At 71.2% G+C, this 56185-nt stretch carries 54 protein-coding genes (2 of these 54 only partly in view); 37 read left to right on the top strand and 17 right to left on the bottom strand.

Features of this window, described 5'->3' with window-relative positions; genetic code table 11:
• On the top strand, window positions 1–514 hold the final stretch of the coding sequence (locus AB0H84_RS05410; RefSeq protein ID WP_357598476.1) for an amidase. Its footprint begins 857 nt before the window's first position; 514 of the gene's 1371 nt are visible here — the last part of the coding sequence; the start codon falls outside the window, past its left edge; its stop codon occupies window positions 512–514.
• A 5-nt stretch (window positions 515–519) separates the two neighbouring features.
• Here AB0H84_RS05410 and AB0H84_RS05405 read toward each other — a convergent pair whose 3' ends face one another.
• The gene (locus tag AB0H84_RS05405; protein ID WP_357598473.1) at window positions 520–1041 is read right to left on the bottom strand and encodes a hypothetical protein; all 522 of its coding nucleotides are present in this window, start codon (window positions 1039–1041) and stop codon (window positions 520–522) included.
• Between the two features lie 66 nt (window positions 1042–1107).
• On the opposite strand from AB0H84_RS05405, the gene murA reads away from it, so the two are divergent.
• Both murA and AB0H84_RS05395 read left to right on the top strand, forming a co-directional pair.
• Complete coding sequence (gene murA / locus AB0H84_RS05400) at window positions 1108–2415, top strand: UDP-N-acetylglucosamine 1-carboxyvinyltransferase (RefSeq protein ID WP_357599648.1); 1308 nt, start codon at window positions 1108–1110, stop codon at window positions 2413–2415.
• 74 nt (window positions 2416–2489) lie between these two features.
• Entirely contained in the window at window positions 2490–4724 is a 2235-nt protein-coding gene (locus AB0H84_RS05395) for a transglycosylase domain-containing protein (protein ID WP_357598470.1), read from the top strand.
• Window positions 4725–4737: 13 nt separating this feature from the next.
• Here the strand turns inward: AB0H84_RS05395 and ybaK are convergent, their stop codons facing one another.
• Together ybaK and AB0H84_RS05385 are read right to left on the bottom strand one after the other, a co-directional pair.
• On the bottom strand, window positions 4738–5193 hold the full coding sequence (gene ybaK / locus AB0H84_RS05390) for a Cys-tRNA(Pro) deacylase (protein WP_357599644.1): 456 nt from the start codon (window positions 5191–5193) through the stop codon (window positions 4738–4740).
• A gap of 62 nt (window positions 5194–5255) precedes the next feature.
• Window positions 5256–6302: a helix-turn-helix transcriptional regulator gene (locus AB0H84_RS05385; protein WP_357598467.1), complete on the bottom strand. Its 1047-nt coding sequence runs from the start codon at window positions 6300–6302 to the stop codon at window positions 5256–5258.
• A gap of 53 nt (window positions 6303–6355) precedes the next feature.
• Here AB0H84_RS05385 and AB0H84_RS05380 point away from each other — a divergent pair, with 53 nt between their 5' ends.
• Window positions 6356–7480, top strand: coding sequence for an MFS transporter (locus tag AB0H84_RS05380; RefSeq protein WP_357598464.1), 1125 nt, complete (start codon window positions 6356–6358; stop codon window positions 7478–7480).
• Window positions 7481–7532: 52 nt separating this feature from the next.
• Here the strand turns inward: AB0H84_RS05380 and AB0H84_RS05375 are convergent, their stop codons facing one another.
• The 3 genes from AB0H84_RS05375 to AB0H84_RS05365 form a co-directional block, all read right to left on the bottom strand.
• The gene (locus AB0H84_RS05375) at window positions 7533–8996 is read right to left on the bottom strand and encodes a hypothetical protein (RefSeq protein ID WP_357598461.1); all 1464 of its coding nucleotides are present in this window, start codon (window positions 8994–8996) and stop codon (window positions 7533–7535) included.
• Between the two features lie 92 nt (window positions 8997–9088).
• Complete coding sequence (gene ligD, locus AB0H84_RS05370) at window positions 9089–10090, bottom strand: non-homologous end-joining DNA ligase (protein WP_357598458.1); 1002 nt, start codon at window positions 10088–10090, stop codon at window positions 9089–9091.
• 48 nt (window positions 10091–10138) lie between these two features.
• Window positions 10139–10333, bottom strand: a complete 195-nt coding sequence (locus AB0H84_RS05365) for a hypothetical protein (RefSeq protein WP_357598455.1) — start codon at window positions 10331–10333, stop codon at window positions 10139–10141.
• Between the two features lie 400 nt (window positions 10334–10733).
• Here AB0H84_RS05365 and hisD point away from each other — a divergent pair, with 400 nt between their 5' ends.
• From hisD to hisF, 9 genes are read left to right on the top strand one after another with little or no spacing between them, the layout of a single operon-like run.
• Window positions 10734–12050, top strand: coding sequence for a histidinol dehydrogenase (gene hisD, locus AB0H84_RS05360; protein WP_357598452.1), 1317 nt, complete (start codon window positions 10734–10736; stop codon window positions 12048–12050).
• Window positions 12047–13117, top strand: a complete 1071-nt coding sequence (locus AB0H84_RS05355; RefSeq protein WP_357598449.1) for a histidinol-phosphate transaminase — start codon at window positions 12047–12049, stop codon at window positions 13115–13117. The genes hisD and AB0H84_RS05355 overlap by 4 nt, the downstream gene beginning before the upstream one ends.
• Window positions 13114–13707, top strand: a complete 594-nt coding sequence (hisB, locus tag AB0H84_RS05350; protein ID WP_344985129.1) for an imidazoleglycerol-phosphate dehydratase HisB — start codon at window positions 13114–13116, stop codon at window positions 13705–13707. Before AB0H84_RS05355 ends, hisB begins: the two co-directional genes overlap by 4 nt.
• Window positions 13704–13859: a hypothetical protein gene (locus AB0H84_RS05345; RefSeq protein WP_357598446.1), complete on the top strand. Its 156-nt coding sequence runs from the start codon at window positions 13704–13706 to the stop codon at window positions 13857–13859. Before hisB ends, AB0H84_RS05345 begins: the two co-directional genes overlap by 4 nt.
• Complete coding sequence (hisH, locus tag AB0H84_RS05340) at window positions 13856–14488, top strand: imidazole glycerol phosphate synthase subunit HisH (protein WP_357598443.1); 633 nt, start codon at window positions 13856–13858, stop codon at window positions 14486–14488. Before AB0H84_RS05345 ends, hisH begins: the two co-directional genes overlap by 4 nt.
• A 13-nt stretch (window positions 14489–14501) precedes the next feature.
• The gene (locus tag AB0H84_RS05335) at window positions 14502–14831 is read left to right on the top strand and encodes a hypothetical protein (protein ID WP_357598442.1); all 330 of its coding nucleotides are present in this window, start codon (window positions 14502–14504) and stop codon (window positions 14829–14831) included.
• Complete coding sequence (gene priA / locus AB0H84_RS05330; protein WP_357598439.1) at window positions 14832–15554, top strand: bifunctional 1-(5-phosphoribosyl)-5-((5-phosphoribosylamino)methylideneamino)imidazole-4-carboxamide isomerase/phosphoribosylanthranilate isomerase PriA; 723 nt, start codon at window positions 14832–14834, stop codon at window positions 15552–15554. It begins immediately after the preceding gene.
• Window positions 15555–15575: 21 nt separating this feature from the next.
• On the top strand, window positions 15576–15986 hold the full coding sequence (locus AB0H84_RS05325) for a Rid family hydrolase (protein WP_357598437.1): 411 nt from the start codon (window positions 15576–15578) through the stop codon (window positions 15984–15986).
• Window positions 15983–16744 carry an imidazole glycerol phosphate synthase subunit HisF gene (gene hisF / locus AB0H84_RS05320; RefSeq protein ID WP_357598434.1) on the top strand — a complete coding sequence of 254 codons (762 nt, stop codon included), beginning with the start codon at window positions 15983–15985 and terminating at the stop codon, window positions 16742–16744. The genes AB0H84_RS05325 and hisF overlap by 4 nt, the downstream gene beginning before the upstream one ends.
• A 62-nt stretch (window positions 16745–16806) precedes the next feature.
• Here hisF and AB0H84_RS05315 read toward each other — a convergent pair whose 3' ends face one another.
• The 4 genes from AB0H84_RS05315 to AB0H84_RS05300 form a co-directional block, all read right to left on the bottom strand.
• Complete coding sequence (locus AB0H84_RS05315; protein ID WP_357598431.1) at window positions 16807–18168, bottom strand: glutamine synthetase family protein; 1362 nt, start codon at window positions 18166–18168, stop codon at window positions 16807–16809.
• Window positions 18169–18229: 61 nt separating this feature from the next.
• Window positions 18230–18391 carry a hypothetical protein gene (locus tag AB0H84_RS05310; protein ID WP_357598428.1) on the bottom strand — a complete coding sequence of 54 codons (162 nt, stop codon included), beginning with the start codon at window positions 18389–18391 and terminating at the stop codon, window positions 18230–18232.
• A 127-nt stretch (window positions 18392–18518) separates the two neighbouring features.
• Window positions 18519–18962 (bottom strand): ABA4-like family protein, encoded by a 444-nt coding sequence (locus tag AB0H84_RS05305; RefSeq protein WP_357598426.1) that lies wholly within the window; start codon window positions 18960–18962, stop codon window positions 18519–18521.
• On the bottom strand, window positions 18959–19867 hold the full coding sequence (locus tag AB0H84_RS05300) for a hypothetical protein (RefSeq protein ID WP_357598423.1): 909 nt from the start codon (window positions 19865–19867) through the stop codon (window positions 18959–18961). The genes AB0H84_RS05305 and AB0H84_RS05300 overlap by 4 nt, the downstream gene beginning before the upstream one ends.
• A gap of 95 nt (window positions 19868–19962) precedes the next feature.
• Between AB0H84_RS05300 and AB0H84_RS05295 the strand changes: the two genes are divergently transcribed.
• Window positions 19963–20580 carry a MerR family transcriptional regulator gene (locus AB0H84_RS05295; protein WP_357598420.1) on the top strand — a complete coding sequence of 206 codons (618 nt, stop codon included), beginning with the start codon at window positions 19963–19965 and terminating at the stop codon, window positions 20578–20580.
• Window positions 20581–20594: 14 nt separating this feature from the next.
• Here the strand turns inward: AB0H84_RS05295 and AB0H84_RS05290 are convergent, their stop codons facing one another.
• Window positions 20595–21224, bottom strand: a complete 630-nt coding sequence (locus tag AB0H84_RS05290) for a TIGR03085 family metal-binding protein (protein ID WP_357598418.1) — start codon at window positions 21222–21224, stop codon at window positions 20595–20597.
• 115 nt (window positions 21225–21339) lie between these two features.
• On the opposite strand from AB0H84_RS05290, the gene AB0H84_RS05285 reads away from it, so the two are divergent.
• Both AB0H84_RS05285 and AB0H84_RS05280 read left to right on the top strand, forming a co-directional pair.
• A complete protein-coding gene (locus AB0H84_RS05285; RefSeq protein WP_357599642.1) occupies window positions 21340–23124 on the top strand; it encodes an ABC transporter ATP-binding protein in 1785 nt (594 codons plus the stop codon).
• Window positions 23121–24902, top strand: a complete 1782-nt coding sequence (locus AB0H84_RS05280) for an ABC transporter ATP-binding protein (RefSeq protein ID WP_357598415.1) — start codon at window positions 23121–23123, stop codon at window positions 24900–24902. The genes AB0H84_RS05285 and AB0H84_RS05280 overlap by 4 nt, the downstream gene beginning before the upstream one ends.
• On the opposite strand, the gene AB0H84_RS05275 is transcribed toward AB0H84_RS05280, so the two are convergent.
• Window positions 24903–25304: an ATP-binding protein gene (locus tag AB0H84_RS05275; RefSeq protein ID WP_357598412.1), complete on the bottom strand. Its 402-nt coding sequence runs from the start codon at window positions 25302–25304 to the stop codon at window positions 24903–24905.
• Window positions 25297–26121 carry an MEDS domain-containing protein gene (locus AB0H84_RS05270; RefSeq protein ID WP_357598409.1) on the bottom strand — a complete coding sequence of 275 codons (825 nt, stop codon included), beginning with the start codon at window positions 26119–26121 and terminating at the stop codon, window positions 25297–25299. The genes AB0H84_RS05275 and AB0H84_RS05270 overlap by 8 nt, the downstream gene beginning before the upstream one ends.
• A 159-nt stretch (window positions 26122–26280) precedes the next feature.
• Between AB0H84_RS05270 and AB0H84_RS05265 the strand changes: the two genes are divergently transcribed.
• From AB0H84_RS05265 to AB0H84_RS05220, 10 genes are all read left to right on the top strand, one after another.
• The gene (locus tag AB0H84_RS05265; protein WP_357598407.1) at window positions 26281–26601 is read left to right on the top strand and encodes an STAS domain-containing protein; all 321 of its coding nucleotides are present in this window, start codon (window positions 26281–26283) and stop codon (window positions 26599–26601) included.
• A 397-nt stretch (window positions 26602–26998) separates the two neighbouring features.
• A complete protein-coding gene (gene hisI / locus AB0H84_RS05260) occupies window positions 26999–27346 on the top strand; it encodes a phosphoribosyl-AMP cyclohydrolase (protein WP_357598404.1) in 348 nt (115 codons plus the stop codon).
• Window positions 27347–27355: 9 nt separating this feature from the next.
• The gene (locus AB0H84_RS05255) at window positions 27356–27916 is read left to right on the top strand and encodes a Trp biosynthesis-associated membrane protein (RefSeq protein WP_357598401.1); all 561 of its coding nucleotides are present in this window, start codon (window positions 27356–27358) and stop codon (window positions 27914–27916) included.
• A gap of 173 nt (window positions 27917–28089) precedes the next feature.
• Complete coding sequence (locus AB0H84_RS05250) at window positions 28090–28773, top strand: DUF4190 domain-containing protein (protein ID WP_357598398.1); 684 nt, start codon at window positions 28090–28092, stop codon at window positions 28771–28773.
• Window positions 28774–28939: 166 nt separating this feature from the next.
• Window positions 28940–29527 (top strand): CD225/dispanin family protein, encoded by a 588-nt coding sequence (locus AB0H84_RS05245; RefSeq protein ID WP_357598395.1) that lies wholly within the window; start codon window positions 28940–28942, stop codon window positions 29525–29527.
• Window positions 29528–29569: 42 nt separating this feature from the next.
• The gene (locus AB0H84_RS05240) at window positions 29570–30001 is read left to right on the top strand and encodes a DUF2752 domain-containing protein (RefSeq protein WP_357598392.1); all 432 of its coding nucleotides are present in this window, start codon (window positions 29570–29572) and stop codon (window positions 29999–30001) included.
• Between the two features lie 131 nt (window positions 30002–30132).
• Window positions 30133–30972 carry an indole-3-glycerol phosphate synthase TrpC gene (trpC, locus tag AB0H84_RS05235; RefSeq protein WP_357598390.1) on the top strand — a complete coding sequence of 280 codons (840 nt, stop codon included), beginning with the start codon at window positions 30133–30135 and terminating at the stop codon, window positions 30970–30972.
• A gap of 38 nt (window positions 30973–31010) precedes the next feature.
• Complete coding sequence (gene trpB, locus AB0H84_RS05230; RefSeq protein WP_357599639.1) at window positions 31011–32216, top strand: tryptophan synthase subunit beta; 1206 nt, start codon at window positions 31011–31013, stop codon at window positions 32214–32216.
• A 105-nt stretch (window positions 32217–32321) separates the two neighbouring features.
• Window positions 32322–33116, top strand: coding sequence for a tryptophan synthase subunit alpha (trpA, locus tag AB0H84_RS05225; RefSeq protein ID WP_357598387.1), 795 nt, complete (start codon window positions 32322–32324; stop codon window positions 33114–33116).
• Between the two features lie 142 nt (window positions 33117–33258).
• On the top strand, window positions 33259–37128 hold the full coding sequence (locus tag AB0H84_RS05220; RefSeq protein WP_357598385.1) for an endo-alpha-N-acetylgalactosaminidase family protein: 3870 nt from the start codon (window positions 33259–33261) through the stop codon (window positions 37126–37128).
• On the opposite strand, the gene AB0H84_RS05215 is transcribed toward AB0H84_RS05220, so the two are convergent.
• Window positions 37115–37774: a VC0807 family protein gene (locus tag AB0H84_RS05215; RefSeq protein ID WP_357598384.1), complete on the bottom strand. Its 660-nt coding sequence runs from the start codon at window positions 37772–37774 to the stop codon at window positions 37115–37117. The genes AB0H84_RS05220 and AB0H84_RS05215 overlap by 14 nt on opposite strands.
• Entirely contained in the window at window positions 37771–38364 is a 594-nt protein-coding gene (locus tag AB0H84_RS05210) for a TetR/AcrR family transcriptional regulator (RefSeq protein ID WP_357598381.1), read from the bottom strand. Before AB0H84_RS05210 ends, AB0H84_RS05215 begins: the two co-directional genes overlap by 4 nt.
• Before the next feature lie 196 nt (window positions 38365–38560).
• Between AB0H84_RS05210 and AB0H84_RS05205 the strand changes: the two genes are divergently transcribed.
• From AB0H84_RS05205 to AB0H84_RS05180, 6 genes are all read left to right on the top strand, one after another.
• Window positions 38561–39046: a MauE/DoxX family redox-associated membrane protein gene (locus tag AB0H84_RS05205; RefSeq protein ID WP_357598378.1), complete on the top strand. Its 486-nt coding sequence runs from the start codon at window positions 38561–38563 to the stop codon at window positions 39044–39046.
• A complete protein-coding gene (locus tag AB0H84_RS05200; protein ID WP_357598375.1) occupies window positions 39033–39791 on the top strand; it encodes a thioredoxin domain-containing protein in 759 nt (252 codons plus the stop codon). The genes AB0H84_RS05205 and AB0H84_RS05200 overlap by 14 nt, the downstream gene beginning before the upstream one ends.
• Window positions 39792–39817: 26 nt before the next feature.
• Entirely contained in the window at window positions 39818–41044 is a 1227-nt protein-coding gene (lgt, locus tag AB0H84_RS05195; protein WP_357598372.1) for a prolipoprotein diacylglyceryl transferase, read from the top strand.
• Window positions 41041–41745: a VIT1/CCC1 transporter family protein gene (locus AB0H84_RS05190; protein WP_357598370.1), complete on the top strand. Its 705-nt coding sequence runs from the start codon at window positions 41041–41043 to the stop codon at window positions 41743–41745. Before lgt ends, AB0H84_RS05190 begins: the two co-directional genes overlap by 4 nt.
• A 1373-nt stretch (window positions 41746–43118) precedes the next feature.
• Window positions 43119–43811, top strand: coding sequence for a hypothetical protein (locus AB0H84_RS05185; protein ID WP_357598368.1), 693 nt, complete (start codon window positions 43119–43121; stop codon window positions 43809–43811).
• Between the two features lie 67 nt (window positions 43812–43878).
• On the top strand, window positions 43879–44466 hold the full coding sequence (locus tag AB0H84_RS05180; RefSeq protein ID WP_357598365.1) for a hypothetical protein: 588 nt from the start codon (window positions 43879–43881) through the stop codon (window positions 44464–44466).
• 202 nt (window positions 44467–44668) lie between these two features.
• Here AB0H84_RS05180 and AB0H84_RS05175 read toward each other — a convergent pair whose 3' ends face one another.
• A complete protein-coding gene (locus AB0H84_RS05175; protein WP_357598362.1) occupies window positions 44669–46213 on the bottom strand; it encodes a bis-aminopropyl spermidine synthase family protein in 1545 nt (514 codons plus the stop codon).
• 509 nt (window positions 46214–46722) lie between these two features.
• On the opposite strand from AB0H84_RS05175, the gene gltB reads away from it, so the two are divergent.
• Both gltB and AB0H84_RS05165 read left to right on the top strand, forming a co-directional pair.
• Window positions 46723–51228 carry a glutamate synthase large subunit gene (gene gltB, locus AB0H84_RS05170; RefSeq protein ID WP_357598359.1) on the top strand — a complete coding sequence of 1502 codons (4506 nt, stop codon included), beginning with the start codon at window positions 46723–46725 and terminating at the stop codon, window positions 51226–51228.
• 13 nt (window positions 51229–51241) lie between these two features.
• Window positions 51242–52720, top strand: a complete 1479-nt coding sequence (locus AB0H84_RS05165; protein ID WP_357598356.1) for a glutamate synthase subunit beta — start codon at window positions 51242–51244, stop codon at window positions 52718–52720.
• 33 nt (window positions 52721–52753) lie between these two features.
• Here the strand turns inward: AB0H84_RS05165 and AB0H84_RS05160 are convergent, their stop codons facing one another.
• On the bottom strand, window positions 52754–53587 hold the full coding sequence (locus AB0H84_RS05160; RefSeq protein WP_357598353.1) for a helix-turn-helix transcriptional regulator: 834 nt from the start codon (window positions 53585–53587) through the stop codon (window positions 52754–52756).
• Window positions 53588–53680: 93 nt separating this feature from the next.
• On the opposite strand from AB0H84_RS05160, the gene AB0H84_RS05155 reads away from it, so the two are divergent.
• The 3 genes from AB0H84_RS05155 to AB0H84_RS05145 all read left to right on the top strand — a co-directional run.
• Complete coding sequence (locus AB0H84_RS05155; protein WP_357598351.1) at window positions 53681–54742, top strand: aldo/keto reductase; 1062 nt, start codon at window positions 53681–53683, stop codon at window positions 54740–54742.
• Between the two features lie 113 nt (window positions 54743–54855).
• Window positions 54856–55437, top strand: a complete 582-nt coding sequence (locus AB0H84_RS05150) for a TetR/AcrR family transcriptional regulator (RefSeq protein ID WP_357598349.1) — start codon at window positions 54856–54858, stop codon at window positions 55435–55437.
• Between the two features lie 142 nt (window positions 55438–55579).
• A protein-coding gene (locus tag AB0H84_RS05145; RefSeq protein WP_357598348.1) for an MDR family MFS transporter crosses the window boundary here: on the top strand, window positions 55580–56185 show its 5' portion. Its footprint extends 858 nt past the window's final position; only the first 606 of its 1464 coding nucleotides appear in the window; its start codon is at window positions 55580–55582; its stop codon lies beyond the right edge, outside the window.

The raw sequence follows: 56185 nt of genomic DNA, 5'->3' as shown, positions 1-56185 counted from the left end.
CCGCGTCGACCAGGTCGAGCTGGACCTGACGGAGGCCGAGGACGCGTTCCGGACGTACCGGGCATGGCACTACGCGCTCTCCTTCGGCGACCTGACCGGGCTCGGCCCCAACACCGCGTGGAACGTCGAGCAGGGCCGCAAGGTCACCGGCGCCGACCTGGCCCGGGCCGAGCAGGCGCGCAGCCGCCTCTACCAGCGGATGGCCGCGTTCTTCGACACGTACGACGTGCTGATCGCGCCCGTCAGCCAGGTGCCGCCATTCCCGATCGAGCACCCCTACGTCGACGAGATCAACGGGGAGCGGCTGCCCGACTACCTCGCCTGGATGCGCTCGGCCTACTGGATCAGCGTGCTGCACGCCCCGGCGGCGTCCGTGCCCGCCGGGTTCACGTCCGACGGGCTGCCGGTGGGGGTGCAGATCGTGGGCGCGCCGTTCGAGGACGCCAGAGTGCTGCGCGTGGCCCGCGCGTTCGAGCAGGCCACCGGGCACGGTCTCCGGCGCCCGCCGCTGTAAGGAGGTCAGAGGGGTTCCGGCGGGTCGGCGTACGGGTGGCGCAGGGGCGACTCGCGGTAGCCGTGCATGCCCTCCAGCAGTGCGAACAGCCCCACCGCGAGCAGCGGCCAGGAGACCAGCACCCCCGAGGCGGTCAGCTTCAGCGCCCCGGGGACGACCTTGGTGCCTGGCTGGGCGGCGGCCTCGATCACGACCGCGCCGAGGGTGAACGTGGACCCGACCCACAAGGTCAGCATCGCGCCCAGCACCCCGCCCGCGCAGAGCCCGAGGAGCACCGAGAGCATCCATCGCCGCCCGATGAACCACCCGACCCCGCCGCACAGCAGCCCGAGCCCGCCGGTGATCACCGCGAACCAGCCGTCGGCAGCGATCAGCGCCTGCGTGGAGGGGTCGGCCAGCACCGTCCCGTGCTCGGTGACCTCGTACGGAGCCCGTGGGGTGAGCCCCGACCAGAGGAGTCCGGCGGCTGCTCCAAGAGTGGCGAGTGTGAGGACAGTTACCGCAAAAGCGCGCACTTCCCTCGTCACGCCACTCCCCCTCACATGTACGTCCGAATCAGCTCGATGGTATCCCCCGGCTAGGCTCGCTTCGTGATGCAAGAAGAGGTCTGGTTGATAGAACCCTCCGGCCCGCTCCGGGGGGACGTAGAGGTACGCGGCTCCAAGAACGGAGTTTCCAAGCACATGGTCGCCGCCATGCTGGGCGGCGGGGAGAGCAGCATCCACAACGCCCCAGAGGTGGGCGAGGTGGAGATCACGGCCGCCATGCTGCGGGCACTCGGCATCAATGTCGAGATCTCCCGTACGGAGATCAGGATCGAACGGGGCCGGGAGATCGAGCCGAGGGTGCCGGACGCCTTCACGGGGCTGAACCGCATCCCCATCCTCATGCTCGGCCCCCTGCTGCACCTGGCGGGGGAGGCGTTCGTCCCGCTGGTCGGCGGCGACCCGATCGGGCGGCGGCCGGTGAACTTCCACGTGGAGGCCCTGCGCGCGATGGGCGCCGAGGTGGAGGTGGGCGACACCGGCATCTTCGCCAAGGCCAACCGCCTGGTGGGCACCAGGATCGAGCTGCCGTACCCGAGCGTGGGCGCCACGGAGACGATCCTGATGTCGGCCGTGCTGGCCGAGGGCAAGACGGTGCTGAAGAACGCCGCGATGGAGCCCGAGGTGGTGGAGCTGGCGCTGTTCCTGCAGCGGATGGGGGCCAGGATCGAGCTCTCGCCCGACCGCAGGATCGTCATCGAGGGCGTCGAACGGCTGCGCGGCGCCTCCACCTGGCTGACCGGCGACCGCATCGAGGCGTTCTCGTACCTGGCGGCGGGCCTGATCACCGGGGGAGAGGTGCGGGTGCACGGCTGCCCGCAGGACCGCCTCGTCACCGCGATCACCACGCTGGCCAGGATGGGCGCCCAGTTCGACATCAACGACGAGTACCTGTGCGCCACCGCGCCGCCGGAGGGCCTGCGCTCGGCGGCCGTGCAGACCGACACCCACCCCGGGTTCATGACGGACTGGCAGACGCCGCTCATGGTGCTGTTCACGCAGAGCCAGGGCATGTCGGTGCTGCATGAGACGGTCTTCGAGAACCGCCTGGTGTACGTCCCGGCGCTGCAGAAGATGGGCTGCGAGATCGAGGTGTTCGACCAGTGCCTGGGCGGCCCGGCCTGCCGCTACCACGACACCAACGCCAGGCACTCGGCCGTCGTGCGCGGCGTGTCCAAGCTCAAGGGCGCGGACGTGACGCTCCCCGACATCAGGGCCGGGTTCTCGGCCGTGCTGGCGGCCGCGGTGGCCGACGGCCCGTCCACGCTGCGCGGCGTCCACCACATCGAACGCGGTTACCACCGGCCGTTCGAACAGTTCGCCTCGCTCGGCCTGCACATCCGCCGCCAGCGGTAAGGGTCCCGCAGGCACCGGTAAACAGCTGACAAGCGGTCGTTTGGCGCGGATGCGGACGTCGCACACCAAGGTACGTGACCGTACTCAGATCCGTCGGCGCACTCGCACTGGCGGGGGCGCTCGGCGGAGTGCTGACCGCGGCACTGGCCGCGCCCGTGGTGAGCGGGGGCGGCATGGCCGCCAAGACCGTCGCGAACACCTTCGTCGACCTGCCGCCCGCGCCGCGCGAGGAGCCGCTCGCGCAGGTGACCAGGCTGCTGGACAAGGACGGCCGGCCGTTCGCCCAGTTCTACGAGGCCAACAGGACAGCCGTCCGGCTCGCCGCCGTCGCGCCGGTGATGCGCCAGGCGATCGTGGCCATCGAGGACGCCCGCTTCTACGAGCACGGCGGTCTCGACGTCAGGGGCACGCTGCGGGCGCTGCTCACCAACACGCAGGCCGGCGGCATCAGGCAGGGCGGCTCGTCCCTGACGCAGCAGCTCGTCAAGAACATCCTGGTCGAGAGCGCCCGTACCGAGGCCGAGCGTGACAGGGCCCGCGCCCCCAACCTGGCCCGCAAGATCACCGAGCTGCGGCTCGCGCTGGCCCTGGAGAAGAAGTACCGCAAGGACGAGATCCTGGAGCGCTACCTCAACATCGCCTACTTCGGCGCGGGAGCGCACGGCGTCGAGGCGGCGGCCAGGCGCTTCTTCTCCACGTCGGCCTCCCGGCTGACGCTCGCCCAGGCGGCCACGCTGGCGGGCGCGGTACGCATGCCGTTCTCGACCGATCCCTCGCTCGGCCCGGCGCACCGGGCACGCCTGAAGATGCGGCGGGACCTCGTGCTCGACCGCATGGCCGGGCTGAAGCTGATCAGCCAGCAGGACGCGGCGCGCGCCAAGGCCGGGCCGCTCGACATCATGCTCAAGCCCGAGCCCGGCGGCTGCGAGCAGAGCGACTACCCGTTCTACTGCCTGTACGTGCAGCGCGAGCTCCTGTCCAACCCGGTGTTCGGCAACACGGCGGCCGAGCGCCGTACCAGGATGGCCAGAGGCGGCCTGGTGATCAGGACCAGCCTCGACCCGATCGCCCAGCGCGCCGCCGAGCAGGCCATCCGCCGCTACGTCTCGCCCGAGGACACGGAGGTGGCCGCCGAGGCCATGGTGGAGCCGCGGACCGGGCGGATCACGGCGATCGCGGCCAGCAAGCAGTTCGGCCGCAACCCGGGCAACCGGAAGAACGGCCCCAAGACCACCTTCAACCTGGCCGCGGACGTGGCGCACGGAGGCGGCCAGGGCTTCCAGGCCGGGTCGACGTTCAAGGTGTTCACGCTGGCCACGGCGCTCAAGCAGGGGTGGCGCTTCAACGACGGCTTCGTGACGCCGGGCTCGCTCGTGCCCGCGCAGGGCTACCGCGACTGCTCGGGACGGCCCGTCAACGACCCGGACACCCGCATACTCAACGCCAGCGGCGAGGGCTCGGGCGGCCCGCACAGCATCGAGACCGGCACCTGGAAGTCGGTGAACATCTTCTACATGATGCTGGAGCGCAAGGTCGGGCTCTGCAACGTGGTGCGCACGGCGAAGGCGCTCGGCATCACCAGGGCGGACGGCCAGCCGCTGAAGGAGGTGCCGACGTTCACGCTGGGCGTCAACGAGATGGACCCGGTGACGGTGGCGGCGGCGTTCGCGACGTTCGCGGCCAGGGGGATCTACTGCCGGCCGCTGGCCATCGTCGAGATCATCGGCAGGGACGGACGGCGTACGCACGTGCCGCCCGCGTGCCGGCGGGCCCTGGAGGAGGACGTCGCGGACGCGGTCAACTACGTGCTGGAGGGCGTCTTCACCAAGGGCACCATGCACGGGCAGGGCATCGACCGGCCGGCCGCCGGGAAGACGGGGACCAACAACGGCTACACGTCGGCCTGGTTCGCCGGGTACACGCCCGCGCTGGCGGCGGCGGTCAGCGTCGGGGACATCCGGGGCTCGTACAAGTACCCGCTGCAGGACGTGCAGATCGGGAACCAGTACTACGGGGCGGTGCAGGGCGCGTCGCTGCCGGGGCCGATCTGGGTGGACTCGATGGGGCCCGCGCTGCGGCGCGTCGAGCCCAGGGGCTTCGCCGGGCCGGACATGGCCCGGTTCGGCGGCGGCTACACCCCGGGGCTGGACAAGGCGCTGGAGGAGGAGCGGCGGCGCGAGGCCATGGACGGACGGGGCGACAGACGCGGCGACCACCCGTTCTTCCGGCGGCACCGGCGGCTGTTCAGGTGGCTGGTCGGCCGCTCTCCCCTGGACTCGGATTTCGGGTGGCCCCGGCGGCGCGGATAGTCCACGTGCGGGACTAGCCGCGCTTGCCGATGGGGGCGGTGACGGCCCTGGTGAGCGTGATGAGGTTGTCGGGGGCGGTCTCGATCTGCAGGCCGCGCTTGCCGGCCGAGAAGTAGATCGTCTCGAAGTCGAGCGCCGAGGAGTCGACGACCGTGGGGAGCTGCTTGCGCTGGCCCAGGGGGCTGATGCCGCCCACGACGTAGCCGGTCACCCGCTCCACCTTGGCGGCGTCGGCCATGGCGGCCCGCTTGCTGTTGAGCGCGCCGGCCAGGGCCTTGAGGTCGAGCTTGCCCGCCACGGGCACGACGGCCACCGCCAGGCCGCTCTCCACCTCGGCCACCAGCGTCTTGAAGATCCGCTCGTACGGCACGCCGAGCGCGTCCGCCGCCTCCTCGCCGTAGGCCTGCGCGGCGGCGTCGTGCTCGTAGGGGTGGAGGGTGAACTCGGCCTTCGCCTTGGCCAGCGCCATGGTGGCCGGAGTGCCGCCGCCCTTGCCTTTGGATTTACTCACGGAAGCCCATTGTAGCGAATCTACAATGTAAAGGCCCGGCCCGGGGTGTACCCGAACGCCCGCCTGAACACGTCGATGAACGCGCTGGCCGACGCCCACCCGCACCGGTGGGCCACGGTCGTCACGGGGACGCCGTCGGCGAGGAGCAGCAGCGCGTGGTGCAGGCGGAGCTGGGTGCGCCATTGGGGGAAGCTCATGCCGAGCTCGCGCCGGCACAGCCTGGCGAGCGTCCGGTCACTGGTGCCCACCCCGGCCGCCAGCTGGGCGAGGGTCCTGCTGTCGGCGGGGTCGCGGTGCAGGGTCGCGCAGACGGCGGCCAGCCGGGGGTCCTGGGCGGTGGGCAGGTGGAGGGGCTGCTCGGGGGCCCGTCTGAGCTGGTCGAGCAGCACCGCCCACAGCCGCGCCCGCTCGCCGTCGCCGTCGCCGTCGTCGTCGCCGTCGCCGGCACCGTGACCGCGACGCGCGCCGCGCCGGGCGTCCTCGTCACTGCCGCGCTCGTCACTGCCGCGCTCGTCGCCGCCATGACAGGCGTCGGTCGCATGGGCGTGGGCGTGGGCGGCCGGATCCCTCAGAGCTGGGTCGGTGTCGAAGGCCGAAGGGGCCGGTGGTGCTTGCGGGAACTCGGCAAACCGGGAAGGCGAGGTGCCGGTGCCTTCTGGCACGGCTGGGGCGGCGGTGCCTCGTGGAGCCGGTGGGGCGGTGGCGGGATGGGGTGGGGGAGCGGGGGTCCGGTCGTCGTCGGCCGTGTAAGCGATGATCAGCTCGCGGAGCAGCGGACCGACCGCGAGGACGGCCGGGCGGTCGAGGCCGAGCGGGTTGTCCGTGAGGCCCACCAGGCGCAGGTCGGTGTCGCCGTGGGCGCGGTGCTCGTGGACCGTCCCGGCCGGGATCCAGATGGCCCGGTTGGCCGGGGCCACCCACGTGCCCGCGCCGGTGGTGACGGAGAGCACGCCGCGGCACGCGTACACGATCTGGTGGGTGTCGTGCCGGTGCGCGTCGATGCCCGCTCCTGGCGCGAGCGGCCGCCGGCCCGTGGGCGCCTCGGAGAGATGGCGGATTTCCGTCATGGATTGTCATTTTATCGGAAGCGCGACAGCGGTCACCGGGACATGATCGGAGCGTGAACAGGATCCCGATGCTCGCCGCCGGCCACGCGGCGGTGGACTTCTATCAGGGCGCCGTTCCCGCGCTGGTGCCGTTCCTGGTGGCCGGGCGCGGTTACGGGTACGTCGCGGTCTCCGGCATCGTGCTGGCCGCGACGCTGCTGTCGTCGATCGTGCAGCCGTTGTTCGGGGTGCTGACCGACCGGTGGCGGATGCCGTGGCTGATCCCGTTGAGCATGGTCGTGGCGGGCGCCGGGGTGGCGCTCGGTGGCGTGACGGACTCGTACGCGCTGACCTGGCTGGCCGTGGCGCTGTCCGGCCTGGGCGTGGCGGCGTACCACCCGGAGTCGGCGCGGCTGGCCAGGATCGCGAGCGAGGGCAGCCATGTGCGGATGAGCTGGTTCTCGATGGGCGGGACGCTGGGCTTCGCGTCGGCTCCCGTGCTGGTGACGCCGTTGCTGGCGGGCTGGGGGCTGGGCGCCTCGCCGTTCCTCGCGGCGCCGGCGGTGCTGGGGGCGGTGGCGACGCTGCCGGCGGTCCGGGCGCTGACCGGGGGAGGGCGGTCGGCGCAGGGCGCGGCGCCGGTGTCCGGCCGGGAGGACTGGCCGTCGTTCGTCAGGCTGACGCTGGTGATCGTCTTCCGTTCGGTCGTGTACGTCGGGCTGAGCGCCTTCGTGGCCCTGTTCATGGGTGGCGGCGCGGCGGGCGCGGTGGCGCTGTTCGTGCTGTTCGCGGGCGCGGCGGTGGGCACCGTGCTGGGCGGCAGGCTGGCGGCCCGCTGGGACAGGGTGCGCACGATGCGCCTGGCCTACGCGCTGGCCGTCCCGGCGGTCGCGGGTGTGGTGCTCGCTCCCGGTCCCCTCGCGTACGTCTTCGTCGCGGCCTCGTCGATCGCGCTGTATGTCCCGTTCTCCTTGCACGTCACGCTGGGCCAGGACTTCCTGCCCACCCGGGTGGGCACGGCGGGCGGCGTGACCCTGGGGCTGGCGGTGAGCGTGGGCGGCCTGACCAGCCCGCTGGTGGGCGCGCTCGCGGAGGCGACGACCTTGAGGACGGCCCTGGCGTGCCTGATCGCCTTCCCGGCCCTGGCCTGGCTGATGGCGCGGACGCTGAAGGAGCCGGCGCTGGAGCCGTCCGCCTGACCGGGCGCTGGAGCCGTCCGCCTGTCCTGGCGCCTCGCTCACCGCCGGACGATCAGAGGCTGTCGGACGCGGCCGCGGTGGGGAGGGAGAACGTGCTGGTGTTGTCGGTCTGGGACGGGTCGAGGGGCGTGGAGCCGACGGTGGCGGTGATGCGCGGTGCGGCCGCGGCGTCGCGGGCGACCTGGACCTGGGCCGAGACCCGGACCGGATGGCCGGGACGGACGACCGGGATCGTGCAGGTGGCCTTCCCGAGCGTCTGCCTGCAGGAGGCCCCGTCCACCGACGACAGGCTCGTGCCCTCCGGGAGGGTGAACGTGACGGGCACCCGCGCGGCGGACATGAGCCCGCGCACGGCGACGGTGGCCGTGACGGTGGCGGTGCCGCCGGGCTTGACCGCGCTCTTCGGGCCCGCGGCGCTGATGGACAGGGCGTCGTAGACGCCGCGCGGGTCGGCGTTCTTCACGATGGCGCCGTAGCTCTCCGCGTTGAGGGCGTTGGCCACGGAGAAGCCGCCGTCCTCGCCGTCCTCGGTGCCCGCCGACAGCACGCCGACCAGGTCACGGGTGCCTTTGAGCAGCCACGGCCCGCCGCTGTGGCCCCTGAACAGGTGACAGTTGTACGTCTCCATCCGCCCGTCCTCCGGCAGGGGGGCGGAGCCGGAGGGGAGGTAAAGAGTGCCGTCGATGATCCCGCCGGCCGGCTCGGACCTGCCCATGCACCAGAGCTGGTCCCTGCCGTCGTACGGCCTCCTGCCGGACACGCCGGGATAGCCCGTGGTGGCAATGGTGTGCCGGACGCCCTGGTTGAGCATCGGGGTGAAGGCGCCGACCGCGTCCTGGAGCGTGCGGTTGTCCCGCTTGCCGACCTCGATGAGGGCGATGTCGTAGATCGAGTTCCAGTCGCCGCCGCTCAGGCCGGTGTAGCCGTCGGGTTTCCACGCGCGGCGGGCGCCCCACCGCCCGTACGGCTCGCGCCTGCGCAGGGTGCTCGCCCGCCCGTCGTAGGCGGGTACGAACGCGAAGTGCGAGTGCCATCGGCCGGTCGAGGCGCCTCTCGGTACCCCGTACACGCAGTGGGCGGCGGTCACGACGAGCACCTTGGCCGCGGAGCGCACGACGGAGGCGCTGCAGGCGTCGTCCTCCCCGCTCGCGTTGACGTAGAAGAGCCGGCCGGTGATCCTGCTGGTCACCGAGTCGGTGTAGGGGCGGCGCACGCGGGCGTAGCCGTTGGCGTCCCCGCCGGGGGTGAGCCGCTTGGCGCTGGGCACGCTGCGCCGCGCGGCGGCCTGGGTGGGCTTGCGCAGGGTCCGGGGCAGGTTCGCGCCGTTGGCCTTGGCCTGCTTGCCGGCGGTCCAGTAACGCACGGCCTGGCTCGGGCGCATCAGCGGTGACGACGCGGCGCCCCAGGAGCCTTCTTTGACGGGCGCCGCGGGCGGCGGTGGCTCGGCGGCCTCGGCGGGCATCGCGAACGCGACGCCGGCCAGCGTGATCAGCGTGGTGACCAGAGTCTTCGACACAGCGTCCCCTCTGAAGGTGATCTACAGCCTGTCGATGACTCTAAGTCACATCCTGAAAGCGAAATGTAATTGAGTGCTGCGTGTCGTGGCGGTCAGCCGGCTGCCGCGTCGCGGCCCGGCAGGATCTCCGCCGTGGTGGCCTCGTGCGGCTCGCGGTCGGGCCGCAGCCCGCGCCAGGAGGGGTGGCGCAGCCGGCCGTCGCCGGTGACCTCGGTGTACTGCACCTCGCCGACCAGGAGTGGCGTCACCCAGTGGGCGTCCCTCGCGTACTCGCGCGGCACCGCCTCGTCGAACGGCGGCTCCGGCCGCTCCAGTGCCGTGAGGCGCTCGCCCAGGTCGCGCAGCGCGGCCTCGGTGAACCCGGTGCCGACGTGTCCCACGTACCGCAGCCGGCCCTGGGGGTCGTACGCGCCGAGCAGCAGCGAGCCGATCATCCCCGTCCGCCGTCCGCCGCCGGGCTTCCACCCGCCGACCACGACCTCGACGGAGCGCACGTTCTTGATCTTCGTCCAGTCGGCGCTGCGCCTGCCCGGACGGTACGGCGAGCCCATCCGCTTGCACACGACGCCCTCGAGCCCCAGCTGCCTGGAGGAGTCGAACGCGAGCCCGGCGTGGTCGGCGAACCAGACCGGCACCTCCCACCGGTAGCCGGGCCTGAACGTGCTCTCGAGCAGCTCCCTGCGCTGGGAGTAGGGGCGGGAGACGGTGCTGTCGTCCTCGAGGTGGAGGATGTCGAAGGCCATGTACGTCACCGGCACCGACCTGGCCAGCTCCCCGATCGCCACGGGGTTGCGCTGGTGCATCCGGGGCTGCAGCGCCTCGAAGCTGGGCCGGCCGGTCTCGTCGAACGCCACGATCTCCCCGTCGATCACGGCCGCGTGCCCGCCGGCGGCGCCGGCCATGAGCTGGAGCTCGGGGTAGGCGGGGGTGATGTCCTTGCCGTTGCGCGACATCAGGCGGACGGCGCCGCCCTGGATGTAGGCGAGGGCGCGGACGCCGTCCCATTTCATCTCCACCGCCCAGTCCGCGCCCTGGACGGAGTTCAGGGAGCCGAGCTGGGCCAGCATCGGCGTGTAGGGCGGCAGCCGGACCATGGTGCATGCCGTACCCGGTCCGGCTGATCGACAGTGGCGGGCCAGGGTCTACAGATGGTCAAGGGAGGAGTCTTCGACGAGCTCGGCGAGGTCCACGCCGTGGACGGCCAGCTCGGAGACGGTGGCGCAGTAGCCGCGCAAGTACGTCCTGCCGTTGACCTGGTGGGAGACACGCAGAAGGGGGCGATCGTCCAGAATGATCGCCTCGACCAGGAGCCCGTCCGGGCTTCGCCACTGTCCCACCCGGCAAGCGTATGGGCTCGGACATAATGGACATGCAATGTGAAAGTACTCACATGGCCTCGAAGGTCGCTGTGACCTCGTCCCAGCCGCGACACGAGCTCCGTGACCGCCGGCAAAAACTGCGTGGCGCTTTCTTGGCGTGGCGCGTTAGTGAGCGGCTCCAGGCGGGCAGTGGTGTGGTCCTGAGCTTTCCCGGCCGTGGCCGTACCCCCCGTTGCGGTCGCGGCGCTGCCCCGGCAGGCCCGGTCCGGGGTTGCGGCGGCCGTGGGCGCGACGTCGGCGAGCGTCGCCCACGGCCGCCACACGTCGCCTGTAGGGAGCCTGTAGGGGCCGCGGGCGTCGGGCGTCCCGCATGGTGGACAGAACCTGATTCAGGGGACGGACTCCGTAGACTGTACGGGTGATTTCCCGTATCGACATGCGCGGTTCTCTGCCGGAGGATCTGCGCGACGTGCTGCCCCGCGCCGAGCTCGACGTCGAGGCCGCCCTGGAGAAGGTGCGGCTCATCTGCGACGACGTACACCATCGCGGGGCGGCAGCCGTACGGGAGCTGACCGCCAGGTTCGACGGTGTCGAGATCACCGACACCCGCGTCCCCGCCGAGGCGATCGAGCGAGCGCTGAGCGAGCTCGACCCCAGGGTGCGGGCGGCGCTGGAGGAGTCGATCAGGCGGGCCAGGCTGGTCCACCGCGACCAGCGGCGCACCGACGTCACCACCGAGGTCGTGCCCGGCGGCACCGTGACCGAGCGGTGGGTGCCGGTCGAGCGCGTGGGCCTGTACGTCCCCGGCGGCCGCGCGGTCTATCCCTCCAGCGTGGTGATGAACGTCGTCCCGGCCCAGGAGGCCGGCGTCGCCTCGCTGGCCGTGACCAGCCCCGCGCAGAAGGAGTTCGGCGGGCTGCCGCACCCCACGATCCTGGCCGCGTGCGCGCTGCTCGGCGTGGACGAGGTCTACTCGGTGGGCGGGGCGCAGGCGGTGGCCATGTTCGCCTACGGCACGGAGGAGTGCCCGGCCGCCACCATGGTGACCGGTCCCGGCAACATCTGGGTGACGGCGGCCAAGCGGCTGCTCAAGGGCCGCATCGGCATCGACTCCGAGGCGGGCCCGACCGAGATCGCCATCCTGGCCGACGAGACGGCCGACCCGGTCCACGTGGCCGCCGACCTGATCAGCCAGGCCGAGCACGACGTGATCGCCGCGGCCGTGCTGGTCACCACCAGCACCGAGCTGGCCGACGCGGTCGAGAAGGAGCTGCCGGGCCAGGTGTCGGCGACCAAGCACTCCGAGCGCATCACCGAGGCCCTGAGCGGCGGGCAGTCGGGCATCGTGCTGGTCGACTCCATCGACGACGGCATCAAGGTCGTCAACGCGTACGCCGCCGAGCACCTCGAGATCCACACCGCGAACGCCGCCGAGGTGGCCGGGCGGATCCGGAACGCCGGAGCGATCTTCGTGGGCGCGTACGCGCCCGTCTCGCTCGGCGACTACCTCGCCGGCTCCAACCACGTGCTGCCCACCGGCGGCTGCGCCTGCCACTCCAGCGGCCTGTCGGTGCAGTCGTTCCTGCGCGGCATCCATGTCGTCGACTACACCCGCGAGGCGCTCGCGGGCGCGGCGGCCCACGTGTCGGTCCTGGCCGACGCCGAGGACCTGCCCGCACACGGCGCCGCCATCCGTGCCCGATTCGACTGGAAAGTTCCCACGGAGAACGCGTGAACCTCGACGACCTGCCCATCAGGGACGATCTGCGGGGTAAGTCGCCGTACGGCGCGCCCCAGATCGACGTCCCCGTCAGGCTCAACACCAACGAAAACCCCTACCCGCCCTCGCCCGAGCTGGTCGCCGACCTGGCCGAGGCGGTCAGGGCGAGCGCCGGAGAGCTCAACCGCTACCCCGACAGGGACGCCACGGCGCTCCGCGCCGACCTGGCCGGCTACCTGGGTCACGGGCTGACCACCGAGCAGGTGTGGGCCGCCAACGGCTCCAACGAGGTGCTCCAGCAGATCCTCCAGGCCTTCGGCGGCCACGGGCGCACGGCCATCGGGTTCGAGCCGTCCTACTCGATGCACCCGATCATCACCAGCGGCACCAGCACCGAGTGGGTCTCGGCCAGCCGCGAGGACGACTTCTCGATCGACCCCGCCAAGGCGACGGCGGCGATCGAGGAGCACCGGCCCGACATCGTCTTCCTGGCCTCGCCCAACAACCCGACGGGCACCGCGCAGCCGCTCGAGACCATCGAGGCCGTGCTGGCCGTGGCCCCGGGCATGGTCGTGGTCGACGAGGCCTACGCCGAGTTCGCCCGCGAGGGCACGCCGTCGGCGCTCACCCTGCTGCCGGCCCACCCGAGGCTGATCGTCACCAGGACGATGTCCAAGGCGTTCGCCATGGCGGGCACCCGGCTCGGCTACCTGGCCGCCCACCCGGCCGTGGTGGAGGCGCTGCTGCTGGTGCGGCTGCCGTACCACCTGTCCACGCTCACCCAGGCGGCCGCCCGCGTGGCGCTGCGGCACCGCGCCGAGCTGCTCGGCACGGTCGACGCGCTGCGGCGCGAGCGCGACGACACGGTCGCGTGGCTGCGCGCCAAGGGCTTGGCCGTGGCCGACTCCGACGCCAACTTCGTGCTGTTCGGGCGCTTCCCCGACCGGCGCAAGGTGTGGGAGGGGCTGCTGGAGCGCGGGGTCCTCATCCGCGAGGTGGGCCCGCCACAATGGCTGCGTGTGTCGATCGGCACCGGCGAGGAGATGGCGGCCTTCCGCGCCGCCATGGAAGGAGTGTTGTGAGTCGCGTAGGCCGCGTCGAGCGCGTTACGAAGGAGACCTCGGTCCTGGTGGAGGTCGGCCTCGACGGCACCGGCCGGGTCGAGGTCGCGACCGGGGTCGGGTTCTTCGACCACATGCTGGCCCAGCTCGGCAAGCACGGGCTGTTCGACCTGACGGTCAAGACCGAGGGCGACCTGCACATCGACTCCCACCACACGATCGAGGACACCGCGCTCGCGCTGGGCGCGGCGTTCCGCGAGGCGTTGGGCGACAAGTCGGGCATCAGGCGGTTCGGCAGCGCGTCGTGCCCGCTGGACGAGTCGCTCGCCCAGGTGACCGTCGACCTGTCCGGACGGCCATACCTGGTGCACACCGAGCCCGAGGGCATGGCGCCGATGATCGGCCCCGACTACGACACGACGATGACGCGCCACATCCTGGAGTCGCTCGTCGCGCAGGCCGCGATCTGCCTGCACGTCCACGTCCCGTACGGGCGCAACGCCCACCACATCGTGGAGGCCCAGTTCAAGGCCCTGGCCCGGGCGCTGCGCGAGGCGTCCGAGCTCGACCCGCGCGCCACGGGCGTGCCCAGCACCAAGGGCGTCCTATGACCGACAACCTGCTCGCCGGCGTGATGGTCTTCCTCGGCCTGTTCCTCATCGGCGGCGTGTTCTCCCTGTTCAGGCAGGGGCTCAAGATCGGTGCGGCGATCTGCGCGCTGGGCGCCGCGATGGCGATCACGGCGGGGGTGCTGTGGTGGTGAAGAAGAACATCGTCATCCTCGACTACGGGTCGGGCAATCTACGCTCGGCCGAGCGGGCGCTGGCCAGGGTGGGCGCGGACGTGACCGTGACGCCCGACTTCGACGCCGCCCTCGAGGCCGACGGCCTGGTCGTGCCGGGCGTCGGCGCGTTCGAGGCGTGCATGACCGGGCTCAAGGGCGTCCGCGGCGACCAGATCATCGGCCGCCGCCTGTCCGGCGGGCGCCCGGTGCTGGGCATCTGCGTGGGCATGCAGATCCTGTTCGCCAGGGGTGTCGAGCACGGCGTCGAGACCGAGGGCTGCGGCGAGTGGCCGGGCACCGTCGAACGCCTCGAGGCGCCCGTGCTGCCCCACATGGGGTGGAACACGGTCAAGGCGCCCGCCGGCAGCGTCCTGTTCGCGGGGCTCGACGCGGCGACCCGCTTCTACTTCGTCCACTCGTACGGTGTGCGCGAGTGGGAGCTCCACGCCGGCGACGGGTTCGACGAGCCGATCGTCACCTGGGCCGAGCACGGCGTGCCGTTCGTGGCCGCCGTCGAGAACGGCCCGCTCATGGCCACCCAGTTCCACCCCGAGAAGTCCGGCGACGCCGGAGCCGTGCTGCTGAAGAACTGGCTCGGCTCGCTATGAGCCGCGAGATCCCATGAGCAAGGAGCGTGCGCGCCGGCGGGCCGAGCGGGAGGCGGAGCGGGCGCGCGCGATCCGGGCCAACGAGGAGCGGCAGGCGCGCAGGGCGCGCCGCCGCGCGCTCCTGACCAGGCTGATCCCGCGCCCGGTGCGGTTCTACCGCCAGGGCGGCCTGATCGCCCGCCGCCACCGCGCCCAGAACGTCGCGCTCGGGCTGGGCTTCCTGTTCGTGCAGGCGATCGTCTGGCTGCTGTGGAGGTCCATCTTCCTCAGTTTCGGCGTGTTCGTCTTCTCGCTGCTGCTCGCGCCCGTTGTCCTGACCCTCGCTTTCGACCGGAGGACCTGAATGTCGCTCGTGTTGTTGCCCGCCGTGGACGTCGCCGACGGCCAGGCCGTACGCCTGGTGCAGGGCGAGGCCGGCACCGAGACCGGCTACGGCGAGCCGCTCGCCGCCGCGCTGGCCTGGCAGGAGGCGGGCGCCGAGTGGGTCCATCTGGTCGACCTCGACGCCGCGTTCGGCCGGGGCAGCAACCGGGACCTGCTCACCGACGTCATCGGCCGGCTCGACGTGAACGTGGAGCTGTCCGGCGGCATCCGTGACGACGACTCCCTGGCCGCCGCGCTGGCCACCGGCTGCCGCCGGGTCAACATCGGCACCGCCGCGCTGGAGAACCCCGAGTGGTGCCGGAAGGTCATCGCCGAGCACGGCGACAGGATCGCGGTCGGGCTGGACGTGCGCGGCACCACGCTGGCGGCCCGGGGCTGGACCGAGGACGGCGGTGACCTGTGGGAGGTGCTCGACCGGCTCGAGTCGGACGGCTGTCCCCGCTACGTCGTCACCGACGTGACCAAGGACGGCATGCTCCAGGGCCCCAACCTCGACCTCTACCGCCGGATCCTGGCCCGCACCGGCAGGCCGGTCGTGGCCAGCGGCGGCGTCTCCTCCCTGGATGACCTGCGCGCACTCGCCACACTCGTCCCCGACGGACTCGAAGGGGCCATCGTGGGCAAGGCTCTCTACGCTCACGCGTTCACACTGGAAGACGCGCTTGCCGCAGTACGCGTGTAGCGCTTGCCGGGAGGGGGCGAGATGAGCGTTGGCATCTTCGGCATGGAAAGCACCGGATCGCGGGTGTTCTCCGGCGGCATCTGGGAGGAGAGGTACGGCTACGCCCGCGCAGTCGTCGCGGGTGATCGGGTGATCGTGTCCGGCTGCACGGCCACGGTCGGCGGAGAGGTGCGCCATCTGGGCGACGCCTACAGGCAGAGCCTGACCGCGATCGACATCGCGCTGGAGGCCGTCACGACAGGCGGCCTGACCTGCGAGGACGTGGTCATGGTCCGTTACTATGTGGTGGAGCAGCGCCACTTCGACCTCGTGGGCCAGGCCATCGGCGAGGTCTTCGGAAAGGTGCGCCCCGCCTGCACTGGAGTGAGGGTGGCCGGACTGGTCGACCCTCGGATGCTGGTCGAGATCGAAATCGAGGCTGTTCGAGCATGACCGTAGCCGTAAGAGTCATCCCCTGTCTCGACGTGGACGCCGGGCGCGTGGTAAAGGGCGTCAACTTCGAGAACCTGCGCGACGCCGGCGACCCCGTCGAGCTCGCCAGGCGCTACGACGAGGAGGGCGCCGACGAGCTCACCTTCCTCGACATCACCGCGTCGTCCGGCGAGCGGGAGACCATGCTCGACGTCGTGCGCCGGACGGCCGAGCAGGTGTTCATCCCGCTGACCGTCGGCGGCGGCGTCCGCGCGGTCGAGGACGTCGACCGGCTGCTGCGCGCCGGGGCCGACAAGGTGGCGCTCAACACGGCCGCCATCGCCCGGCCCGAGCTGCTTACCGAGGCGTCCCGGCGGTTCGGCGCCCAGTGCATCGTGCTGTCCGTGGACGCCCGGCGCGCCCCGGGCACCGCCAGCGGGTTCGAGGTGACCACGCACGGCGGGCGGCGCGGCACCGGCATCGACGCGGTGGAGTGGGCGGCGCGCGGCGAGGAGCTGGGCGTGGGCGAGATCCTGCTCAACTCGATGGACGGTGACGGCACGCTCGACGGCTACGACCTGGAGATGCTGCGCGCGGTGCGTGCCGCGGTGCGGGTCCCGGTGATCGCCAGCGGCGGCGCCGGCCGCCTGGAGGACTTCCCTCCGGCGGTGGCGGCGGGCGCCGACGCGGTGCTGGCGGCCTCGGTGTTCCACTTCGGCACGCTCAAGATCTCCGAGGTCAAGGAGACGCTCCGCCTGGCGGGCCACTCGGTCCGCTGACCGCCCCCCCGATGGGTGGGCGCCGTCCACCCATCGGCCAGGCGGCGCGCCGGGCGTGCCCCTCAGAACACCCGCATGTGGTGGAACAGCTCGTAGGCGACGTCCTTGGCCGCGAACGCCGCCGCCTCGGAGCGCTTGACCGCCAGGTACGCGCTGCGCCGAAGCGGCCCCAGCGCCTCCATGAGCACCTCGTCCGCCTCCAGCGCGTCCAGCGCCTCCTCCAGCGACGAGGGCAGGCGCGTGTACTGGCCGGGCCGCGTGTCCGGGTCCACGTCCACGGCAGGTCCGGGGTCCAGCTTGCGGCGGATGCCGTCCAGGCCCGCGTGGATGACGGCCCCGAGCGCCAGGTACGGGTTGGCGGCGGAGTCCGACGGCTTGAGCTCCAGGTTCGGCTCGCCGCTCTCGCCGAGCGGGGAGCACACGCGGACCGCCGCCTCCCGGTTGTCGGGCCCGTAGACCGCGTACGCGCTCGACCACATGCGGGGCGCCAGCCGCCGGAAGCTGTTGACGCTCCCGCACGTCAGCGCCGTCAGGGCGGGCAGGTGGGCGATCAGGCCGCCGATGAACCCGTCACGCACCTCGCTCTCCTCGGCGAAGACGTTCCGCGTCTCCTTCCACAGCGACAGATGCAGATGAGCCCCGTTGCCCGCCTGGTCGGCCAGCGGCTTGGGGGCGAGCGTCGCCCACATCTGCATGCGCAGGGCGACCCCGCGCACGGTCTCGCGGTAGAGGACGTGGTTGTCGGCGGCGCGCAGCGCGGGCGCGTGGCGGATGGACAGCTCCTGCTGTCCCGGCCCCAGCTCGGGATGGTAGTGCTCGACCCGGAGCCCCTGCTGCTCCAGGGCGTGGATGAGTTTGATCGTGTAGTCGTGGGCAGTGTCGAATCCGGCGTTCGCGTAGCAGAGCGAGTCGTCGAGCGGGACCAGCCGGTCGGGGCCGCCGGCCGGGTCCGGCAGGCGGCGGCCGAGGGTGAACTCCGGCTCGAACGCGGCCACCAGCGAGTAACCTGCGGCGGCCAGCTCGGCCACGGCCTCCTTGAGGAAGGTGCGCGGGCAGGCCCCCCAGGGCGTGCCGTCGGGCAGGCACAGGTCCGACAGCATCGCCGCCGCGCCGGGGGCGTGCGGCAACGGGACATAGGTGGTGGGGTCGGGAAGAATGCGCACCTCGCCCACCGGACCCAGGTGCTCGACCTCCTGGAGCTGGTCGAGCATGTTCATCGCCATCATGGCCACCGTGTGCCCGATGCCCGTGCTGAGCCGTTCGGCCAGCCGTGACCGGGATGCCGCCTTCCCCCGGATCACGCCAGCGTGGTCGGCGTAGAGAAAACGGATCAGCTCGATGCCCTCGAGCTCAGCTCGCTCGAGGATCCGCCGCGCATTCGGATCGAGCTGATTGATCTTGGTGCCGCTCGGGCGATCTCTCATCCTGCCTGCGTAACACGATCCGGCGGCGCGGGGAAGCACCTGACGCAGACAGGACCTCGCGTCAGGTCAGAACATTGGTAAAGAAGACAGCCAGTTGGTTGGCGCCCTGGAGAATTCCATCAAACACTCCGTTGACCGCCGCCGCAGCCTGGGCCGGCTTGGTGAAAAGGTAGAACACCACGAACGCGACAGCCACGTAGGTGAGCACCTTCTTGACCTGCATGGGGGCCTCCTGCAGTCCATTCCCAGCCGTATATACCCGGATCTGGGCGATCACTGGCATCTTCTGTGAAGATGTTCATGATCATAACCGGGGGGCTTCTTTCCTCTGCCATGGTACGGGTTAGAACTCAGGCGTGAGCCCCTACCGCGCCGGTATTTCTGCGATAGGGGAGACGGATCACCAGATAGATCGGCAGCGCGATCGGCGACAGCAAGATCGTGAAGATCAGCGTCGGGGCCATGACCAGCGGATGGATGCTCCTCTCGCGGCTGTCGAGGTACATCCACCGCCCGAGGAAGAGGTCCCAGGCGATGATCTGCGCCCACAGTGCGGTCAGGGCCTCCGGCCTGGTCACCAGCTCCTGCAGCCCCTCCAGCGAGGGCCGGGTCACCACCGGCCAGAACTCGCCGAACAGGGGTACGAGCAGGACCAGTTCGACGGCCACCGCGGGCAGCACGATAAGGGGTGAGCCGGCGATCAGGCGGGTGAGCCGCCAGGTGGGCGCCAGGATCATCAGCGCCCAGAACGGCGCGGCCACGTAGAAGCTCAGGTCGAACAGGAACGAGGTCATGGGGCGGCCTCTCTCTTGGGGCGGAGCGCGAGCGCGGCCGCGCCGAGTGCGGTGACGACCAGGACGCCCAGCACGGCCAGGGTCGCGGCGTCGGGACGGATCAGCGGCTGGCCGCGCAGGGCCTGCCACAGGATGAGGAGGAACAGGCCGCCGTAGGCGAGGCCGGCGACGACCACCAGGCGCAGCCGCACCTCTTCGCGGCGCAGGACGGCGAAACGCGCGGACAGGGCCGCGAGCAGCAGCGCGAACAGGGGGAGCAGCTGCAGGGCGTGCATGCCCACGAAGTGCGGAACGCGCAGGTCGCCGCCGATGGTGCTCCAGCCGACCACGGGCAGTCCCGGACCGCCGTCGGCCACGCCCACGCTGTGGGCGCCGGCGAAGTCCTCGGCCCACGTCTGCCCGGGCACGCCGGTCACCATCAGGCCGCCGGAGGCCAGGCCGAGCGTGGAGACGACCAGGCCGAGCCGGACCGTCCAGGTGCTCACGCGGTCTGTCTGGCGTCCGCTGATCAAGAAGGCCGCGGCGACCAGGTTGGCCAGCATGAGCAGGCCGATCGTGACGCCCATGGCGATCCAGATCGACCGGTCGAGCGGGGTCGCCTCGTTGAAGTGGCTGTGCCGGCCGCGGGCCGCCTGGAAGGCGATGAGCGCGACCTCACCCAGCCCGGCCACGACCAGGGTGGTGCCCGCCCACCAGCTCACCCGCCCGGCCCGGTGGCGCAGCGAGAGCAGCCAGGCCCACGTGAACGCGTACAGGGTGAACGAGATCGTGAACTTCAGGGGTTTGATCCAGATCGGGAGGCCGTCGAGCGTGCGGCCGTCCACGAAGACGAGGACGAGGAAGACCAGGCTCAGCGCGGCCATGGCGGCGGTGAAGAGCAGGAGTGGGCGGTGCCATCGCAGCATGGGGGCCTCCTGAGCGGATAGTGGATAGCACTACTTCTCACTATCTATAGCTAAGCTATCCATATCCGGCAAGAGGGGGTTGTGAAAGCGTGCGCATGGCGGAGCTGAGCGAGTCGACCGGTATCCCGGTCCCGACGATCAAGTACTACATACGGGAGGGCCTCGTGGCGCCCGGCCAGCCGACCGGCCGCAACCAGGCCGACTACACCGAGGAGCACGTGCGCAGGCTCAAGCTCGTACGCGCCCTCGTCGAGTACGGCGGGCTGTCCATCGCGGTCCTCCGCGACTTGATCGCGCGAATCGACAATCCGGACCTCGAGGCGTTCGACCTGCTCGGCGCGGCGCAGAAGACCGTGACCCAGGCCAAGGAGCCGCGGCCCGGGCCGTACAAGGACAGGGCGGAGCGCCGCCTGCACGAGCTGCTCACCGAGCGGGGCTGGCGGATCAGGACCGGCGACCCCGCCTACCGTACGGCCGTCGGCGTGCTGGCGACCCTCGACGAGGTCGGCCGCCAGGACATGCTCGACGTGCTGGGCTCCTACGCCGAGGCCGCCGAGCAGATCGCCGAGATCGACGTCAGCCTCGTCGGCGACGTGACCGACCGCGAGCACGCGGTGGAGATCGTGATCATCGGAACCTCGGTGGGCGACACGCTGATCGCCTCGCTGCGCCGGCTGGCCCAGGCCTCCGTCGGGGAGCGGCTGTACACCTAGAGCCGGGGGAGCGGCTATACGCCTAGAGAGGCGTCGCGGAGCCGGTCGGCGGCCTCGGGGTCGCCGGTCAGCTCGACCCGGGCGTGGCGCTGGCGCCCGAAGCAGAACATCAGCAGCTCGCCGGCCCGCCCCGTCACCTCGACCTTGGCGCCGCCGCGGGGGCCGCCGAGCGCCACGCCGCCGCCGAGCCGGTGCAGCACCACGCCCACCGGCGCCTTGCGCAGCATCAGCCGGGCGCCCGAGGCGACCCGCTTCCAGATGAGCCGCTCGAGGTCGTCGGAGAGCTCGCGCGGCTCCCACTCCGGCTGGGCGCGCCGGACGTCCTCGTGGTGGACGAAGAACTCCAGCGTGTTGACGGCCTCGTCGAGGGAGGGCAGCAGCCCGTAGACGCCGCCCGGCTTGCGCACCATGCCGACCAGCTCGGGATAGGGGTGCCTGGCCTTGAGACCGTTCTGCACGGAGGCGGTGTAGCCGGCCAGGGGCTTGATCGCGATGCCGCCCATCGCGTCGGGCCGGCGCTCGCGCAGCACCAGGTGGGCGGCCAGGTCGTACGTGCTCCAGTCCGTGCAGAGCGTCGGCGCGTCGGGGCCGAGGCGGTCGAACAGGTCGCACAGCGCGGTGCGTTCGTCGCGAGCGTGTGTCACATGGGCAACCCTACCCGCGGGAATAACGTACGGATCTGGCGTGATAGGGACTTAGGCAGATATGGCAGATTGAAGGGATCATTTCCGCGTGGCGACGAAGGTCACCTCGGCCGTGATGCGTCAAGGACTCCGTGTCCTTGGGGTGGCCATTCGTACGGAGAAGGCGTTGTTCGCGCTGGCGGTCCTGGCCAGCGCGGTCTACGGGGGCATGACCGTGGGCTCCGCGTGGGCGCTCGGCTGGGCGACGCAGCACGTGGTGCTGCCCACGTTCGCCCAGGGCAACGTCGCCTCGGGAGCGCTGTGGACGGGAACGCTGCTGATCCTCGGCGCGGCGCTGCTCAAGTCGTTCGGCGTGGCCGGGCGGCGCATCCTCGCCGGGGTCATCCAGTACCGCATGCAGGCCAGGTCGCGCAGGGACGTGACCAAGCAGTACCTGCGGCTGCCGCTGTCCTGGCACCATCAGCACCCGACCGGCCAGCTGCTCTCGAACGCCAGCGCCGACGCCGAGGCCGCCTGGGCGCCGCTCGCGCCGCTGCCGATGGCCGTGGGCGTGATCGTCATGCTGTTCACCGCGGCGATCGCGATGGTGTTCACCGACCTCATGCTCGCGCTGGTGGGCTTCCTGATTTTTCCGGCTATCGCCGTACTTAACCTGATTTATCAGCGCAAGCTCAGCCCGCTCGCCACCCGCGCCCAGCAGCTGCGCGCCGAGGTGAGCGAGATCGCGCACGAGAGCTTCGACGGCGCGCTCGTCGTCAAGACGCTCGGCAGGGAGGAGCTGGAGACCGACCGGTTCCGGCGGCGCGCCCACGAGCTGCGCGACGCCAACATCGCCGTCGGGCGCGTGCGCGGGCTGTTCGACCCGATGCTGGAGGCGCTGCCCACGATCGGGGTGCTCGCGGTGCTCGCCGTCGGCGCGCTGCGGCTGTCGGGCGGCTCCATCGACTCCGGCGACCTGGTGCAGGTGGCGTACCTGTTCACGCTGCTGGCCTTCCCGATCAGGGCGCTCGGCTGGGTGCTGGCCGAGCTGCCGCGCAGCGTCGTCGGCTGGCAGCGGGTGCAGGCCGTGCTGGATGCGACCGGCTCCATGGAGTACGGGCAGGCGGTCACGACCTCGTCCGCCCCGGCGGCGCTGGAGGTCCGCGACGTCTCGTACGCCTACGGCGAGGCCGAGGTGCTGCACGACGTGAGCTTCGACGTGCCCGCAGGCCGTACCGTCGCGCTGGTGGGGCCCACCGGCTCGGGCAAGTCCACGCTCGTGCAGCTGCTGGTCAGGCTCGTGGACCCCGACGCGGGCCGCGTGCTGCTCGACGGCGTGGACCTGCGCGAGCTGGCCTACGGCGGCATCGCCGAGTCGGTGGCGCTGGTGCCGCAGCAGACGTTCCTGTTCGACGACAGCGTGCGCGGCAACATCGCGCTCGGGCTGGAGACCGGCGACGAGGACGTGTGGGCCGCCCTGCGGCTGGCCCAGGCCGACGGGTTCGTCGCCAGGCTCGCCGACGGGCTCGACACCCGGGTCGGCGAGCGCGGCGCATCGCTCTCCGGCGGCCAGCGCCAGCGCATCGCGCTGGCCCGCGCCGTCGTGCGCCGGCCGCGCCTGCTCATCCTCGACGACGCCACCTCCAGCGTGGACCCGCAGGTCGAGGCCAAGATCCTCTACGGGCTGCGGGACGCCGCCGAGGCGTCGACCGTCGTGGTCGTCGCCTACCGGATGGCCACGATCGCCCTGGCCGACGAGGTCGTCTACCTGGACCACGGCCGCGTCGTGGACCGAGGGACACACGAGGAGCTGCTCAAGCGCTGCGCCGGCTACCGCAACCTGGTGACCGCGTACGAGCGCGAGGAGGCGGAGCGCGCCGCCATGGACGTGACGGTCGAAGGAGAAGAGGTCAGCGCATGACGGCGCAGAGCATTCAGGGCAATTCCGAACGTTCCGCGCTGGAGACGATCCGTCAGGGGCTCTCGCTCACCCCCGAGTTCCGCAAAGGGCTGGCGGGGACGCTGGCGCTGGCCGTCGTCGCGACCACCGGCAAGATCATCGTGCCGATCGCGGTCCAGCAGACGATCGACACGGGCCTCAAGGGCGGCGCTCCGGACATTCCCTACATCACCGGGGCCGTCCTGGTGTGCGCGGTGGCCGTGCTGCTCACGGCGGTCGCCGCGTACATCATGAACGTCCGCCTCTACAAGGCGACGGAGTCGTCCCTCGCGACCCTGCGCGTGCGCGGCTTCCGCCACGTGCACGACCTGTCCGTGCTCACCCAGAACACCGAGCGGCGCGGCGCGCTGGTCTCGCGCGTCACCAACGACATCGACCAGATCAGCAACTTCATGCAGTGGGGCGGGCTGATGATCATCGTGGCGTTCGGCCAGCTGCTCGTGGCCACCGTCCTGATGTTCGTCTACTCCTGGCAGCTCACGCTGCTCGTCTGGGCCTGTTTCGTCCCGCTCATGATCGCCCTGCCGCGCTTCCAGAGGCTGCTGTCGCGGGCGTACACGGTCGTGCGGGAGCGCACCGGCGACATGCTCGCGGCCGTCAGCGAGTCCGTCGTCGGTGCCGCCGTCATCAGGGCGTACGCCTCCGAGCGCCGCACCGCCGAGCGCATCGACAACGCCGTGAACGCCAACAGGAGCGCCCAGGTCAGGGCGCAGACCATCGTCGGCTTCGTCTTCCCGCTGACGGAGATCGTGGCCGCCGTCGCCATCGCCGGGATCGTGCTGCTCGGCGTCCGGCTCGGCCTGTCGGGGGACATCACCCAGGGGCAGCTGGTGGCGTTCCTGTTCCTGGTCACCCTCTTCGTCTCGCCGCTGCAGACCGCCACCGAGGTGCTGAACGAGGCGCAGAACGCGGTCGCCGGCTGGCGCCGCATCCTCGGCGTCCTCGACACCCCGCCCGACGTGGCCGACCCCGGCGACAAGGGCGTGGAGCTGCCCCGCGGTCCCATCTCGGTCGCCTTCGAGGACGTGCACTTCTCCTATCCGGGCGGCGCCCCCGTGCTGCGCGAGGTCACGCTGGAGATCCCGCCGCGCTCCCGGATCGCCGTGGTGGGGGAGACGGGGTCGGGCAAGACCACGTTCGCCAAGCTCCTGACCCGCCTCATGGACCCGGCATCGGGACGGGTCACGGTGGACGGCAGCGACCTGCGCGACGTGCGCTTCTCCTCCCTGCGCGAGCGGATCGTCATGGTGCCGCAGGACGGCTTCCTGTTCGACGGGACGCTGGAGGAGAACATCCGCTACGGCAAGCCGTCGGCCACCACCGAGGAGATCGAGCTCGCGATGACCGAGCTGGGCCTGGCCGACTGGCTGGAGGGCCTGCCTGCGGGCCTGGACACACCCGTGGGCCAGCGCGGCGAGTCGCTCTCGGCCGGAGAGCGGCAGCTCGTCGCGCTGGCGCGCGCCTATCTCGCCGACCCCGACCTGCTCCTGCTGGACGAGGCCACCTCGGCGGTGGACCCGGCGACGGAGGTGCGGCTCGCGCGGGCGCTGGAGGGGGTCACGCGGGGCCGTACGGCCATCTCGATCGCGCACCGCCTGTCGACCGCCGAGAACGCCGACGAGGTCCTGGTCTTCGACGCCGGCCGTCTGGTGCAGCGCGGGCCGCACGCCGAGCTGGTCAAGGAGCCGGGAGTGTACGCCGACCTGCACGCCTCCTGGGTCTCGGCCGCCCACTCCTGATCAGCGCTCCACGGCGGTGCAGAGGGCGGCGAACGTCACGGTCGTGCCCCCTGGCCCGGACACGATCGTGATGTGCTCGCACAGCATGCGCGTCAACCACAACCCCCGCCCGCGGAACTCGAACCCCGCGGGCGGCCGCGTGTCGCCCATCCACCCCGCGGGCAGTCCCGGCCCCTCGTCGGTCACCTCGCACCACAACCGCCCGCCGTGCGACCACAGCCGCAGCCGCCCGTACCCTCCGCCGTGGACCACGGCGTTGGTGGTGATCTCGTTGACCGCGAGCACGAAGTCCTCCAGGCGCCGTCCGCTCAGCCCTTCGTAGGCGGCGTGCTCGGCGACCGCCTTGCGAAGGAGCGTGATGCGCCCGCGCGCGAAACTCGCGCACAGCACCTGTCTACGCATCGCCCACCCGGCGAACGGTGATGAACTCGTCCGCCCTGATCAGCCTGAGCACCCTGGCCATGGAGTCGCCGCAGACGACCACGGTGGACCCACGGGGCCGCGCCATGGCCGTGAGAGTCAGCAGCTGCGCCGAGCCGGCGTCGATGAACGAGAGATCGGAGGCGTCGATCACGACCTCCCCGGGCTCCTTCTCCAGCCGCCCCAGCAACGACGCGAACGCCTGCCTGTTGGTCAGGTCGACGTCACCCCAGACCCGCAGCCCGCGCGGCTCGTTGGCGAAGCGGAGCAGCGCCTGCTCGGGCGCGACCGGGTGCACGGACATGGCCCGCTCGATGGCCTCGCGGGCGAACAGGGTGCGGTCGTACTGGCAGACGGCCGCCAGCCACCGCTCGCCGAACAGCTCGTTGGCCGCCGCCTCGAACGCCGCCTGCCCGCCCGCGTCACATGCTCCCCAGGACGCGTCGACCAGGGCGTACACGCCGTGCTGGCCGTGCTTGCGCGCCCTGTCCTTGGCGTCGGTCAGCTTCCTGAGCACCCGGTCGGGGTCGAGGCGGCCGTCGGTGAAGTGGGTCTCGGCGCAGGCCAGGATCTCGACCTGCCCGGCCGACTCGGCGTCGGCCAGCCCCGGCACGAGCGGCCCCAGCCACCCGCGCGTCCGCTCGGGGCTCTCGGCATGGGTGATGATCATCACTTTGGTACGGCGGCGCAAGCCGTTCACCGTGAACGCCCTCGTCGCCGCCATCCGCTCGCGCCGGTCCTCGAACGGCAGGCACACGTGATCCCCCAGGTCGGGATCGAGGACGGAGCCCTGCACCACGATGCGGTCCTCCCTGCACGCGTCGCGCCCGGAAACCGCCCCTTCGGAGCCGTCACGTAGCGCATTGTCTGCAAAACCTACCGTGACGGGCCGCAGATAGGTGTACCTTTTCGGCGGGCGGGAGAAGTCATGAGGAGCACGGGCGTGGATTTCCTGCGGATGACGCGACGTCAACACGGCGACCTCGTGGTGGTCAGCCTGACGGGCGAGGTGGACGTGGACAACGTGTCGCAGGTCCGGCAGTGCCTCGACGAGGCGGCCTCGGCGCCCAGGCCGCGGCTCGTGGTCGATCTGACGGGGCTGACCTTCATCGACACGACGGGCCTCGGGGTGCTGGTGCGCCTGCTGGCCACGCTGCGCGAACGCAACGGCACGATGGCCCTGGTGGCGCCGGACGGGCAGGTGCTGCGACGGCTCCGCCGTACGAACCTGGCGGCGCTGTTCCCCATCTATGACACCCTCTCCCAGGCCCTGGCCTGACACCGCGCAGTGCGCACGGTCAGCGGGGCTGCTGCACCGTCCCGCGCGGCTCAGAGCGCCCCAGCAGGGTGCGGCGATGTCCGGCGTCACGTGCACGGCGTCACGTGCACGGCGCGCAAGCGGTGCTGCCGGGTGCCGGTGACGTGCCATCCGAGCGTGCTTTCGGGGCCGAGCATTGCCACAACGCCTTGGGGGACGGCCGCCGCTCCACTCCTGCCGGATGCGCGCCGCCGTCACCAGCCGCTGCCCGCCATCAGCTCAAACCCCGGTCGGCCGTGCAGCGGGACGCCCGCCCGCGCCAATCGGGTGAGATGTGGCCGCAGGGCGGAGGGCCTGGTGGGCGGGACGGGGTGCGGTGGTGGTCGGGGCGTAGGGGGTGGGCTGGTTGAATGGAGGCATGTCCCTCGATCCCAAGGTGGCCGCGCGGTTGAAGCGCAACCCCGACGGCCTCGTCGCCGCGATCGTCCAGCAGTACGACACCGGTGAGGTGCTCATGCTGGCCTGGATGGACGACGAGGCACTGCATCGGACGCTGACCACCGGCAGGGCCACCTACTGGTCCCGCAGCCGCGCCGAGTACTGGGTGAAGGGCGGCACCTCCGGCAACGTCCAGCACGTCAAGTCCGTGGCGCTCGACTGCGACGGCGACGCCGTCCTCCTCAAGGTCGACCAGGTCGGCGGCGCGTGCCACACCGGGGACCGCACGTGCTTCGACGCCGACCAGCTCGAGATCGCGCTCGGTTAGCAGGTCCGGATGGGGTACAGAGAGCTGTGGGGCTGGGTCGGGGCGACCGCCCTGGGGTGCGTGCTCGTGCTGTTCGCCGCGGGCCGCGACTGGGTGCGGCTCCTGGAGCACGCCGGAGGCGCGGGCACGCCCACAGGCGGGGACCTCAGCCCCGTGCTGACGCCCGTGGCGCTGGCCGGGCTGGCCGGGATCGTGGCCGTGCTGGCCACCAAGGGCGCGGGGCGGCGCGTCGTCGGCGCGCTGATCGCCCTGTGCGGGGCGGGCGCGGCGGCCGGGACGTGGAGCGCGCTGAGCGGCGACACCGTGGATGTCTGGCTGCGCGAACGCAACGTGCTGCATGGCGCCGCCGGGTTGCCCTGGGAGATCGCGCCGCTCTGGCCGGCCGTCACCGCCGTCGGCGCGGCCCTGATGATCGTCGGCGGGGTTGTCGCCGTCGTACGCGGCGGCACGTGGGCGGGGATGTCGGCACGCTACGACAGGACCGCGGGCAAGGCCCGAGCCCGGACCCAGGACGACCGGGCGCTCTGGGACGCGCTCGACCGCGGCGACGACCCCACTGACCCCCGCTGACTCCCCGCCCGGGTGGATCCCGCGGGGCACTGGCGAGCCCGGATGGCCCGGCGTGCGGGGCCTCACGCGCTATGACGATTTCTTTACTCTTTTGAACCTGTGTCTGCTTGGCAAACGTTTCCTCAATAAGCTGCCGTTGCAACTCGCCACGAACACTATGAGGAGCCAAACGCATGAGCTACGGGGATCAGGGCGGTAGCGGCGGCTACGGCGGCGCGCAGCCGCCCGGCGGCGGTTACGGTCAGCAGCCTCCCGCCGGGGGCGGGGGCTATGGCCAGCAGCCTCCGAGCGGAGGCGGCGGTTACGGCCAGCAGCCGCCCAGCTACGGTGGCGGCGGCTACAGTCAGCAGCCGCCCAGCGGTGGCGGCGGGTACGGCCAGCAGCCCCCGAGCGGTGGCGGCGGGTACGGCCAGCAGCCCCCGAGCGGCGGCGGTTACGGCCAGGGCGGCTACGGCGAGCAGCCGCCCAGCTACCCGCAGGACCTCGGCTACGGCCAGCAGCCCCCGAGCTACGGCGGCTACGCGCAGCAGGGCTACGGCCAGCAGGGCTACAGCCAGTACGGCCCGCCGCCCCAGCAGGCCAGGTCGACCAACGGCATGGCGGTGGCCTCGCTCGTCCTGGGCATCGTCGGCCTCATCTTCTGCGGCCTGACCAGCATCCCGGGCGTGATCCTCGGCCACATCGCGCTCAACCGGATCAAGAAGTCCGGCGAGGAGGGCTCCGGCATGGCCGTCGGCGGTCTGGTCACCTCGTACATCACCGTCGTGCTCTGGGTCCTGGGCTGGATCATCTTCGGCGGCATGCTGCTGTCCCTCATCGGACTCAGCGCCGCCGCCACGTCGTCCTCGTACAACTAGTGACACGTCCCGTAACGGAGTCTCCTGCGTAGCCGGACCGTGACGAGCCGCTTGCGGTCCGATTACGAATTGTCCGTAAAATGGACGTTTTGCCACGTAGGAGGCCCATCCTCGCTAGGCTGCCGCGCGACTCACCACAAAGATGACGATATGAGGGGTCATTAGCATGAGTTACGGCAACCAGGGCGACGGCGGTTACGGCGGCCAGCCGCCGGGCGGCGGCTACGGGCAGCAGCCCCCGAGCGGCGGTGGTTACGGCCAGCAGCCTCCGGGCGGCGGTGGCTACGGCCAGCAGCCCCCCAGCAGTGGCGGTTACGGCCAGCAGCCGCCGAGCGGCGGTGGCGGCTATGGTCAGCAGCCGCCCAGCGGCGGTGGCTACGGTGGTGATTACGGTCAGCAGCCTCCAAGCGGGGGTGGCTATGGCCAGCAGCCGCCGAGCGGTGGCTACGGCGGCGGCTACGGTCAGCAGCCTCCGGGCGGGAACCCGCCGGACAACCATTTCGTCCCGGCGCTCCTCATCACCATCTTCTGCTGTCTGCCGCTGGGCATCGTGGCGCTGGTCAAGTCGTCGCAGGTCAACTCGAAGTGGGCGGTCGGCGATTACCAGGGCGCCATGGAGTCTTCCGAGGAGGCCAAGACCTGGTGGAAGCGCGGCCTGATCTTCGGCATCATCTGGGGCGTCCTGGTCGTCATCGCCGTCATCTTGTACTTCGTGCTGATCGCCGCGACCTTGAACGCCTCGTACTCCAGCTAAGCCGCGCGAAAGCACTGCCGGCGAAAGGCGGATACTGAAACCATGAGCATCGCAACCACCGAGCGGCGCGGCACCGCCCGCCTCAAAGGGCTGCTCGCGCCGCTCGGTGTTGCGGGCGCGACGGGCGTCGTGTTCGCGTTCGTGGGCGTGGTGGACCCCAACCAGCCCGGCCACTACCCGACCTGCCCGTTCCTCTGGCTCACCGGCCTCTACTGCCCGGGCTGCGGCACGCTGCGCACCATCCACGCGCTGGCCCACCTCGACCCCGTCACCGCACTCGGGATGAACCCTCTCGCGATGGCCACGATCCCGTTCCTGCTGTTCTGGTGGGGCAGATGGGTCGTGCGCGCCTGGCAGGGCCGGCCGAGACGCACCACGCTGGCCCATCCGGCGTGGCTGTGGGCCTTCATCGCCCTCGTCATGGTCTACTGGGTCGTCCGAAACCTGCCTTTCGGGGCGTTCCTCGCTCCCTAGGTCCCGCCTACTTCGGGGGCCTGTGGTGAGGTGACCCCACGCGGGCCGATACCATCGCAGGACAAGGCAGAGAGCGGACGCGACGCGAACTCTCCGCCGCCCCCACTGTCGACCGGAGGGACCCCAATCGCGTGAGTGAGCGGACGGAAGGGCCGAGTGTCCTCGACGACATCCTCGACGGGGTGCGCGCCGACCTGGCCGCCCGTCAGCAGGCCGTCTCCCTGGACGAGCTCAAGCGGCTGGCCGAGCGGGCTCAGGCCCCCAGGGACGCGATGGCCGCGCTCGGCGGTGACAGGATCTCGGTGATCGCCGAGGTGAAGCGGTCCAGCCCGTCCAAGGGCGCGCTCGCCGCGATCGCCGACCCCGCGGCGCTGGCGGCCGACTACGAAGAGGGCGGCGCTCACGTCATCAGCGTGCTGACCGAGCGGCGCAAGTTCGGCGGCAGCCTCGACGACCTGGCGGCGGTCCGCGCCCGGGTCGACATCCCGATCCTGCGTAAAGACTTCATCCTCACCTCCTACCAGCTCTGGGAGGCCAGGGCCCACGGCGCCGACCTGGCGCTGCTGATGGTCGTCTGCCTGGAGCAGGAGGCGCTGGTGTCGCTGATCGAGCGGGCCGAGTCGATCGGGCTCACCCCGCTGGTCGAGGTGCACACCGAGGAGGAGCTCGAGCGGGCGGTCGCGGCCGGCGCCCGGGTCATCGGGATCAACGCGCGCAATCTGAAGACTCTCGAGGTCGACCGTGAGGTCTTCACGAAGCTGGCGCCGAAGATCCCCGACAACGTGATCAAGATCGCCGAGTCGGGCGTGCGCGGCCCGCACGACCTGCTCGCCTACGCCAGGGCCGGCGCCGACGCCGTCCTGGTGGGAGAGAGCCTGGTCACCGGCAAGGATCCGCGCAAGGCGGTGGAGGCGCTGGTGACCGCCGGCGCCCATCCATCGACGCGCCCCGACCACTCAGCAGAGGGATAGCAGTGGCACACGAAGGCTCCATCCTGACCCCCGCCGACCTGGCGGGCAACGGCGCGCACGGTGACGACCCCGACGTGCACGGCAAGTTCGGCATCTTCGGCGGCCGGTTCGTGCCCGAGGCGCTCATCCCGGCGCTCGACGAGGTGGCCGCGGTCTACGAGAAGGCCAAGAACGACGCGCAGTTCATCCGCGAGTTCGACCACCTGCTGCGCACGTACGCGGGGCGGCCGACCACGCTGACCGACGTGCCGCGCTTCAGCGAGCAGGCCGGCGGCGCGCGGATCGTCCTCAAGCGCGAGGACCTCACCCACACCGGCGCCCACAAGATCAACAACGTGCTGGGCCAGGCCCTGCTGACCAAGCGGCTGGGCAAGAAGCGCGTGATCGCCGAGACCGGCGCGGGCCAGCACGGCGTGGCCACCGCCACCGCGGCCGCCCTGCTCGGCCTCGAGTGCGTGATCTACATGGGCGCGGTCGACTGCGAGCGCCAGGCGCTCAACGTCGCCAGGATGAAGCTGCTCGGCGCGAAGGTCGTGCCGGTGACCAACGGCTCCCAGACGCTGAAGGACGCCATCAACGAGGCGTTCCGCGACTGGGTGACCAACGTCGACACCACCCACTACCTGTTCGGCACGGTGGCGGGGCCCCACCCGTTCCCCGAGATCGTGCGCGACTTCGCCCGCATCATCGGCGTCGAGGCCCGCCGCCAGATGCTGGAGCTGACCGGCGGGCTGCCCGACGCGGTGTGCGCGGCGGTCGGCGGCGGCAGCAACGCCATCGGCATCTTCCACGCCTTCATCGGCGACGAGGGCGTCCAACTGCACGGCTACGAGGCCGCCGGGCGCGGCCTGGAGACCGGCGAGCACGCGCTGACGCTCACCTCCGGCTCGGTCGGCGTGCTGCACGGCTCGCGCACCTACGTGCTGCAGGACGACGAGGGCCAGACCATCGAGTCCCACTCGATCTCGGCCGGCCTCGACTACCCGGGCGTCGGCCCGGAGCACGCCTGGTTGAAGGACTCCGGCCGCGCCACCTACCACGGCGTCACCGACGACGAGGCGATGGCCGCCTTCTCGCTGCTGGCCAGGACCGAGGGCATCATCCCGGCCATCGAGTCCTCCCATGCCCTGGCGGGCGCCCTGGAGCTCGGCCGCGAGCTCGGCCCCGAGGCGACCATCCTGGTCAACCTCTCGGGGCGCGGCGACAAGGACATGGGCACGGCCATGAAGTACTTCAACCTCTAGACCGCGACGGCCTGCGCCGGGCCGCCCGCCGTGCGTCCTTCCCGGCAGGGGTAAGGGGACAGGGCAGGGCATCATGGTGAGACTCGACCTTCGGAACGGACAGACATGACGACTCTTCAGACGGTTTTCGCCAAGGCGAAGGCGGACAACCGGGCCGCGCTCGTCGGCTACCTGCCCGCGGGCTTCCCCTCCAAGGGCGGCGACGTCGCCGCCGCCGCGGCCCTGGTGGAGGCCGGCTGCGACGTCATCGAGATCGGCCTGCCCTACTCCGACCCGCTCATGGACGGGCCGACGATCCAGGACGCGGTGCACAGGTCGCTGACCAACGGCACGCGCATCGCCGACGTGCTGCGCACGGTCGAGGGCGTGGCCGCCACCGGCGCCGCCACGCTCGTCATGACGTACTGGAACCCGATCGACAAGTACGGCGCCGAGCGCTTCGCCCGCGACCTGGCCAACGCCGGCGGCGTGGGCACGATCACGCCCGACCTGACGCCGGAGGAGTCGGAGCCGTGGCGGGCCGCCTCGGCGGGCGCCGGCATCGACACGGTGTTCCTGGTGGCGCCGAGCTCCACGGAGCAGCGCATCAAGGCCGTCGTCGACTGCTGCACGGGCTTCGTGTACGCGGCCTCGCTGATGGGCGTCACCGGCGCCAGGGAGTCGGTCAACTCCGCCGCCGAGGGTCTGGTCCAGCGGACCCGCCCGCACACGGATCTGCCGGTGTGCGTGGGCCTCGGAGTCGGCACGGGAGCGCAGGCGGCCGAGGTGGCGGCCTACGCCGACGGGGTGATCGTGGGGTCGGCGTTCATCCGGCGCATCCTCGACGCGCCCGACGAGGCCGCGGGCCGGGCCTCCATCGGCCAGCTGGCCGGCGACATGGCCAAGGCCGTACGCCGGTAGGGCATGGGGGGATATTTACTGCCCGTATGACGAAATTTCGGGATTAGTGAAAGGTTCTGGCGCTTAAGTCCTTGGCGTGCGGTCCGGCACGGGTGATGATCGGGTCCCCGAGCGATGTGACGCATGACCCGAAAGGACACCTATGCGTCCCAGTCCCGTCGTCTTCGCGGCAGCCCTCGCATTGACGGCCCCCCTTCTCGCCGGGGTGACGGCCGCCCCGGCGTCCGCCGACCCGACCCCCACCCCCACCACCGCGCCCACGTACGAGCTGTCGTCCCCGGAGCCTCCTCCGACCGGCGCGCCCCCGCCCAGCCGCACCGCGCAGAACGCGCCGCCGAGGCCCGCGGACGTGGCGAACCCGATCACCGTCTCGTCGCCCGCGCTCACCGTGGAGCTGGACCCCGGCTTCCCGCGCGTCCTGCGGTACGTCGACCGGGCCGGCGGGGCCTTCCTCGGCGGCAGCACGGGCGTGCCCGCCGTCGTGCTCAACGGCCAGGCGCGGAGCGCCACCGCGACGCTGACCGGGAACGACGGCGCGACCGCGCGCTACCGGCTGGCCTTCCCCGGGCTCGACGGCGTCGCCTTGGACGCGAGCATCGGGGTCAAGGGCCGGGTGACGGCGTTCAGGATCGACTCGGTGACCGACACCGAGGCGTTCCGCATCAACACGATCGACCTGCCGGGCCACGACCTGGTGTCGGTGTCGAGCGCGCAGCCGGGCGCGGCGACCGCGTTCACCCGGCTGGACCCCGACTCCACCCGCACCGCCGACGTCTTCGCCCACGTCACGGCGGACACCGCGCCCGACGCCGGTCCGGTCGGGGCGACGTACGCGATCGTGAACACCGACCGGCTGGCCGCGGCGGTCGAGACGAACTCCACCTACGACCGCCCCTCCGGCGTCACCGACAAGGACGCGGCCAGGCTCTGGCACCAGGCCAGGAAGGACGCCGGCGGCACGGTCACGGTGGGCGTGTGGAGCGGGCAGTGGACGCACCGCGCGGACGGCTCGCCGTTCACCGAGGAGCCGCCCTGGGCCAAGGTCGTGGTCACCCCGGACGCCAACGGCGACGGGACGCTCGACTGGCAGGACGGCGCGGTGGCGTTCAGGGACATCGCGGTCAAGCCGCCCGGCGCCGAGCAGACCAGGGAGCGCGTGGTCACGCACATCCCGTTCAACTTCTCCAGCCAGGCCACGCACCCGTTCCTGCGCACGCTCGACGACGTCAAGCGCATCTCGCTGGCCACCGACGGCCTCGGCCAGCTCGCGCTGCTCAAGGGCTACCAGTCGGAGGGCCACGACTCGGCCCACCCCGACTACGGCGGCAACTACAACCGGCGCGCCGGGGGCCTGAAGGACCTCAACACGCTGCTGAAGGCCGGGAAGGGCTGGAACGCCACGTTCGGCGTGCACGTCAACGCCACCGAGTCCTACCCCGAGGCCAGGAGCTTCAGCGAGCAGCTCGTCAACAAGGAAGCCAAGGGCTGGAACTGGCTCGACCAGGCGTACCTGATCGACCAGCGCGGCGACCTGACCAGGGGCACCCTCGCCCGGCGGCTCGCGCGGCTGCGCGCGGAGACCGACAGGAACCTCGCGCTCCTGTACGTGGACGTCTTCCGGCCGTACGGCTGGGTCGCCGACCGCACGCTGGCCGAGCTGCGCAGGCAGGGCTGGCAGGTGACCACCGAGTGGTCGGACAAGCTGGAACGCGCGTCGCTGTGGTCGCACTGGGCCAACGACCTCAACTACGGCGGAGTCACCAACAAGGGGCTGAACTCGCAGATCATCCGGTTCATCCGCAACGACGAGAAAGACGTCTGGAACGCCCACCCGATCCTCGGCAACGCCCGCATCGTCGAGTTCGAGGGCTGGCAGGCGAAGAACGACTTCACCGCGTTCTACCGCAACATCTGGGAGCACAACCTGCCGGTCAAGTACCTGCAGCACTACAAGATCATGGACTGGAACGCGGACGAGATCGTCTTCACCGGCGGCGTGCGCGGCACGTACCGGAACGGGAGGCGCGAGCTGTTCGCGGGCGGGCACAAGGTGCTCGACGGGTCCACGTACCTGCTGCCGTGGCAGAACAGGTACTACCACTACAACCCGGCCGGAGGGGAGACCACCTGGGACGCCGACCGGCCGATGACCGTCTACCGGCTCACCGACCAGGGGCGCGTCAAGACGGGCACGGTCACGCCGGTCGACGGCAGGATCACGTTACGCGCGGAGGCGGGCGTGCCGTACGTGCTCTACCCCGGCAGGGCGCCCGCACAGGCCGACCCGGGCTGGGGGCAGGGCGGCGGCGTGCGTGACCCGGGCTTCAACGGTGACCGGCTCGCCGGGTGGACCGTCACCGGCCCGGTGAGCGTCCAGAAGAACGACCTGGGCCAGCGGGTGGCGCTGCTCGGCGGCGGGGTGCGGGCGCGGCTCGAGCAGCGGCTGAGGGGCCTGGAGCCGGGCCGTACGTACACCGCCTCCGCGTTCGTCGAGGTCCAGCCGGGCCGGACCCGCGAGACCACGCTGGAGGTGGCCGGACGCTCGGTGACCGTCAGCCGCTCCACGGCCAGGAACTACATCGCCTCCGACGAGAAGCACGACACCTTCTTCCAGCGGGCCAAGGTGACGTTCACGGCGCCGGGCGAGTCGGCCACGCTGCGGATCACGGCCGCCGCCGACGACGGGGACGTGCGGGTGGACGACGTGCGGCTGTTCCGGCGGGAGCCGGAGGGAGCGGTGGAGACGTTCGAGTCGGCCGAGCCCGGCTGGGGGCCGTTCGTGAAGGGCGACGCGGGCGGTTCGTTCGACGCGCGCACGCACCTGTCGGAGCGGCACGAGCCGTACACGCAGGCCGGGTGGAACGGCAAGACGGTCGACGACGTGCTGGAGGGGAACTGGTCGCTGAAGGCGCACGAGGAGCGGCAGGGGCTGATCTACCGCACGCTGCCGTGGACGGCGCGGTTCGAGGCGGGGCGCGCGTACGAGGTGTCGTTCCGCTACCAGAACGCGCAGGCGGACACCTACGCGTGGGTGACCGGCTACGACAAGGGCGGCTCCGGCGTCGAGACGCGGCGCACGCCGATCCCCGAGCGGCGCGCCACCACCACCTTCACCGAGCGCGTGACAGGCGGGTGCGGCGACGTGTGGGTCGGGCTGCGCTCGCTCAAGCCCGAGCAGGCCGGGGCGGACTTCATCCTCGACGACTTCTCCGTGACCGACCTCGGCCCGGCGCAGGAGGCCCCGGCCTGCGGGACCCTGGACGTGACGCCCGCCGCCCTTTTCGAGCAGGGGGCGGCCAACGAGGTGGTCACCACGTTCACCAACCTCGAGGACGTGGCGGCCGGCGACGTCCGGGTGGCGCTGGGCGTGCCGGACGGGTGGGCGGTCAGCGGCGACGGGACCGGCACGGTCGAGCCCGGCGGGAAGCTGGCCACCACCTGGCAGGTCACGCCGCCCGCCGACGCCGCGTACGGCGCCTACCAGCTGACCGCCACCGCGACGTACAGCGCCGGGGGAGCGGCCAAGCGGCTCACCGCCTCGGCCACCGTGCGCACGCTGCCCCCGCCGCCGACGGGGGACGCCTACGCGAGCGACCTGCAGTGGGCCGCCGCCGACAACGGCTGGGGGCCGGTCGAGCGCGACCGGTCCAACGGTGACACCGGCGCGGCCGACGGCGGGCCGATCGTCATCGGCGGGCGGACGTTCGCCAAGGGGCTCGGCACGCATGCGCCCGCCAAAGTGCGTTTCTACCTGAGGGGCGCGTGTACGGGCTTCACGGCGTTCGTCGGGGTTGACGATGTGCAGGCCACGCGGGGGTCCGTGCAGTTCAGCGTGGTGGCCGACGGTGTGGAGAAGGCGCGCAGTCCCGTGCTGAGGGCCGCCGACGCGGCGTACGAGCTGAGCGCCGACGTGTCCGGCGCCCGGTTCGTGGACCTCGTGGCCGGTGACGGCGGCGACGGCAACGGCAACGACCACGCGGATTGGGGTGAGGCCAGGTTCAGGTGCGGCTGAGATCGGCTCCTAGCCCGGCGTAGAGCTTGGAGTACCGGTTGTAGAGGCCGGTGGGCACCAGGTAGACGTTGATGACGACCTGCATCAGCGCCAGCCAGACGCCGTACTGCACGCCGCTGAGCCCCGGGACGACGTCCACCGGCAGCGTGTAGGCCATGACGACCCGCACCACTGCGTCCACCAGCAGGCCCGTGCCGTAGATGACCGTGACCACCCGCCAGATCCGGCGAAAGGCCGGCAGCCGCTCCCACAGCACGTCCCACGACTCGCGGTTGGGGCCGACCCGGCCCTCCAGCAGGAAACGGGTGAACACGAACGCCGGCGGCCGTTCGCCCCGCGCGCCGGCCAGGAACCACACGCCGGCCACCGCCATGAACCAGCCGTCCTTGGCCAGCAGGAACCGCGTGTCATGGACGAGGAGGGAGACCAGGGCGCTGGTCAGCATCATGGCCGTCATGAACATGCCCAGGCGGTCGGGCCTGCGGCGGCGTACGAGGTCGGACACGACGCTCATACCCGGGATGAGCGAGCTGATCAGCAGCGCGGTGTGGTAGCCGGTGCCTAAGGCGCGCAGCACGTAATAGAGGCCGATGGGGAGCGCGATGTCCACCGCGATGGTGAGCAGGCCCCTGAGCCGGGGGCTCATGCCCTGACGGCGCGGGCGAACAGCCCGGCCAGCTCGTCGGCGTACTCGGGCAGGTCGGCGTCCGGGTCGGCCTCCAGCAGGAACGGCAGCCCGTCGAGCGCGCGCTGGATCGCCATCGCGGTCACCCGTACGTTGAACGCGCCGAACTCGCCGGTCTCCTGCCCCCAAGCCAGCAGCCGTTCGACGTGGGAGAGCACCGACAGGTCGGTGGCCGCCGCCCGCGCCGACGAGCCGCCCTCCGGGTGGAAGTTGAGGAAGATCTCCGTGGCCACGCGCATCTCCGCGCGGTGCTCGCTGATGTACTCCACCAGCGAGCGGATGTAGGTCTCCAGCGCCGCGCCGGGCGTGCGCTGAGCGCTCACCCGCTCGCTCATGAACGCCGACAGCTTTCCGAAGATCGTGCCGACGACCTGGCCGATCAGCTCGTCCTTGCTGTCGAAGTGGTACGAGATCAGGCGCGTGCTGCTGAGCCCGGCGCGCTCGGCGATCCGCGCGAAGGACGCCTGGTGGTAGCCGAGCTCCGCGATCGTCGCGATGGTCGCGTCCACGATCTGCGCGCGCCTGGCGGAGCCCGTCACTGTTACTGGCATGAGTAAATATTAACTTGGCTGAGTAATACCGGCAAGAAGTCCGTGCTTAGTCGGTGCTTATCTGCCGCATGGTCATATGGGATCCCGGTACTGTGCCCATCCCGGCCCACGACGGCTCAACCCGGCACAGAGAAAGAGGAGATGACCTGTGGACGCGTCACTATCGTCACGCAGCGCCTTTTCAGCGATACCCTGGGTGACGACCGTCGCCCGGCTGGTCCTGGGCGGGGTGCTGATCGCGGCGGGCGCGCTCAAGATCGGCAACCCGGCCGACTCGGTCGTGGCGGTCAAGGCGTACCAGCTGCTGCCCGAGTCGATCGCCGTCACGGTGGGCTACGCCCTGCCGATCCTGGAGATCGTCGTCGGCCTGCTGCTGATCGTCGGATTGCTGACGAGGGTGGCCGCGGTGATCGGCGGGCTGCTCATGTTCGCGTTCGTGTTCGGCATCGCCTGGGCCTGGGCGCACGGCCTGCGGATCGACTGCGGCTGCTTCGGCGGTGGCGGCCAGCTGGGAGTGGGACAGGAGCCGGCATATCTGCTCGACATCCTGCGTGACTTCGGGCTCGTGCTGCTCGCCGGCTGGATCACGCGTTTCGCGCCAGGCCGCTACGCCCTCGACGGAGCGCTGGGCCTGGGGGGCGACAATCGTAATGAGGGGGAGTACGACGATGAACAAGGCTGAGCGCACCAGCGCCAAGACGGCGCGCGAGAAGATCAAGCAGCAGCAGGCGGCCGCGCGCGCCCGTGACCAGCGCAAGCGGATCGCCACTTACGTGACCGCCGGCGCGGTCGCCGTGGCGGCGGTCGGGCTCGGTTGGTGGTACGCGGCCAGCAACTCGCGCTCGGAGGAGGCGGCGGCCGCCCTCGCGCCGATCACCGTGCAGGCCGACGGGTCGGTCGTGATGGCCAAGCAGGGCGTCGCCTCGCCCGTGGTCGACATCTATGAGGACTTCCAGTGCCCGGCCTGCAAGGAGCTCGAACGGGTCAGCGGCCAGACGTTCAAGAACCTCGCCGCGGAAGGCAAGGCCAAGGTCGTCTACCACCCGATCACGATCTTCTCGCAGGAGCCCACCAAGTCCAACTCCGTGCGCGCGGGCAGCGCCGCCCGGTGCATCGCGGACGGCAAGCAGTGGATGGCCTTCCACGACCTGCTCTACCAGAACCAGCCCTCCGAGACCGAGGCGGGCTTCACGCCCGACCAGCTGAAGAACTGGGGCAAGGAGGCCGGGGTGAGCGCGCCGGGCTTCGACCAGTGCGTCACCTCGGAGAAGAACGCGGAGGCGCAGCTCTCGTTCAGCAAGAAGATCGTCGACGCGCAGAAGATCACCCATACGCCGACGGTGAAACTGAACGGCTCGGAAATCGACAATTCCGCACTCTTCAGCCCGCAAGAACTGCGTCAGGCGATTACCGAGGCCGCCAAGTAGGCTCGCTTCCGCTACCCTCACCTGACATGCCCCTTGCCTCGATTCCCAGCCCTTCTCAGGGGGTCTGGTATCTCGGAATAATCCCGATCCGGGCTTATGCGCTATGCATCGTGCTCGGCGTCATCGTCGCCGTCTGGCTGAGCGAGCGGCGCTGGCGCGCTCGCGGTGGCCAGAAGGGGACGATCGTCGACATCGCGGTCCCCGCGGTCATCTTCGGGCTGATCGGCGGCCGCCTCTACCACGTCATCACCGACTGGCAGACCTACTTCGGCAGTCGCGCGATCAAGGAGCCCATCCAGGCGCTGTTCATCTGGGAGGGCGGCCTCGGCATCTGGGGCGCGATCGCGCTCGGCGCGCTCGGTGTCTGGTGGTCCGTGCGCAAGCGCGGCATCTCCATGGGCGCCGTCGCCGACACGGTGGCGCCCGGCATCGCCTTCGCCCAGGCCATCGGCCGGTGGGGAAACTGGTTCAACCAGGAGCTGTACGGCTCGCCCACCACGCTGCCGTGGGGCCTGGAGATCGACGTCGACCACGGGGGCGAGCCGGGGGTCCTCTACCACCCGACGTTCCTGTACGAGTCGCTGTGGGACGTGGCGCTCGGCTTCGTGCTGCTGTTCGCGGGACGGCGCTTCGCACTGCACCACGGGCGGCTGTTCGCCCTCTACGTCGCGGGCTACACGCTGGGCCGCTTCTGGATCGAGGGGCTGCGCATCGACCCGGTCGGCGGGGTGGACCACGCGGTGACGTTCCTCGGGCTGCGGCTCAACCAGTGGACGTCGATCGTGCTGTTCGTGGCGGCGCTGGCGTACTTCTGGCTGAGCAGGAACCGGGACAGCGCGGAGGTCGTGCTCCCTGCCGACCAGGCCGGGGAGACGGCCGGCACGCCGGAGGCCGGCGCTTCGGAGGCCGGCGAGCGGGACGCGGACCGGTCGGAGGAGGATGGATCGGAGGACGACACGCCCGGCGGCGTGACCTCGGAGCCCGCCCCGGTGGCGGCCGCCGAGACCGAGCCCTCGCATACGCCTGAGAAGGATGCCTCCTCCGCAACGGAGAACGCGGGGACGGACGCCGCGGAGCAGGATGTCTCTGTGACGGAGGACGCGGAGACGCACGCCTCCGAGCCGGACGCCTCTGGGACGGACGTCTCTGGGACGCACGCCTCTGAGACGGACGCCTCCGAGACGGACGCCTCTGGCACGAAGGCCTCCGACTCTGACGGCGAAGTCGTGACGAAGGAGAAGAACCCTCGATGAGTGGCCGCGCGGAGATCCACCACCAGCATCGCGACGTCACCGGGGGCTGGTTGCGGCCCTCGGTGTTCGGCGCGATGGACGGCCTGGTGTCGAACTTCGCGCTCATCGCGGGTATCGCCGGCGGAACGGCCAACACGAGGGTCATCGCCCTCGGGGGCGTGGCCGGGCTCGCCGCCGGTGCGCTGTCCATGGCGGGCGGCGAGTACGTCTCGGTGGCCAGCCAGCGCGAGCTGGCCCAGGCGGAGATCGCCGTGGAACGGCGCGAGCTGGCCCGCCACCCCGACGACGAGCAGGCGGAGCTGGCGGAGACCTTCGTCGACAAGGGCGTGGCACCTGACCTGGCCGCCGAGGTGGCCAGGCAGATCTCCCGCAACCCCGACCGCGCGCTGGAGGTCCACGCCCGCAACGAGCTGGGCGTCGCCCCGGGCGAGCTGCCCTCGCCGATGGTGGCGGCGGTGTCGTCGTTCCTGTCGTTCAGCGTGGGGGCGGTCCTGCCGCTGCTGCCGTACGTGCTCGGAGCCCGGGAGCTGGTGGTGTCCGCGGTGGTGTCCTGCCTGGCGCTGTTCGCCGCGGGCGCGCTGGTGTCGGCCGTGACTGCACGCAGCTGGTGGTTCTCGGGGCTGCGGCAGCTCGCGGTGGGCGGGGTCGCGGCGGCGGTCACGTTCGGCGTCGGCAACCTCATCGGCGCGGCGGGCGTGTGATGGCCCGCAGACGAGGCGGCTCCGGGTCGCACGGCAGACCTTCGTCGAGCCCTGACGGCGCGGGACAGTCGCGAGGCACCCGCCACGCACCCGGCCCCGATGCCCCCACCGGAACACCCGGCGCCCGACCGGCCCCGGGAGCCGATGCCGGAAGCCGGCCCGGACACGGGTCGGACCCGGGGAGCTGGCCCGGACACGGGCCGGACGCGGGGAACTGGCCCGGACACGGGCCGGACGCGGGGAACTGGCCCGGACACGGGTCGGACGGTGGCAGCTGGTCCGCGCAGGGTGCGGACGGTGGGAACTGGTCCGCGCAGGGTGCGGACGGTGGGAACTGGTCCGGGCGGGATGCCGACGGTGGCACCCGGCCGGGGCGTGATCCGGACAGTGGCGCTTGGTCTGGGCGCGGTATGGACGGTGGCGCCCGGTCTGGGCGCGGTATGGACGGTGGCGCCCGGTCTGGGCGTGGGGTGGACAGCGGTGGCTGGTTAGCGCAGGGGACCGACAGCTCAGGTTGGTCCGCGCAGGGTGCCGACAGTGCCGGCTGGTCTGGGGCGGGCACGGGTAACGGTGCCGGTGGCCGGGTCTCCGGCAGCTGGCCGGCTGTCGGTGCGGACGGCGCCCGGGAGTCGGGCGGCGGTGGCTGGTCGGTGGCAGGCACTGACGACGGCGGCCGGTTGGCGGCGGGCGCTGATGACGGCGGCCGGTTGGCGGCGGGTGCTGACGACGCCGGACGCTCGGCGGGGTCCCGCGGTGGCCGGAGGGCTGCGCGCACGCGTCGCGCCCGCTCGGCAGACGATGCCACTGGCGGCGGGTGGGGCGCCGACAGCCGGGTTTCCGCTGATGGGGCGTATGGTCGTGGCTCGGCCGACGGTGTTTCGACCGCTGGGACATATGGTCGTGATCACGCCGATGGTGTTTCGGGTGCTGGGACGTATGGTCGTGGCCCGGCTGACGGTGTCTCCGGTGCCGGTACGCATGGTCGTGGCTCGGCCGATGGTGTTTCGGCTGGTAGGGGCCATGATCGAGGCTCTGCCGACGGGCCTTTGCCTGCCGGGGTTGATGGGCGTCTCTCGGCCGACGCGGCAAAGGGCGGACGTTCGGCTGCTAAGTCACGTGGTCGGCGCGCGGCCGGTCGAGTGAGTGGTGGCGATCCCGCGGATGGGGTCCATGGCTGGGAGTCGGCTGACGGGGCCGTCCCTTCGGGGTCTGGCGCCGATGGCGGGGCGTCCGCCGGTGAGGCCGATGGTGGACGGTCGGGGCAGTCGTCGCGTAAGCGGCGGCGTACTCCGCCCTCCGACTGGCAGCTCCCCCTGCTCACCGACTGGGGGCTGCGGCCGAAGCAGCAGCGGCTGCTTGTGATCGTGGTCTCGGTGGTGGCTGTGCTGGCCGCCCTGGGCGGGTTGGTGGTCGTCATCAGCTCCCTCGGCAGCTACACCCCGGAACGTCAGCCCAGCGCCGCCGTCGCCGGGCCCGACACGGCGCTGCCGCATATCTTCAGGGGCTGGAGTTCGCCCAAGCTGTTCGACGCCGTCACGGATCGGGCCAAGGACCAGCGGGCGCTGACCGAGAAGGAGGTCTTCGGCCAGAACGAGCTCGCCGTCTCCAAGAAGCTCAAGCTCAAGCTCGTCGCCAAGAAACTCGACACCGACTGCTCCGCGGCGCTGTGGGGCGGAACCCTGCTCGAGCAGGTGTCGGACGCCGGATGCACCCAGGCCGCCCGCGGTCTCTACGTCAGCTCCGACGGCCGCTACGTCGGCCAGTACACGTTGATCAACCTCAAGGACGGCAAGTCCGCCGCCGAACTGGTCGAGTCGCTGAAGACCCTCTACCGGGGCGGGTGGATGCGTCCCCTGGAATCCCCCAAGGCCGCCTTCCCCGCGGGAGGCTACTCCGAAGGTGGCGGCTACGCGCTCGGCCACTACGTCGGCCTGGTGTGGCTCGGAAGGGTCGACGGCGCCGAGCCCGGCCCCAAGGACGACTACGTCTCCCTTACGCTGGCGCTGCGCGGGGCGGAGAAGGCCGTGTACCGCCGCGTCGTCTCGATCACAGGACCATCCTCTTGACGTCAAGCCACCTGATCCCGATCCCCATGTCGCGCCAGCCCGTTCCGGCCATGGGGGTGGTCGGCTGATGTCGCGTCGTGTCGTCATCACCGCCGTGGCCGTCGTCGTGGCCGCCATCGCCGCAGGCGGCTGGCTGTGGCTGCGCCGCGACGAGCCCAGGCCCGCCAGCTTCCACGCCGAGCGCACCTCCGCCTTCTACAGCGCTATCGACACCCGCCGGCACGACGCCGCCCCGCTGACCCTGAACGAGATCTTCACCCCTGCCACCCAGGCCCTCGGCGCCATGCGCCTGGACTCCACACGGCAACTCGCCGACTGCGACGAGGCCCTGTGGGGCACCTCCGCCACGGGCTGCACGCAGGCGATCGAGGCCACGTACAAGGGGAGCACGGTGTCGGGCCAGTTCGTCATCTTCAACATGGGCGACGGGCGGGCGGCCGACGCGCTGGTGTCGGCGCTGGACAAGGACGGGTTCGTACGGCAGGACGTTGTGTTCGAGGCCGCTCGCAGCCGGGCCCAGGCGCGGGCCATGGGCCACTACGTGACCGTGAGCTGGGTCGGAGGGACGGCGTCCGACCGGGACCTGATCACTGCCCTCGTGGCGCTCGACGGGCTCGGACGGGTGGTCCAGAACCGGGTCGTGGCCGCGACCTGACCTCGGCAACGGTCCCGCGACCTGGCCTCGGCAACGGCCCGACTCCGGTGTCGACTTGGCCTTGGTGTCGGCCTGGCCTTGGTGCCGGCCTGACTTCGGTGCCGCCTGACCTTGGCAACCGCTTGGCCTTGGCAACGGCCGGACTCTCGCCGGCACTCATGACCCCGGCGGTTACCCGGCAGGCCCGTTCCGGGTGGGGAGGTCAGGTGGTCCTTGTCAGGGCGGTGACGGTCTCGGTGACGGCCCCCTGCAGGCCGGACAGGCGGTGGAGCGGGGCCTCCAGCGGGGTCAGGCCATCCGCCCACGGGGCCGCCTCCCCGATGAGAGTGCGGGCCTCGTTCTTGGTCAGGGTCGCCCCCTGGGCGCGGGCCACCGCGATGAGGGCCTCGCGCCAGGTGTTGGCCAGCTTGGCGTGTCCGTTGTCCAGGATCCTGCGCAGCACCGAGGCCGCCTCGCCGTCCGGTTGCGGCAGGCGTACGGCATCGAGGACGCCGCCGGCGGTGCTCAGCTTGTAGACGGTGGAGAGCACCTCCGGCAGGGACGGAAGGCCGGAGCCCACCACGCGTACGTGGGAGGCGCGGGTCGCCAGGAGAAGACGCGGAAGGGCGGCATCGAGGCCGGGCGGCAGGGCCACGGCCACGCGCTCAAGGGCGGCGGCGTACGGCTTGGCGAGCCAGGTCGAGAGCCGTGCCCGCGGCGTGGTGAGCTCCTTGGGCCAGTCGCCGACCAGCAGTTCGGGGTCGAAGCCCTGAAGGGCCTCCACCGGCGCTGAGAGCGTGATCTGGGAGCTTTCGACCGCTTGGGGGCCCTGTGTATAGATGGCGGTGGTTTGGCGGCTCAGGCGGGACGTCACGGCCGGGCGGGTCTTGGTGGTGGGGCGGAGGATGTACAGGTCCGCGGCGGAACCGATGGCCTCTGCCCCGAAGTATCGGTTGAAGTCGGGATACATGGCCTCGTAGGCGAGGTTGAGGTCGGCCAGGGCCTGCTGAACCTTGAACGCCAGCATCGGGGTGCGTTCGCTGGCGCCGTACGCGAGCAGGATGCGGCCGTCGTCCTTGACGGCCTCGGCGGCGCGCGCCACGAACAGGCCCGTCCCCTCCGGCGTGTACGGCGGGTCGGTGAGCGCCAGGTCGTGCTCCCGGGCGGAGGCGGGCAGGCCCAGGCGCAGGTCGGCCCAGCGGGTGCGGACGCCGAGCCGCTGGTCGTCGATGTACGCCAGGATGCGCTCGTCGATGTCGACCACCGTGACGTCGGTCTCGGGGTGGATGAGTTTGACGGCCAGCGAGGTCAGGTCGTGGTCGCCCACGCACAGCAGGCGCGTGCCGGGCAGCCAGAACCTCGCGCCCAGCAGCAGCGCCCGCCGCAGCACCGTCTCCGGCGTGGCCGAGACGTGGTCGAGCACGTGGCGGGCGCGCGGGGCCCCGGCGACGAGGCCCTTGAGCCGGTCCAGCTCGTGCGTGTAGTGGGGGAGCAGGTGGGCCACCGGGTCCTCCGGCGGCGGGGCCAGGGCGATGAGGTCCTGGTAGTCGGGGACGTGGGTCAGCGGGATCCGGAAGGTGTCGTCCCTCCGCTCCAGACGGAGCTCGCGCAGCAGGGCCTCGATGGTACGCCTGGATGTGGCGGTCTCCCTGACCAGGTCGGCCAGCGTCCACCACCGGGCGTCGCACAGGAGGGTCAGGGCGTGCCTGAGCCGCCTGCTGTCCGCCCCGGCCTCGCTGAGCAGGCGCTCCACGCCGTCACGCTCCATGAGGGCAACCCTATCGGGGGTTATCCGACCGCTGATCCGGCCGCCCGCCGACCGCTGGTCCGCCCGCCCGCCGTCCGCCGCCCGCCGCCCGCTGGTCCGCCCGCCCGCCGAGCACGTCGCGCCGATCGCCGCCGATCGCCGTCGTACGACGCCTCGCCGACCCCCGTGCTGTGCCTTCAGCGACTCCTGTGAGTAGCGGTGCCGGCGAGCCCGAAGAGGCTGAGTGGGTTCCAAACCGAGGGGGTCCGCGGGGCAGGTGGGGCGGCGCGGGGCCGGGAGTCGCTCCCCATGCCGAAAACCCGCGTGGCCAGCGGGAATTTTGGCGGGCCCGTCCGCGCTTTGGGATAGAGAGTTCGGATGCTGGGATGGGGCCGAATGTTCGCAATGCGGACGTGCTGGGCACCATTCCGGCAGCGTGCGGTAATCTCTACCCACGATATGCAGCAGGGCCAACGTCGTCCCCGCCTGTAGAGCAGTTCACGACAGACGATGACGACGGGAGGGATTAAATGCCTGCTGCCCACCTCGGGTTCCCCGAGCCCCAGGGCCTGTACCACCCCGCCAACGAGCATGATGCCTGCGGTGTCGCCATGGTTGCCGACGTCGCCGGGCGCCGGGGGCACGGGATCGTGGTCAAGGCGCTGACGGCTCTCTGCAATCTCGATCATCGGGGGGCCAAGGGTAGCGAGCCGGACACCGGCGACGGAGCCGGGATCCTGACGCAGATTCCCGATGGGTTCTACCGCGCGAGCGTGCCGTTCGCGCTTCCCGCTGCCGGCGCGTACGCCACCGGCATCGGCTTCCTGCCGGTCGACGAGCAGGCCAGGAGCGTGGCCACCGGCCTGATCGAGGAGATCGCCGCCGAGGAGGGCCTCACCGTGCTCGGCTGGCGTGAGCTGCCGGTCGACCGCGAGCTGCCCGGGCCGAGCGCCAGGGCCGTCATGCCGCACTTCGCCCAGCTGTTCGTCTCCGACCCGGAGGGCCGGGAGGGGCTGGAGCTCGACAGGCTCGCGTACTGCCTGCGCAAGCGCGCCGAGCACGAGGCCCACGTGTACTTCCCCTCGCTGTCCGCCAGGACGATCGTCTACAAGGGCATGCTCACGCCCGACCAGGTCGAGCCGTTCTTCCCCGACCTGAGCGACGAGCGTTACGAGACGGCGATCGCGCTGGTCCACTCGCGCTTCTCCACCAACACGTTCCCGAGCTGGCCGCTGGCCCACCCCTACCGCTACATCGCCCACAACGGCGAGATCAACACGGTCAAGGGCAACCGCAACTGGATGCGGGCCCGCGAGGCGATGCTGGAGTCCGCCCACATCCCGGGCGAAATTTCACGACTTTTCCCCATCTGTGACCCAGACGGCAGCGACACCGCCAGCTTCGACGAGGTCCTCGAGCTGCTGCACATCGGCGGCCGCAGCCTCCCCCACGCCGTGCTGATGATGATCCCGGAGGCGTGGGAGAACCACACCGAGATGGACCCCGCGCGCCGGGCCTTCTACGAGTTCCACTCCTCGATGATGGAGGCGTGGGACGGCCCCGCGTCGATCACGTTCACCGACGGCACGCTGGCCGGCGCCGTGCTCGACCGCAACGGCCTGCGCCCGGGCCGCTTCTGGGTGACCGCCGACGGCCTGGTCGTGCTGGCCTCCGAGGCCGGCGTGCTGGACTTCAGGCCGGAGGACGTGGTCAGGAAGGGCCGCCTCCAGCCGGGCCGCATGTTCCTCATCGACACCGCCCGCGGCAAGATCATCGAGGACGACGAGATCAAGGCCGAGCTCGCCGCCGAGCTGCCGTACTCCGACTGGCTGCACGCGGGGCTCGTCCGCTTCGAGGAGCTGCCCGAGCGGCAGCGGGAGATCCCCACGCACGAGGCGCTGATCAAGCGGCAGCAGACCTTCGGCTACACCGAGGAAGAGCTGCGCATCATCCTCTCGCCGATGGCCAAGGCCGGCCAGGAGCCGATCGGCTCCATGGGCACCGACACGCCCGTCGCCGTGCTGAGCGAGAAGCCGCGCCTGCTGTTCGACTACTTCACGCAGCTGTTCGCGCAGGTCACCAACCCGCCGCTGGACGCCATCCGGGAAGAGCTGGTCACCTCGCTGGCCAGCACCATCGGCCCCGAGGGCAACCTGCTCGACCCGGGCCCCTCGTCGTGCCGCCAGCTCGTGCTGCCGTACCCGGTGATCGACAACGACGAGCTCGCCAAGATCATCCACATCAACGACGAGCACGACCTGCCGGGCTTCCACCCGTACGTCATCAGCGGCCTGTACGAGGTCGCCGGCGGCGGCGAGGCGCTGCTGCGCCGCCTGGAGGAGATCAGGGCCGAGGCGTCCCAGGCGATCGCGAACGGCGCCCGGATCATCGTGCTGAGCGACCGCGGCTCGTCCGACACGCTGGCGCCGATCCCGTCGCTGCTGCTGACCGGTGCGGTGCACCACCACCTGATCCAGGAGAAGACCCGCACCAAGATCGGCCTGGTGATCGAGACCGGCGAGGCCCGCGAGTGCCACCACATGGCGCTGCTCATCGGCTACGGCGCCGGCGCGATCAACCCGTACCTCGCGATCGAGACCATCGAGGACCTGGTCGACACCGGCGTGCTCCAGATGGACAAGCGCAAGGCCGTGCGCAACCTGATCAAGGCGTACGGCAAGGGCGTCATCAAGGTCATGTCCAAGATGGGCGTGTCCACGGTGGCCTCCTACACCGGCGCGCAGATCTTCGAGGCGCTCGGCCTGAGCCAGGAGGTCATCGACTCCTGCTTCGCCGGCACCACCTCGCGCCTGGGCGGCGTCGGGTTCGACGTCCTGGCCAAGGAGGTCGAGCAGCGGCACCGCCACGCGTACCCGCGGGTGGAGAACGCCCACCGCAGGCTCCAGGTCGGCGGCGAGTACCAGTGGCGGCGCGAGGGCGAGCCGCACCTGTTCAACCCCGAGACCGTCTTCAAGCTGCAGCACGCCACGAGGACCCGCCGCTACGAGATCTTCAAGGAGTACACGAACCTCGTCGACTCCCAGTCGGAGCGGCTGATGACCCTGCGCGGCCTGTTCAAGCTGCGCAAGGGCAACCCGATCCCGATCGAGGAGGTCGAGCCGGTCTCCGAGATCGTCAAGCGGTTCTCCACGGGCGCGATGTCGTACGGCTCCATCTCGATGGAAGCGCACGAGACGCTCGCCATCGCGATGAACCAGCTCGGCGGCAAGTCCAACACCGGCGAGGGCGGCGAGGACCCCGAGCGGCTCTACGACGCCGCGCGCAGGTCCGCGATCAAGCAGGTCGCCTCCGGCCGGTTCGGCGTCACCAGCGAATACCTGGTGAACGCGGCCGACCTGCAGATCAAGATGGCCCAGGGCGCCAAGCCCGGCGAGGGCGGCCAGCTGCCCGGCCACAAGGTCTACCCGTGGATCGCCAAGACCAGGCACTCCACGCCGGGCGTCGGCCTCATCTCGCCGCCGCCGCACCACGACATCTACTCGATCGAGGACCTGGCCCAGCTCATCCACGACCTGAAGAACTCCAACCCGGAGGCCAGGGTCCACGTGAAGCTGGTCGCCGAGGTCGGCGTCGGCACGGTCGCCGCGGGCGTGTCGAAGGCGCACGCCGACGTGGTGCTCATCTCCGGGCACGACGGCGGCACCGGCGCCTCGCCCCTGACGAGCCTCAAGCACGCGGGCGCGCCGTGGGAGCTCGGCCTGGCCGAGACCCAGCAGACGCTCCTGCTGAACGGCCTGCGCGACCGCATCGTCGTCCAGGTCGACGGCCAGCTCAAGACCGGCCGCGACGTCGTCATCGCCGCGCTGCTCGGCGCCGAGGAGTACGGCTTCGCCACCGCGCCCCTCGTCGTCAGCGGCTGCGTCATGATGCGGGTCTGCCACCTCGACACCTGCCCCGTGGGCGTCGCCACGCAGAACCCCGAGCTGCGCAAGCGCTTCAGCGGCAAGCCGGAGTTCGTGGTCAACTTCTTCGAGTTCATCGCCGAGGAGATCCGCGAATACCTGGCCGAGCTGGGCTTCCGCTCGCTCGACGAGGCGATCGGCCACGTCGAGATGCTCGACATGTCGGCGGCCGAGGGGCACTGGAAGGCCGACGGGCTCGACCTGTCGCCCATCCTGCACCAGCCCGAGCTGCCCGCCGGCACGCCGCTGCGCCGCGTCGTCGAGCAGGACCACGGGCTGCAGCACGCGCTCGACAACACGCTGATCCAGCTCGCCGAGGGCGCGCTCGAGGAGGGCACCCCGGTCACGCTGGAGCTGCCCATCCGCAACGTCAACCGCACGGTCGGCACCATGCTCGGCTACCAGGTGACCAAGCGGTACGGCGGCAAGGGCCTGCCCGACAACACGATCGACATCTCGTTCACCGGCTCCGCGGGCAACTCGTTCGGCGCGTTCCTGCCGCGCGGGGTCACGCTGAGGCTGACCGGCGACGCCAACGACTACATCGGCAAGGGCCTGTCCGGCGGGCGGATCACCGTCCGGCCGCACGAGGAGGCCCCGCTCGACGGCCACATCATCTCCGGCAACGTCGCCCTGTACGGCGCCACGTCCGGCGAGGTGTTCATCCGCGGCGTCGTCGGCGAGCGGTTCTGCGTCCGCAACTCCGGCGCCACGGCGATCGTCGAGGGCGTGGGCGACCACGGCTGCGAGTACATGACCGGCGGCCGGGCCGTCGTGCTCGGCCCGACCGGGCGCAACTTCGCGGCCGGCATGTCGGGCGGCATCGCGTACCTGCTCGACCTGAAGCCCGAGCGGGTCAACCGCGAGATGGTGGCCATCGAGACGCTCACCGAGGAGGACGGCGAGTTCCTCAAGGAGACGGTCGAGAAGCACTTCGCGGAGACCGGCTCGCCGGTCGCCAAGGAGCTGCTGGCCGACTGGGACTCGGCGCTCGCCCGGTTCGGCAAGATCATGCCGACCGACTACAAGCGGGTGCTGGCCGCCGCCGAGGCGGCCCGCATCGAAGGCAGGGACATCGACGAGGCCGTCATGGCGGCCGCGGTTCAGGGTTGAGGAGGCGTACCGAATGGCTGACCCGAAGGGTTTTCTCACGCACGACCGGGAGCTGCCGGCGCGCCGCCCCGTGGACGTCCGCATCAGCGACTGGCGCGAGGTCTACCAGGACTTCTCGCAGGAGAAGCTGACCAAGCAGGCGGCCCGCTGCATGGACTGCGGCATCCCGTTCTGCCACAACGGCTGCCCGCTCGGGAACCTCATCCCCGAGTGGAACGACCTCGTCTACCGCACCGACTGGCGCGAGGCGATCGAGCGGCTGCACGCCACGAACAACTTCCCCGAGTTCACGGGCCGGCTCTGCCCGGCCCCGTGCGAGGCGGCGTGCGTGCTCGGCATCAACTCCGACCCCGTGGCGATCAAGCGGGTCGAGGTCGAGATCATCGACCGGGCGTTCGCCGAGGGCTGGGTGACCCCGCAGCCCCCGGCCGTCAGGACCGGCAAGAAGGTCGCGGTCGTCGGCTCGGGCCCGGCGGGGCTCGCCGCGGCGCAGCAGCTCACCAGGGCCGGGCATGACGTGGTCGTGTTCGAGCGGGCCGACCGGATCGGCGGCCTGCTGCGGTACGGCATCCCCGAGTTCAAGATGGAGAAGCGGCACATCGAGCGCCGCCTGGAGCAGATGCGGGCCGAAGGCACCGAGTTCCGCACCGGCGTCAACGTCGGCGTCGACATCACCGCCGCCGAGCTGCGCGAGCAGTTCGACGCCGTGGTGCTGTCGGGCGGGGCCACCCAGTGGCGCGACCTGCCGGTGGCCGGGCGCGAGCTCAAGGGCGTCTACCAGGCGATGGAGTACCTGCCGCTGTCCAACAAGGTCCAGGAGGGCGACTTCGAGCAGTCGCCGATCTCGGCCGAGGGCAAGCACGTGGTGGTGATCGGCGGCGGCGACACCGGCGCCGACTGCATCGGCACGGCGATCCGGCAGGGCGCCAGGTCCGTCACCCAGCTCGAGATCATGCCGCAGCCGCCGGCGAGCCGGCCCGGCAGCCAGCCGTGGCCGACGTTCCCCATCCTGTTCAAGATGGAGAGCGCTCACGAGGAGCTGGCCGAGGGCGGGGGAGAGCGGGTCTACGCGGTCTCCACCACGGAGTTCGTCGGCGACGCCGAAGGCAACGTGCGGGCGCTGCGGCTGGTCGAGGTCGAGGGGCCGCAGAGCGGCTTCAAGCCGGTCCCGGGCACCGAGCGGGAGATCCCGGCCGAGCTGGTGACGCTGTCCATGGGCTTCCTCGGGCCGGAGAAGGGCGCGCTGCTGCAGGACCTCGCCGAGGTCGCCGGTGACGGCTTCTACGACGCGCGGGGGAACGTCTCGCGCGACAAGACGTACATGTCCAAGGTGGACGGCGTCTTCGTGGCCGGTGACATGGGGCGCGGGCAGTCGCTCATCGTGTGGGCCATCGCCGAGGGGCGGGCTGCCGCCTCGGGCGTGGACCGGTATCTGACCGGGGAGACGGCGCTGCCGTACCCGATCCTGCCGACGGCTCGGCCGCTGGTGTGACCTTCAAGCCCGGGGCTTCGGCCCCGGGCTTTTTCATCTGCACTCGCGGGCGAGGGCGTCGAGGACGCTCTGCGAGGCCGGGTCGGCGGCGCGGTAGATGATCAGTCGCTGCTCGGGGGTCTGGAGCGGGGCCAGCACCTCGTAGTCGACGGTCAGCGGGCCCTTCGTGCTGTGCCGCAGCAACTTCCGGCCACGGCCGTTGACCCGCACGTCGCGCTGAGCCCACAGGCGGGCGACCTCCTCACTGCCGGTGGTGAGCTCGTCGATCAGCTCCCTCAGCGCCTTGTCGTCGGGGTGGGCCGCCCACGAGGCGCGCAGGTCGGCGATGCCCTCCCGCAGCGCCCGCTCTCTGTCGCGGTAGAAGCCGTGCAGGCCCGGGTGGAGCATGCACAGCCAGAGCGTGTTGCGCTGCGGCGGCGGCAGCGTGGCCAGGTCCATCGAGAACAGGGCCGCCATCTCCGGGTTCCACGCCAGGATGTCGAAGCGGTGGTTGAGCAGCATGGCGGGCAGCGGCGACAGGTCCAGCACCAGCTGCGCCAGCGGACCCGCCTCCTCCGCCGGCGGAGCATGCCTGGTGGGCCGCTGCTGGGCCAGGTCGAACAGGTAGGCCCGCTCGTCCTCGCTCAGCCGCAGCGCGTCGGCCAGCGCCTCGAGGACCTCGGGGGAGGGGCGCAGCCCGCGGCCCTGCTCCAGACGGATCACGTAGTCGACGCTGACGCCGGCCAGCTCGGCGACCTCCTCCCTGCGCAGGCCCGGGGTGCGCCGCTGGGCGCGGCGGGCGGGCAGGGAGACCTCGCCGGGGGTCAGCCGCTCGCGCCGGGTGCGCAGGAAGGCCCCGAGCTCCCGGGTCTGATCCACGGTGTTCATCTCCTCGATCCTACGACGCGCCTGCCTAGGACCGGGCTTCCCAGGAAGAGCCTTCCCTTTCGCCCGGCGAACCGCCGGAGCAGCCTTGATGGCATGACGACTCTTGACACTTACCGTCTGCTCGGGCGGTCCGGCCTGCGGGTCTCGCCGCTGGCGCTGGGGACCATGACGTTCGGCACGGACTGGGGCTGGGGCTCGGACAAGGACGAGTCGCGCCGGATCTTCGACGCGTACGTGGAGCGGGGCGGCAACTTCATCGACACCGCCAACCAGTACACGGACGGCACCTCGGAGACCCTGGTCGGCGAGTTCGCGTCGGGGCGGCGCGAGCAACTGGTGCTGGCCACGAAGTACACCCTGGCCAGGCGGCCCGGCGACCCGAACTCCGGCGGCAACCACCGCAAGAGCATGGTGCAGTCGGTGGAGGCGAGCCTGCGCCGGCTGAACACCGACTACATCGACCTGCTCTACCTGCACGCCTGGGACTTCACCACCCCGGTGGAGGAGGTCCTGCGCGGCCTGGACGACCTCGTCAGGTCGGGCAAGGTGCTCTACGCCGGCATCTCCGACACGCCCGCGTGGCAGGTCTCCCGCATGCAGGCCATCGCCGACCTGCGCGGGTGGGCCCCGCTGATCGCGCTGCAGATCGAGTACAGCCTGGCCGAGCGGACCGTCGAGCGCGACCTCATCCCGATGGCCCGGGAGATGGGCCTCGGGGTCATCCCGTGGTCGCCGCTGGCCAGCGGGGTGCTGACCGGCAAGTACAGCCGCGCCGACCTCGCCCAGGAGGTCTCCGCCGATCCGTCCGGCACGCGCAAGAACGTCGCGGCGGCCAACGGGTCGCTGACCGAGCGCGCCCTGGACATCGCCGACGTGGTCAAGCAGGTGGCCTCCGACCTGGGCGTGCCGCCGTCGCAGGTCGCGCTGGCCTGGACGACGCTCAACCCCGGGGTGACCGCGCCGATCGTGGGGGCGCGCACCCTGCGGCAGCTGGAGGACAACCTGGCGGCCCTGGAGGTGCGCTTCAGCGAGAGTCACCTGGCCACGCTGGAGGAGGCCAGCCGGGTGGACCTGGGGTTCCCGCACGAGTTCCTGAACCGCCCCATGCCTCGCCAGGTCATGCTGGGCGGCGTCAAGCTCGACCTCGCCCGCTGACCGCTCCTCCGCCGAAAGCGCCCGCCCCTTACGGCGGGCGCTTTTCCGTGCTCCGACAATTGCAGACTCTGCAAGACTTGCAGAGTCTGCAAAAGCTGCGTAGTGTGCAAGGCATGGAGAGTCCGCAGCAGCGCAGGGAGCGTCGCCGGGCCGAGAAGCGGCAGGCCATCAGGGTGGCCGCCGTGAAGATCGCGCTCGACGAGGGTCTCGAGGCCGCGACCGTGGAGGCGATCAGCGCGGCGGCGGACATCTCGCCGCGCACGTTCTTCAACTACTTCGCCACCAAGGAGGAGGCGCTCGTCATGGGGCCGATCTGGCGCCCTGACGAGCTCGTCGACCTGCTCGGGGAGCGGCCCGCGGACGAGCCGGCCTTCCAGTCGCTCAAGGTGGTGATGCGGTTCCTCGTCGTCCGCGGCCGTGCGATCTGGGCGGACATGGAGCCGTTCATGGAGCTGCGCAAGCGGCACCCGGAGCTGGCCGCCAAGGTCAGGGCGGCCGACGAGTCGAAGATCATGGAGGTGCTCTTCGACGCCGTCAAGAGCCGTCCGGGCGTCACCAGCCCGGTGCACGCCAGGCTGCTCATCGTCGCGTCGTTCGGCGCGGCGATCTCGGCCATCCAGGAGTCACTGAGCACCGGCGGCTCGGCGGAGGAGCTGGTAGAGGAGGCGTTCGCGCTGCTCGAAAGCGGACTCTGACCCCCATGAGGAAAGCGGCGACCGGGGTGGCACCCCCGATCGCCGCGGATCACTCCTGCCCTCGCGAAAGAAGCAAGGAGACAACACCATGCTATCCACAGCCCCAACCGAAACCGTACCTCGACGCTCACTCTGGGTGAGCATGGGCTCACTCATGCTCACCATGTTCCTGGCCGCCGTCGACCAGACGGTCGTCGCGACCGCCATGCCGACCATCGCGGGCGAGCTGCACGGCCTGGAGAGCCTGTCGTGGCTGGTCACCGCGTTCGCCCTGACCTCCGGCATCGCCACGCCCCTCTACGGCAAGCTCAGCGACATGTACGGCCGCAAGAACCTCTACCTGTCGGCCATCGTCCTGTTCGTCATCGGCTCGGCCCTGTGCGGCTTCGCACAGTCCATGGGCCAACTCATCGCCTTCCGCGCCTTCCAGGGCATCGGGGCGGGCGGCCTCATGGTGCTCAACATGACCATCGTCGGCGACCTGGCCACGCCCCGCGAACGGGCCAAGTTCCAGGGCATCTTCGGCGCGGTCTTCACCCTGGCCTCGATCGCCGGGCCGATCCTCGGCGGCTACCTCACCGAGCACGTCTCCTGGCGCTGGATCTTCTACATCAACCTGCCGCTCGGCGCGATCGCCCTGGCCGTGGCGTTCGCCGTGCTGAAGCTGCCCCGCCGCGTCTCCCCGCACCGGATCGACTGGCTCGGCGCCGTGCTGATCTCCGGGCTGCTGACCTGCCTGACGCTCCTC

Origin of the sequence: Nonomuraea sp. NPDC050786 (genome assembly GCF_040654115.1) — a bacterium.
Taxonomy (GTDB): Bacteria; Actinomycetota; Actinomycetes; order Streptosporangiales; family Streptosporangiaceae; genus Nonomuraea.
The sequence above is the reverse complement of the archived record's forward strand: the minus strand, read 5'-3'. Positions and strand labels throughout refer to the sequence as shown.

Excerpts from the sequence above, each read along its gene's own strand:
- murA (WP_357599648.1), top strand. The coding sequence starts at position 1,108 with ATGCAAGAAGAGGTCTGGTTGATAGAACCCTCCGGCCCGCTCCGGGGG.
- ybaK (WP_357599644.1), bottom strand. The coding sequence starts at position 5,193 with ATGGCGCTGGCCAAGGCGAAGGCCGAGTTCACCCTCCACCCCTACGAG.
- AB0H84_RS05385 (WP_357598467.1), bottom strand. The coding sequence starts at position 6,302 with ATGACGGAAATCCGCCATCTCTCCGAGGCGCCCACGGGCCGGCGGCCG.
- ligD (WP_357598458.1), bottom strand. The coding sequence starts at position 10,090 with ATGGTCCGGCTGCCGCCCTACACGCCGATGCTGGCCCAGCTCGGCTCC.
- AB0H84_RS05345 (WP_357598446.1), top strand. The coding sequence starts at position 13,704 with ATGACCGACAACCTGCTCGCCGGCGTGATGGTCTTCCTCGGCCTGTTC.
- AB0H84_RS05335 (WP_357598442.1), top strand. The coding sequence starts at position 14,502 with ATGAGCAAGGAGCGTGCGCGCCGGCGGGCCGAGCGGGAGGCGGAGCGG.
- priA (WP_357598439.1), top strand. The coding sequence starts at position 14,832 with ATGTCGCTCGTGTTGTTGCCCGCCGTGGACGTCGCCGACGGCCAGGCC.
- AB0H84_RS05325 (WP_357598437.1), top strand. The coding sequence starts at position 15,576 with ATGAGCGTTGGCATCTTCGGCATGGAAAGCACCGGATCGCGGGTGTTC.
- hisF (WP_357598434.1), top strand. The coding sequence starts at position 15,983 with ATGACCGTAGCCGTAAGAGTCATCCCCTGTCTCGACGTGGACGCCGGG.
- AB0H84_RS05315 (WP_357598431.1), bottom strand. The coding sequence starts at position 18,168 with ATGAGAGATCGCCCGAGCGGCACCAAGATCAATCAGCTCGATCCGAAT.
- AB0H84_RS05310 (WP_357598428.1), bottom strand. The coding sequence starts at position 18,391 with ATGCAGGTCAAGAAGGTGCTCACCTACGTGGCTGTCGCGTTCGTGGTG.
- AB0H84_RS05305 (WP_357598426.1), bottom strand. The coding sequence starts at position 18,962 with ATGACCTCGTTCCTGTTCGACCTGAGCTTCTACGTGGCCGCGCCGTTC.
- AB0H84_RS05300 (WP_357598423.1), bottom strand. The coding sequence starts at position 19,867 with ATGCTGCGATGGCACCGCCCACTCCTGCTCTTCACCGCCGCCATGGCC.
- AB0H84_RS05295 (WP_357598420.1), top strand. The coding sequence starts at position 19,963 with ATGGCGGAGCTGAGCGAGTCGACCGGTATCCCGGTCCCGACGATCAAG.
- AB0H84_RS05285 (WP_357599642.1), top strand. The coding sequence starts at position 21,340 with ATGCGTCAAGGACTCCGTGTCCTTGGGGTGGCCATTCGTACGGAGAAG.
- AB0H84_RS05280 (WP_357598415.1), top strand. The coding sequence starts at position 23,121 with ATGACGGCGCAGAGCATTCAGGGCAATTCCGAACGTTCCGCGCTGGAG.
- AB0H84_RS05275 (WP_357598412.1), bottom strand. The coding sequence starts at position 25,304 with ATGCGTAGACAGGTGCTGTGCGCGAGTTTCGCGCGCGGGCGCATCACG.
- AB0H84_RS05265 (WP_357598407.1), top strand. The coding sequence starts at position 26,281 with ATGACGCGACGTCAACACGGCGACCTCGTGGTGGTCAGCCTGACGGGC.
- hisI (WP_357598404.1), top strand. The coding sequence starts at position 26,999 with ATGTCCCTCGATCCCAAGGTGGCCGCGCGGTTGAAGCGCAACCCCGAC.
- AB0H84_RS05255 (WP_357598401.1), top strand. The coding sequence starts at position 27,356 with ATGGGGTACAGAGAGCTGTGGGGCTGGGTCGGGGCGACCGCCCTGGGG.
- AB0H84_RS05250 (WP_357598398.1), top strand. The coding sequence starts at position 28,090 with ATGAGCTACGGGGATCAGGGCGGTAGCGGCGGCTACGGCGGCGCGCAG.
- AB0H84_RS05245 (WP_357598395.1), top strand. The coding sequence starts at position 28,940 with ATGAGTTACGGCAACCAGGGCGACGGCGGTTACGGCGGCCAGCCGCCG.
- AB0H84_RS05240 (WP_357598392.1), top strand. The coding sequence starts at position 29,570 with ATGAGCATCGCAACCACCGAGCGGCGCGGCACCGCCCGCCTCAAAGGG.
- trpA (WP_357598387.1), top strand. The coding sequence starts at position 32,322 with ATGACGACTCTTCAGACGGTTTTCGCCAAGGCGAAGGCGGACAACCGG.
- AB0H84_RS05220 (WP_357598385.1), top strand. The coding sequence starts at position 33,259 with ATGCGTCCCAGTCCCGTCGTCTTCGCGGCAGCCCTCGCATTGACGGCC.
- AB0H84_RS05215 (WP_357598384.1), bottom strand. The coding sequence starts at position 37,774 with ATGAGCCCCCGGCTCAGGGGCCTGCTCACCATCGCGGTGGACATCGCG.
- AB0H84_RS05210 (WP_357598381.1), bottom strand. The coding sequence starts at position 38,364 with ATGCCAGTAACAGTGACGGGCTCCGCCAGGCGCGCGCAGATCGTGGAC.
- AB0H84_RS05200 (WP_357598375.1), top strand. The coding sequence starts at position 39,033 with ATGAACAAGGCTGAGCGCACCAGCGCCAAGACGGCGCGCGAGAAGATC.
- lgt (WP_357598372.1), top strand. The coding sequence starts at position 39,818 with ATGCCCCTTGCCTCGATTCCCAGCCCTTCTCAGGGGGTCTGGTATCTC.
- AB0H84_RS05190 (WP_357598370.1), top strand. The coding sequence starts at position 41,041 with ATGAGTGGCCGCGCGGAGATCCACCACCAGCATCGCGACGTCACCGGG.
- AB0H84_RS05180 (WP_357598365.1), top strand. The coding sequence starts at position 43,879 with ATGTCGCGTCGTGTCGTCATCACCGCCGTGGCCGTCGTCGTGGCCGCC.
- AB0H84_RS05175 (WP_357598362.1), bottom strand. The coding sequence starts at position 46,213 with ATGGAGCGTGACGGCGTGGAGCGCCTGCTCAGCGAGGCCGGGGCGGAC.
- gltB (WP_357598359.1), top strand. The coding sequence starts at position 46,723 with ATGCCTGCTGCCCACCTCGGGTTCCCCGAGCCCCAGGGCCTGTACCAC.
- AB0H84_RS05165 (WP_357598356.1), top strand. The coding sequence starts at position 51,242 with ATGGCTGACCCGAAGGGTTTTCTCACGCACGACCGGGAGCTGCCGGCG.
- AB0H84_RS05160 (WP_357598353.1), bottom strand. The coding sequence starts at position 53,587 with ATGAACACCGTGGATCAGACCCGGGAGCTCGGGGCCTTCCTGCGCACC.
- AB0H84_RS05155 (WP_357598351.1), top strand. The coding sequence starts at position 53,681 with ATGACGACTCTTGACACTTACCGTCTGCTCGGGCGGTCCGGCCTGCGG.
- AB0H84_RS05150 (WP_357598349.1), top strand. The coding sequence starts at position 54,856 with ATGGAGAGTCCGCAGCAGCGCAGGGAGCGTCGCCGGGCCGAGAAGCGG.